39 protein-coding genes are annotated in these 49,898 nt (G+C 61.2%); 19 read left to right on the top strand and 20 right to left on the bottom strand.

Annotated elements, in window-relative coordinates:
* Both CAG25_RS27085 and rlmKL read right to left on the bottom strand, forming a co-directional pair.
* The coding region (locus CAG25_RS27085; protein ID WP_085690990.1) for a diguanylate cyclase at positions 1 to 2,352 on the bottom strand (2,352 nt) is incomplete at its 3' end.
* Positions 2,353 to 2,498: 146 nt separating this feature from the next.
* Positions 2,499 to 4,769: a bifunctional 23S rRNA (guanine(2069)-N(7))-methyltransferase RlmK/23S rRNA (guanine(2445)-N(2))-methyltransferase RlmL gene (rlmKL, locus tag CAG25_RS27090; protein WP_064594693.1), complete on the bottom strand. Its 2,271-nt coding sequence runs from the start codon at positions 4,767 to 4,769 to the stop codon at positions 2,499 to 2,501.
* Between the two features lie 530 nt (positions 4,770 to 5,299).
* Here rlmKL and rmf point away from each other — a divergent pair.
* Positions 5,300 to 5,515 carry a ribosome modulation factor gene (gene rmf, locus CAG25_RS27100; RefSeq protein WP_003223300.1) on the top strand — a complete coding sequence of 72 codons (216 nt, stop codon included), beginning with the start codon at positions 5,300 to 5,302 and terminating at the stop codon, positions 5,513 to 5,515.
* A 197-nt stretch (positions 5,516 to 5,712) separates the two neighbouring features.
* Here the strand turns inward: rmf and CAG25_RS27105 are convergent, their stop codons facing one another.
* On the bottom strand, positions 5,713 to 6,732 hold the full coding sequence (locus CAG25_RS27105) for a quinone-dependent dihydroorotate dehydrogenase (protein ID WP_039770005.1): 1,020 nt from the start codon (positions 6,730 to 6,732) through the stop codon (positions 5,713 to 5,715).
* A 222-nt stretch (positions 6,733 to 6,954) separates the two neighbouring features.
* Here CAG25_RS27105 and CAG25_RS27110 point away from each other — a divergent pair, with 222 nt between their 5' ends.
* From CAG25_RS27110 to cobA, 8 genes are all read left to right on the top strand, one after another.
* Complete coding sequence (locus CAG25_RS27110) at positions 6,955 to 8,166, top strand: CmpA/NrtA family ABC transporter substrate-binding protein (protein ID WP_085613284.1); 1,212 nt, start codon at positions 6,955 to 6,957, stop codon at positions 8,164 to 8,166.
* Positions 8,167 to 8,181: 15 nt separating this feature from the next.
* Positions 8,182 to 8,757: an ANTAR domain-containing response regulator gene (locus CAG25_RS27115; protein ID WP_085613283.1), complete on the top strand. Its 576-nt coding sequence runs from the start codon at positions 8,182 to 8,184 to the stop codon at positions 8,755 to 8,757.
* A 359-nt stretch (positions 8,758 to 9,116) separates the two neighbouring features.
* Positions 9,117 to 10,328, top strand: coding sequence for a NarK/NasA family nitrate transporter (locus CAG25_RS27120; RefSeq protein ID WP_064594690.1), 1,212 nt, complete (start codon positions 9,117 to 9,119; stop codon positions 10,326 to 10,328).
* 7 nt (positions 10,329 to 10,335) lie between these two features.
* Positions 10,336 to 12,006, top strand: a complete 1,671-nt coding sequence (locus tag CAG25_RS27125; RefSeq protein WP_085613282.1) for a bifunctional protein-serine/threonine kinase/phosphatase — start codon at positions 10,336 to 10,338, stop codon at positions 12,004 to 12,006.
* Positions 12,007 to 12,315: 309 nt separating this feature from the next.
* Positions 12,316 to 14,769 carry a nitrite reductase large subunit NirB gene (gene nirB, locus CAG25_RS27130; RefSeq protein ID WP_085613306.1) on the top strand — a complete coding sequence of 818 codons (2,454 nt, stop codon included), beginning with the start codon at positions 12,316 to 12,318 and terminating at the stop codon, positions 14,767 to 14,769.
* On the top strand, positions 14,766 to 15,083 hold the full coding sequence (nirD, locus tag CAG25_RS27135) for a nitrite reductase small subunit NirD (RefSeq protein ID WP_007951992.1): 318 nt from the start codon (positions 14,766 to 14,768) through the stop codon (positions 15,081 to 15,083). Before nirB ends, nirD begins: the two co-directional genes overlap by 4 nt.
* A complete protein-coding gene (locus tag CAG25_RS27140; RefSeq protein WP_085613281.1) occupies positions 15,083 to 17,797 on the top strand; it encodes a nitrate reductase in 2,715 nt (904 codons plus the stop codon). The genes nirD and CAG25_RS27140 overlap by 1 nt, the downstream gene beginning before the upstream one ends.
* A gap of 13 nt (positions 17,798 to 17,810) precedes the next feature.
* On the top strand, positions 17,811 to 18,563 hold the full coding sequence (gene cobA, locus CAG25_RS27145) for a uroporphyrinogen-III C-methyltransferase (RefSeq protein ID WP_085613280.1): 753 nt from the start codon (positions 17,811 to 17,813) through the stop codon (positions 18,561 to 18,563).
* 75 nt (positions 18,564 to 18,638) lie between these two features.
* Here the strand turns inward: cobA and CAG25_RS27150 are convergent, their stop codons facing one another.
* The 8 genes from CAG25_RS27150 to ppsA form a co-directional block, all read right to left on the bottom strand.
* Positions 18,639 to 19,673, bottom strand: a complete 1,035-nt coding sequence (locus CAG25_RS27150; protein WP_011333252.1) for an OmpA family protein — start codon at positions 19,671 to 19,673, stop codon at positions 18,639 to 18,641.
* A 107-nt stretch (positions 19,674 to 19,780) separates the two neighbouring features.
* Positions 19,781 to 20,371 carry an RNA polymerase sigma factor SigX gene (gene sigX, locus CAG25_RS27155; protein ID WP_011333251.1) on the bottom strand — a complete coding sequence of 197 codons (591 nt, stop codon included), beginning with the start codon at positions 20,369 to 20,371 and terminating at the stop codon, positions 19,781 to 19,783.
* Between the two features lie 90 nt (positions 20,372 to 20,461).
* Complete coding sequence (locus CAG25_RS27160; protein ID WP_007951987.1) at positions 20,462 to 21,286, bottom strand: mechanosensitive ion channel domain-containing protein; 825 nt, start codon at positions 21,284 to 21,286, stop codon at positions 20,462 to 20,464.
* 2 nt (positions 21,287 to 21,288) lie between these two features.
* Positions 21,289 to 21,537 (bottom strand): hypothetical protein, encoded by a 249-nt coding sequence (locus CAG25_RS27165; RefSeq protein ID WP_007951986.1) that lies wholly within the window; start codon positions 21,535 to 21,537, stop codon positions 21,289 to 21,291.
* Positions 21,538 to 21,600: 63 nt separating this feature from the next.
* Positions 21,601 to 22,596, bottom strand: coding sequence for a zinc transporter ZntB (locus tag CAG25_RS27170; protein ID WP_085613279.1), 996 nt, complete (start codon positions 22,594 to 22,596; stop codon positions 21,601 to 21,603).
* Positions 22,597 to 22,620: 24 nt separating this feature from the next.
* Positions 22,621 to 23,112 (bottom strand): ribonuclease E activity regulator RraA, encoded by a 492-nt coding sequence (gene rraA, locus CAG25_RS27175; protein WP_011333248.1) that lies wholly within the window; start codon positions 23,110 to 23,112, stop codon positions 22,621 to 22,623.
* A 226-nt stretch (positions 23,113 to 23,338) separates the two neighbouring features.
* Complete coding sequence (locus tag CAG25_RS27180; RefSeq protein WP_064594675.1) at positions 23,339 to 24,328, bottom strand: alpha/beta fold hydrolase; 990 nt, start codon at positions 24,326 to 24,328, stop codon at positions 23,339 to 23,341.
* A 98-nt stretch (positions 24,329 to 24,426) separates the two neighbouring features.
* Positions 24,427 to 26,802 (bottom strand): phosphoenolpyruvate synthase, encoded by a 2,376-nt coding sequence (gene ppsA, locus CAG25_RS27185; RefSeq protein WP_085613278.1) that lies wholly within the window; start codon positions 26,800 to 26,802, stop codon positions 24,427 to 24,429.
* Between the two features lie 174 nt (positions 26,803 to 26,976).
* Between ppsA and CAG25_RS27190 the strand changes: the two genes are divergently transcribed.
* Positions 26,977 to 27,795, top strand: a complete 819-nt coding sequence (locus CAG25_RS27190; protein WP_007951980.1) for a pyruvate, water dikinase regulatory protein — start codon at positions 26,977 to 26,979, stop codon at positions 27,793 to 27,795.
* 134 nt (positions 27,796 to 27,929) lie between these two features.
* On the opposite strand, the gene prpD is transcribed toward CAG25_RS27190, so the two are convergent.
* The 6 genes from prpD to CAG25_RS27225 form a co-directional block, all read right to left on the bottom strand.
* Complete coding sequence (prpD, locus tag CAG25_RS27195; RefSeq protein WP_085613277.1) at positions 27,930 to 29,414, bottom strand: 2-methylcitrate dehydratase; 1,485 nt, start codon at positions 29,412 to 29,414, stop codon at positions 27,930 to 27,932.
* 215 nt (positions 29,415 to 29,629) lie between these two features.
* Positions 29,630 to 30,820, bottom strand: coding sequence for a 2-methylaconitate cis-trans isomerase PrpF (prpF, locus tag CAG25_RS27205; RefSeq protein ID WP_085613275.1), 1,191 nt, complete (start codon positions 30,818 to 30,820; stop codon positions 29,630 to 29,632).
* 54 nt (positions 30,821 to 30,874) lie between these two features.
* Positions 30,875 to 33,469 (bottom strand): Fe/S-dependent 2-methylisocitrate dehydratase AcnD, encoded by a 2,595-nt coding sequence (acnD, locus tag CAG25_RS27210; RefSeq protein WP_085613274.1) that lies wholly within the window; start codon positions 33,467 to 33,469, stop codon positions 30,875 to 30,877.
* Positions 33,470 to 33,530: 61 nt separating this feature from the next.
* Complete coding sequence (prpC, locus tag CAG25_RS27215) at positions 33,531 to 34,658, bottom strand: 2-methylcitrate synthase (protein WP_074687616.1); 1,128 nt, start codon at positions 34,656 to 34,658, stop codon at positions 33,531 to 33,533.
* A 43-nt stretch (positions 34,659 to 34,701) separates the two neighbouring features.
* Positions 34,702 to 35,592, bottom strand: coding sequence for a methylisocitrate lyase (gene prpB / locus CAG25_RS27220; RefSeq protein ID WP_007951973.1), 891 nt, complete (start codon positions 35,590 to 35,592; stop codon positions 34,702 to 34,704).
* Positions 35,589 to 36,311 carry a GntR family transcriptional regulator gene (locus tag CAG25_RS27225; protein WP_178076500.1) on the bottom strand — a complete coding sequence of 241 codons (723 nt, stop codon included), beginning with the start codon at positions 36,309 to 36,311 and terminating at the stop codon, positions 35,589 to 35,591. The genes prpB and CAG25_RS27225 overlap by 4 nt, the downstream gene beginning before the upstream one ends.
* A 299-nt stretch (positions 36,312 to 36,610) precedes the next feature.
* On the opposite strand from CAG25_RS27225, the gene CAG25_RS27230 reads away from it, so the two are divergent.
* The 4 genes from CAG25_RS27230 to pabB all read left to right on the top strand — a co-directional run bounded on the left by CAG25_RS27230 (position 36,611) and on the right by pabB (position 41,126).
* Positions 36,611 to 37,147 (top strand): ATP-dependent zinc protease, encoded by a 537-nt coding sequence (locus CAG25_RS27230; protein ID WP_011333239.1) that lies wholly within the window; start codon positions 36,611 to 36,613, stop codon positions 37,145 to 37,147.
* A 5-nt stretch (positions 37,148 to 37,152) separates the two neighbouring features.
* Complete coding sequence (locus tag CAG25_RS27235; RefSeq protein ID WP_007951967.1) at positions 37,153 to 38,688, top strand: inactive transglutaminase family protein; 1,536 nt, start codon at positions 37,153 to 37,155, stop codon at positions 38,686 to 38,688.
* On the top strand, positions 38,688 to 39,674 hold the full coding sequence (locus CAG25_RS27240; RefSeq protein ID WP_039769976.1) for an alpha-L-glutamate ligase-like protein: 987 nt from the start codon (positions 38,688 to 38,690) through the stop codon (positions 39,672 to 39,674). The genes CAG25_RS27235 and CAG25_RS27240 overlap by 1 nt, the downstream gene beginning before the upstream one ends.
* Positions 39,675 to 39,782: 108 nt before the next feature.
* Positions 39,783 to 41,126 (top strand): aminodeoxychorismate synthase component I, encoded by a 1,344-nt coding sequence (pabB, locus tag CAG25_RS27245; protein WP_085613272.1) that lies wholly within the window; start codon positions 39,783 to 39,785, stop codon positions 41,124 to 41,126.
* 60 nt (positions 41,127 to 41,186) lie between these two features.
* Here the strand turns inward: pabB and thrH are convergent, their stop codons facing one another.
* Positions 41,187 to 41,804, bottom strand: coding sequence for a bifunctional phosphoserine phosphatase/homoserine phosphotransferase ThrH (gene thrH, locus CAG25_RS27250; protein WP_041067615.1), 618 nt, complete (start codon positions 41,802 to 41,804; stop codon positions 41,187 to 41,189).
* Between the two features lie 162 nt (positions 41,805 to 41,966).
* Between thrH and CAG25_RS27255 the strand changes: the two genes are divergently transcribed.
* From CAG25_RS27255 to CAG25_RS27265, 3 genes are all read left to right on the top strand, one after another.
* On the top strand, positions 41,967 to 42,701 hold the full coding sequence (locus tag CAG25_RS27255) for a phosphoadenylyl-sulfate reductase (RefSeq protein ID WP_007960132.1): 735 nt from the start codon (positions 41,967 to 41,969) through the stop codon (positions 42,699 to 42,701).
* Positions 42,702 to 43,203: 502 nt separating this feature from the next.
* The gene (locus CAG25_RS27260; protein WP_085613271.1) at positions 43,204 to 44,748 is read left to right on the top strand and encodes an NCS1 family nucleobase:cation symporter-1; all 1,545 of its coding nucleotides are present in this window, start codon (positions 43,204 to 43,206) and stop codon (positions 44,746 to 44,748) included.
* Between the two features lie 54 nt (positions 44,749 to 44,802).
* Positions 44,803 to 45,531 carry an aspartate/glutamate racemase family protein gene (locus CAG25_RS27265; protein ID WP_064594658.1) on the top strand — a complete coding sequence of 243 codons (729 nt, stop codon included), beginning with the start codon at positions 44,803 to 44,805 and terminating at the stop codon, positions 45,529 to 45,531.
* On the opposite strand, the gene CAG25_RS27270 is transcribed toward CAG25_RS27265, so the two are convergent.
* Positions 45,500 to 46,441 (bottom strand): LysR family transcriptional regulator, encoded by a 942-nt coding sequence (locus CAG25_RS27270; protein WP_085613270.1) that lies wholly within the window; start codon positions 46,439 to 46,441, stop codon positions 45,500 to 45,502. The genes CAG25_RS27265 and CAG25_RS27270 overlap by 32 nt on opposite strands.
* 125 nt (positions 46,442 to 46,566) lie before the next feature.
* On the opposite strand from CAG25_RS27270, the gene CAG25_RS27275 reads away from it, so the two are divergent.
* On the top strand, positions 46,567 to 47,313 hold the full coding sequence (locus CAG25_RS27275) for a 3-oxoacyl-ACP reductase family protein (RefSeq protein WP_085613269.1): 747 nt from the start codon (positions 46,567 to 46,569) through the stop codon (positions 47,311 to 47,313).
* Positions 47,314 to 47,389: 76 nt separating this feature from the next.
* Here CAG25_RS27275 and CAG25_RS27280 read toward each other — a convergent pair whose 3' ends face one another.
* Positions 47,390 to 48,085 carry an HAD-IA family hydrolase gene (locus CAG25_RS27280; protein WP_039769963.1) on the bottom strand — a complete coding sequence of 232 codons (696 nt, stop codon included), beginning with the start codon at positions 48,083 to 48,085 and terminating at the stop codon, positions 47,390 to 47,392.
* Positions 48,086 to 48,334: 249 nt separating this feature from the next.
* Here CAG25_RS27280 and CAG25_RS27285 point away from each other — a divergent pair.
* A partial coding sequence (locus CAG25_RS27285) for a DUF6531 domain-containing protein (RefSeq protein ID WP_256576187.1) occupies positions 48,335 to 49,898 on the top strand: 1,564 nt, incomplete at its 3' end.

Below are 49,898 nucleotides of genomic sequence, written 5' to 3' on the forward strand. Positions count from 1 at the left end.
ACCCTGCTTCGCCGCATAAACCCCCGAATCCGCCCGCAGCAACAGCGCATCCGCGCCCTCCCCCGGTCGCCAGCTGGCAATCCCGAAACTGGCCGTCACCACCCCCACCACGTCGATCGGCGCACTGCGCAGGCTGTGCCATAACTCCTCGGCCAGCATGTGGGCGTGATCGCCGTCGATGTCCGGGCACAGCACCATGAACTCTTCGCCGCCCAACCGGCAGAACACGTCGGTACGCCGCAGCCGGTGACCGATGCGCTCGCAAACCGCCTGCAACACGCGGTCGCCCACCGCGTGACCGTACTGATCGTTGATCCGTTTGAAGTGGTCGATGTCGAGCATGATCACTGACAACTCGCCACCGCCACGCTCGACCCGGGCCATCTCGGTGGTCAGGCGCTCCTGGAAATAACGCCGGTTGTGAATGCCGGTCAGGGAATCGGTCACCGACAGCGCGCGCAATTCTTCTTCCACCCGTTTCAGGTCGGAAATATCCGAAATATAGCCGTGCCACAGCACGCCGCCACCCGGCAGTTCCTCCGGGGTCGCCTCGCCGCGAACCCAGCGCAGGCCGCGCCCGGGTAATTGCACGCGGTATTCCTCGCGCCACGGGCTGAGGTTGTCCGCCGAAGCGCGGATCGACTTGCGCACGCGGCTGACGTCCTGCGGATGGATGCGGGTGAAGATCGCTTCGGCGTTGAGCAGCAGCACATCCGGCTCCAGCTCGTAGATCTCGCGGATGCCGTCGCTGGCGTAGATCACGCTGAAGCGCCCGTCGAACTCCATTTTGAATTGATAGATCCCGCCGGGCACGTGGGCGCTGAGCTTCTTCAACAGCACGTCCCGTGCGGCCAGCGCTTCGTGCACGCGCTTGCGCTCGGTGATGTCGATGCAGATCGCCAGGTGCCCGACCCACAGCCCCTGCTCGTCCAGCACCGGTGTGGCCAGCATGTTCACTGGAATGTGGCTGCCGTCCTTGCGCACCAGCGTCCACTCGCGCGCCTCGTGCCCGCCGACTTCGCCACCCTCCACCAGCATCGCCTGGCAGGTCGGAATGGTTTTGCCATAGCGGGCGCTGAGCTCCGCCGCGCGGGCCACCAGTTCCCGGGGAAAGTGCAGGTTTTCCAGGGTCATGTGGCCGACCACTTCGTTGCTGTGATAACCGAGCATCTGCTCGGCACCGGGGTTGAACGTGTTGATCACGCCGCGCAGGTCGGTGGCGATGATTGCCACTTGGGTCGCCGCGTTGAGTACCCCGCGCAACTGGCCGTGGGTCCCGCGCAGTTCCTGTTCGCGTTCATGCAGTTCTTGAGTACGCAACTCGACCATGCGCAACGCGCGCTGGCGCTGACTGACCAGCACATAAAGCAGCGCGCTCAACAGCAGACTGAGCAACCCGCCCAGCACCACCACGCTGCCCACCGCCGAATGGTTGGCCTGCATGAACGCTTCGCTGGGCAGAATATCCACCTGATAGTCGTGATCGGCCATGCGCACCAACCGCGTAGCCGACAGATCGCTCGGCACCGATTCATTGGTCGACTCGAACAACACTTCATGCTGATCGTTGGTGGACAGATCGAGGATGCGCACCGAAAGATAGTCATGAAGTGCATCCGGCAAGCCGTCTGCCAGCAGCTGACGCATGCTGATGACAGCCATCACATAGCCATATGATCTGGACTCCCCTTTGCGCAGCAGCGGTGCCACCAACAAGACGCCGCGTGCGTAAGCCGGCTCGATACCGACCAGATGCATCGGCTGCGAGACCGCCAGGCCGCGAAGCTGGTCGGCACGTTCAAGGGTCGAGCGGCGCAATGGCTGGGCCAGCAAGTCGTAACCCAGCGGCGCGCCAAGTCGGCTCTGGGTCTGGCTGTACAACACCACTACGTATTCATCGCGGGCCGAGGCCAGTTGCAGCTCGCCGCGGGCATTGAGTTCGCGCACGCTGAAGGTGCTCAGGCCTTCATCTCGCGTCCGCTGTTCAAACGCTGCACGCTCGGCACCCCTCACCCGCAGGGCAAACGAGTAGGCCTGGGTACGCAGTAATAAAGGGTGGGTGTAGCCGTCGAATTCGGCGCGGGACACCGATTCGGAGTTGGCGAAGAACCGGCGCAGGCCGTCGAGGCGTTGCTCCTGATCCTGAAAACGTTCTTCGATGCGGCTGTAGCGCTCGTTGGCCAGTAGCTGAAAGCGCTGGCGCAACTGGCTATGGAACTGATTGAGGGTGCCCCAGGCGAGCAGCCCCGTGAGAATCCCGCCGGCGAGCAATACCAGCACCGCGACCAGCCAGGCCGAGACTTCTTCGCTGATAAAACCCAATATCTTCGGGCGCACGGGGTGCAACGACATAAAAGCCACTCACTACGTCAGCATCTGCGGGAAAAACCCCATCGGCCGTGTGTGAGTTATAGCTATTAGCCACTAATTTGGCTAGTTCTGAACGGATCCAAGAGCCTTTAAAAATCAAGGCTCTGTGGATCCAATGTTGCAGAGTGTCAACGAGCCGTGATTTTCCAGGCGCGGTGGATCTTGCCGTTGCGGGCGAAATCCGGGTCGATGGTGCTGGCGGTGATTTCCTCGACCGCGTAACGCTCGGCCAGGTTGTCTTCGAGCTGGAACTTGCGGAAGTTGTTGGAGAAATACAACACCCCGCCCGCTGCCAGACGCGCCATGGCCAGGTCGATCAACTGCACCTGATCACGCTGCACGTCGAAGATGCCTTCCATGCGCTTGGAGTTGGAGAAGGTCGGCGGATCGATGAAGATCAAGTCGTACTCTTCGCGGCAGTTCTCAAGCCACGCCATCACATCGCCCTGCTCCAGACGGTTCTTGTCGGAGAAACCGTTGAGCGACAGGTTGCGGCGCGCCCAGTCGAGGTAGGTTTTCGACAGGTCGACACTGGTGGTGCTGCGCGCGCCGCCCTTGGCTGCGTGCACGCTGGCGGTCGCGGTGTAGCAGAACAGGTTGAGGAAGCGCTTGCCGGCCGCCTCTTTCTGAATCCGCATGCGCATCGGCCGGTGATCGAGGAACAGCCCGGTGTCGAGGTAATCGGTGAGGTTGACCAGCAACTTCACGCCGCCCTCGGTCACTTCATTGAACTTGCCCTGAGCCGCCTGACGCTCGTACTGCTTGGTGCCGCTCTGACGCTCGCGGCGCTTGACCACCACGCGGCTCTTGTCGATGTTCAGCGCCTGCGGGATGGCCGCCAGGGCATCGAACATGCGGATCGAGGCTTTTTCGGGATCGATCGACTTCGGCGCGGCATATTCCTGAACGTGTACCCAGTCGTGGTACAGGTCGATGGCCATGGCGTATTCCGGCATGTCCGCATCGTAGACGCGGTAGCAGTCGATGCCTTCGCGCTTGACCCACTTGCCCATCGCCTTGAGATTCTTCTGCAGACGGTTGGCAAACATCTGCCCGCCTTCGCTCAGGCGCGGCTGCTCGACCACTGGCGCCGGGGCCGGCGTCGGTTTGATCGGGTTACCGTTCTTGTTGAACTTGCGCTCTTGCGGCTCGTTCGGCGTCTGATCGTAGGCGGCTTGCTCGCGCTCGGCCTGACGCTGCTCCGGGGTGCGGCGCTCGCCGGTGACGAACTGATCCGGCAGGACCTTGATCAACAGCAGCTTGCACGGCAGCGCGCCGTTCCAGAACGAATACTGTTTGTGGCTGCGGATGCCCATGCGCTTGCCCAGGTCCGGCGCGCCGGTAAACACCGCCGCTTCCCAGTTCAGGCAGGCCTGACGCAGACGCTCGCCCAGGTTCTGGTAGAGGTACAACAGACTGGCTTCATCACCCAGACGCTCGCCGTACGGCGGGTTGCAGATGACCAGACCTTTCTGGTTCTGGTCCGGACGCGGTTCGAAGGTCGCGACTTCGCCCTGATAGATCTTGATCCACTCGCTCAGGCCGGCGCGTTCGACGTTGTTGCGGCCCGGCTGAATCAGGCGTGGGTCGGCTTCATAACCACGAATCCACAGCGGCGGCTTGGCCAGACCGGCAGCAGCACGCTCGACGGCTTCTTCATGCAGTTTTTTCCACAGCGCCGGCACGTGACCGAGCCAGGCGGTAAAGCCCCACTGTTCGCGACGCAGGTTCGGCGCCATATCGGCGGCGATCATGCCGGCTTCGACCAGGAACGTACCGACACCGCACATCGGGTCCGCCAGCGCGCCACCTTCGGCGGCGATGCGCGGCCAGCCGGAACGGATCAGGATGGCGGCTGCGAGGTTTTCCTTCAGCGGCGCGGCGCCCTGCTGCAAGCGATAGCCGCGCTGGTGCAGGCTGTGGCCGGAAAGGTCGAGGGACAGAATCGCTTCGCCGCGATCCAGACGCAGGTGAATGCGCAAGTCCGGGTTGAGCTTGTCGATGCTTGGACGGTCGCCCTGCGGGGTGCGCAGTTTGTCGACGATGGCGTCCTTGACCTTCAGGGCGCCGAAGTGGGTGTTGTCGATGCCTGAGCCATGACCGCTGAATTCCACGGCCAGGGTGCCGTCGGCCAGCATGTGGTCCTGCCAGTCGACGTCGAGTACGCCGTGGTACAGGTCTTCGGCGTTTTTCATCGGGAAGCGCTTAAGGACCAGCAGCACCCGGTTGGCCAGACGCGACCAGAGGCACAGGCGATAAGCGGTTTCCATGGTCGCCATGCCACGCACGGCGGAGGTGTGTTCGCGGGCCTCTTCAAGGCCAAGCCCGACGGCTTCCTCGATGAGCAGGCCTTCAAGGCCTTTGGGGCAAGTGAGGAAGAGTTCGAAACGGTCGGACATGGTTTTTCCAGAGCCTTTGGCTGATGAACCGGCAACGCATTGCCGATCCGGTTTTCAATCAGGCGCTTTTCTACAAGAGCGCCCGCATGGCACGAAGGTGTGCCGTTCCATCCCCGCTGCTCGGGTTAAAAGAGCTTAGATGCCGGGACAGATAAAAAAGTTGAAGCAACAAAATGACTCAAAGCAACCCTTCGTCGAATAGTAGCCCAGCGTAAACGTGGGTCATTCTCACTAAAGGATTAACCTCATCATCCAGCGCGGGGCCGATCATACCGGGGTTTGGCCAATGGACGCTGGATAAATACGCGGTTACTTATGGCCATAGCATCTTTTTCGTTACGTCCTTATGACAAAACGGTCATTCCATCGATGTGACTCATTGGTTAGAACTGAACACAGGTTGACGTCGCAACGGCGTCAACACCTTGGCTCGCCACGCCGGCAGCGAGCCGCCAACGGCAGAGTTTTTCTGCCAGACCTCAATTGAGGTCGACGCGACAAAAACAGTCAACAAGTGAGGGAAACACCCTATGAGAAGACTTAAGCGTGATCCGTTGGAAAGAGCATTTTTGCGCGGATATCAATATGGCGTTGGTGGTAAATCCCGTGAGCTTTGCCCATTTACTCTACCGTCGGTACGTCAAGCCTGGATCAACGGCTGGCGAGAAGGACGCGGCGACAACTGGGACGGTATGACCGGCACTGCGGGAATCCACAGACTCAACGAACTTCACGCCGTCGGCTGACACAGGGCACTTATTCCGACACGACAATCTGATTTTGTAACAACCTGATCACCATGCACGTCCTTCCCGGACGGCGGGCTACGGCCCAGGGGCTCCTTCGAGGAGCCCTTTTTTATGCCCGCCGCATTATTTATGCCATACACAAAACCTGTGGGAGCGACGGTGCGACGACTCGACCTGCTCGCTCCCACAAAGGATCAGCGCTTGGCGGCGATCGCATCCACGGACTCGCGGATCAGCGCCGGGCCCTTATAGATGAAGCCGGAGTAGATCTGCACCAGGCTCGCGCCGGCCGCGATCTTCTCGGCCGCATGCTTGCCTTCGGTGATGCCGCCCGCCGCGATGATCGGCAGCTTGCCGCCCAGCTCGGACGCCAGCACTTTCACGGTATGGGTGCTCTTCTCGCGAACCGGCGCGCCGGACAGACCGCCCGCCTCGTCCCCGTGTTCCATGCCTTCGACGCCCACGCGGCTGAGGGTGGTGTTGGTGGCGATCACCGCGTCCATCCCGGTTTCGATCAGTGCCTGGGCGACTTGCGCGGTTTCTTCGTCGGTCATGTCCGGCGCGATCTTGATCGCCAGCGGTACATGCTTGCCGTGGCGCAGCGCCAGTTCGGCGCGGCGCGTGGCCAGGTCCGCCAGCAATTGCTTGAGCGAATCGCCGAACTGCAGGCTGCGCAGGCCCGGGGTGTTCGGCGAGCTGACGTTGACCGTGACGTAACTGGCGTGGGCGTAAACCTTGTCCAGGCAGATCAGGTAGTCGTCCACTGCGCGCTCGACCGGAGTGTCGAAGTTCTTGCCGATGTTGATCCCCAGCACGCCTTTGTATTTGGCCGCCGCCACCCGCGCCAGCAGGTTATCCACACCGAGGTTGTTGAACCCCATGCGGTTGATGATCGCCTCGGCTTCCGGCAGGCGGAAAATCCGTGGTTTCGGGTTGCCCGGCTGCGGACGTGGGGTCACGGTGCCGATTTCGACAAACCCGAAACCCAGCTGGGCGAAGCCGTCGATGGCCGCGCCGTTCTTGTCCAGACCGGCCGCCAGACCCACAGGGTTCGGGAACGTCAGGCCCATGACATTCACCGGCAGCGACGCCGGCGCCTTGCACAGCAAGCCGTTGAGGCCCAAACGCCCGCCCGCGCCGATCAGATCCAGCGATAGATCGTGGGAGGTTTCCGGGGAAAGTTTGAACAACAGCTGACGGGCCAGGGTGTACATGGGCGGCTATGACTCGGACGGCGAAAAGAGGCGGCGATTATAGCCGGGCATCCCCCCGCCGCGCGAGGCGCACGGGTAAATCCGTGCGCATGGCATATGCCTTGCACCTTCCACGGCATCAGCCGGCAGGCCAATGGTGGCGTGCAGGCAAGGACAATGGCGTCGTCTCTCGGTTTTGCGCGGGCAAAGCCTGGGACGACGTTTTTTTTGAGGGTGGCTTTCATGACTCAAACCTCCGCCGGGCCGCTGGCCTGGGTCAACGGCAGCGATGCCCCGGAAAAAAGCGCGATCAACCTGGGCTTCATGGCCCTGAGCGACTGCGCCTCGCTGGTGGTCGCCGCCACTCAGGGCTTTGCCCAGCCTTACGGCCTGACCCTGAATCTCAAGCGCCAGAGTTCCTGGGCCAACCTGCGGGACAATCTGGTCAGCGGCGAACTCGATGCCGCCCACAGCCTTTACGGCCTGATTTACGCGGTGCATCTGGGCATCGGCGGCGTCGCGTCAACCGACATGGCGGTGTTGATGGGTCTGAACCAGAACGGCCAGAGCCTCAACCTGTCCCACGGTTTGCAGGGCCTGGGCGTGACCGGTCCTGAAGCGCTGCACCATCATGTGCACCAAACCCGCGCAAAACTGACCTTCGCCCAGACCTTCCCGACCGGCACCCATGCCCTGTGGCTGTATTACTGGCTGGCGAGCCAGGGCATTCATCCGTTGCAGGATGTCGACAGCGTGGTGGTGCCGCCGCCGCAAATGGTCGCGCACCTTCAGGCCGGTCGCATCGATGGTTTATGCGTCGGCGAGCCCTGGGCGGCCAGCGCCGTGCAGCAGAATCTCGGTTTCACGTTGGCGACCAGCCAGACCATCTGGCCCGATCACCCGGAAAAAGTCCTCGGCTGCACCCGTGCCTTCGTCGAGCAATACCCCAACACCGCGCGCGCGCTGGTGATGGCGATCCTCGAGGCCAGCCGTTTCATCGAAGAGAGCCCGGAAAACCGCCGCAGCACCGCGCAACTTCTCAGCGCCGCCGAGTACCTCGACGCCCCGGTCTCCTGCATCGAACCGCGCTTTCTCGGCGACTACGACGATGGCCTCGGCAATCGCTGGCAAGACCCGCACGCCCTGCGCTTTCACGGCGATGGCGCGGTGAACCTGCCGTACCTGTCGGACGGCATGTGGTTCATGACCCAGTTCCGCCGCTGGGGTTTGCTGCGCGATGACCCGGACTACCTCGCCGTCGCCCGTCAGGTACAACAACTGGAGATCTATCGCGACGCAGCGACTGCTGTGGGCTTTGCGGCCTGGGGCAAGGACATGCGCAGCAGCCAGTTGATCGACGGCAAAATCTGGGACGGCAGCGACCCGGCCGCCTACGCCCGAAGCTTCAAGCTCCACGCGCTGAGCGACAGCGCCCCCCTTCTCGCCCACCGCTGACAGGAGACCGCGAACATGCTGCGCATTCTGCTGATCAACGACACCGCGAAAAAAGTCGGACGCCTGAAAGCCGCGCTGGCCGAGGCCGGTTTCGAGGTGATCGACGAGTCGGGCCTGACCATCGACCTGCCGGCGCGCGTCGAAACGGTGCGTCCGGACGTGATCCTGATCGATACCGAGTCACCGAGCCGCGATGTGATGGAGCAAGTGGTGCTGGTCAGCCGCGACCAGCCCCGGCCGATCGTGATGTTCACCGACGAGCATGATCCCGGCGTGATGCGTCAGGCGATCAAGTCCGGGGTCAGTGCCTACATCGTCGAAGGCATTCACGCACAGCGCCTGCAGCCGATTCTCGACGTGGCCATGGCCCGCTTCGAAAGCGATCAGGCCTTGCGCGCCCAGCTACAGGCCCGCGACCAGCAACTGGCCGAGCGCAAACGCATCGAACTGGCCAAAGGCCTGTTGATGAAAATGAAGGACTGCAACGAAGAAGAGGCCTACACCCTGATGCGCCGCCAGGCCATGAGCCGCCAGCAGAAACTGATTCAGGTGGCGGAGCAAATCATTGCCATGAGCGAGTTGCTTGGCTGAAGTTTCGTGGGGCCTGTAAAGGCCCCATCGCTGGCAAGCCAGCTCCCACAGGTTTCGTTGTCGTACACAGTCTCTGTGATTAATGCGGAACCTGTGGGAGCGGGCTTGCCCGCGATTGGCCGTAACGCGATTTCAGACTATTGGCACAAATCTCGCTAAGCAATCACCACAGGTAACCAACGGCGGTTGCCCCACCTACGACAAAGACGTCGCTCACCTTCTTCGCCCCTTTCGGCGATCCGGGTAGCGGCGTTTTTGCGTTTTGGCCCCACAGCCCGGGGCCGGTGGTGCGGCCGTGGCGGCGCTCCACTTGCTGGCTTGTGACTCCTTCTCGAGATTCTTAACAGCTGAGGTGCGCGATGAATAAAAGCTTCTGGAAATCCGGCCACACCCCGACCCTGTTCGCAGCCTTCCTGTATTTCGACCTGAGCTTCATGGTCTGGTACCTGCTCGGCCCGCTGGCGGTGCAGATTGCTGGCGACCTGCACCTGACCACTCAACAGCGTGGCCTCGTGGTGGCCACGCCGATTCTGGCCGGCGCGGTGCTGCGCTTTGCGATGGGCATGCTTGCCGATCGCCTGTCACCCAAGACTGCCGGGCTGATCGGCCAAGTGATCGTGATCTGCGCATTGTTCGGTGCCTGGAAACTCGGCATCCACAGTTACGAACAGGCTCTGCTGCTCGGCCTGTTCCTCGGCATGGCCGGCGCCTCATTCGCCGTCGCCCTGCCGCTGGCCTCGCAGTGGTATCCGCCGGAGCATCAGGGCAAGGCGATGGGCATCGCCGGGGCCGGCAATTCCGGGACCGTGTTCGCGGCGCTGATCGCCCCGGTGCTGGCGGCGGCGTTTGGCTGGAGCAATGTGTTCGGGTTCGCCCTGATTCCGCTGCTCCTGACTTTGGTGCTGTTCGCCTGGCTGGCAAAAAACGCTCCCGAGCGACCAAAAGCCAAATCCATGGCCGACTACTTCAAGGCCCTGGGCGACCGCGACAGCTGGTGGTTCATGTTTTTCTACAGCGTCACCTTCGGCGGCTTCATCGGCCTGGCCAGCGCCCTGCCCGGCTACTTCAACGATCAATACGGCCTCAGCCCGGTGACCGCCGGTTACTACACCGCCGCCTGCGTGTTCGGCGGCAGCCTGATGCGACCGCTGGGTGGCGCGCTGGCGGACCGGTTCGGCGGAATTCGCACCCTGCTGGCGATGTACACAGTGGCCGTAGTCTGCATCGCGGCGGTCGGCTTCAACCTGCCGAGTTCCTACGCGGCGCTGGCCCTGTTCGTCTGCACCATGCTCGGTCTCGGCGCGGGTAATGGCGCGGTGTTCCAACTGGTGCCACAGCGCTTTCGGCGTGAAATCGGCGTGATGACCGGGCTGATCGGCATGGCCGGCGGCATCGGCGGCTTTGCCCTGGCGGCAGGCATGGGCGCGATCAAACAGAGCACCGGCAGCTATCAACTGGCGCTGTGGTTGTTCGCCAGCCTTGGCGTGCTGGCGTGGTTCGGCCTGCATGGGGTCAAACGTCGCTGGAGAACCACCTGGGGTTCGGCGGCCGTGACCGCTGCCCGGGTCTGAGGCCCGAATGGCTCTGCAACTGAGCTTTGCCGAAGCCAGCGCCACCGGTCCCCGCGCGGAAAACCAGGACGCCTTGCGCCTGGTGACTCCGGCCCCGGCGCTGGCCGCCAGCAAGGGTTTCCTGTTCGCCATCGCCGACGGCGTCAGCCAGTGCGCCGACGGTGGTCTGGCCGCGCGTTCGACCTTGCAGGCGCTGGCGCTGGACTACTACGCCACCCCGGAAACCTGGAGCGTGGCCCAGGCCCTCGATCGTCTGCTGCTCGCACAAAACCGCTGGTTGCAGGCCAATGGTGGCGGTCAGCCGCTGCTCACCACGGTCAGTGCGCTGGTCATGCGCGGCCGGCGCTTTACCCTGGCGCACGTCGGCGATTGCCGGGTTTATCGCTGGCACGCCGAAACCTTGCAGCGAATCAGCGAGGATCACGTCTGGGATCAACCGGGCATGCAGCATGTGCTCAAGCGCGCACTGGGGCTGGATCAGCATCTGGTGCTGGACTTTCTCGACGGCGAACTGCGTGACGGCGAATGTTTCGTGCTGCTCAGTGACGGCGTGTGGGCCGCGCTTGGCGATACCGCCATCGCCGGGATTCTGCGCGATCAACCGGACCTGCACAGTGCCGCGCAAACGCTGGTCAACGCTGCGCATCTGGCCGGCAGTCAGGACAATGCCAGTGCGCTGTTGGTGCGGGTGGATGCGGTTGGCGAGGCCAGCCTTGGCGATGCGTTGATTCATTTGCAGCAATGGCCCCTGCCCCCGCCGCTGAAACCGGCTCAGGCCTTTGAAGGCTGGCGGGTTCAAGAGGTTATAAGTCAGAGCCAGCAATCGCTGCTGTATCGCGTGCTCGATGGTCAGGGTCAGGCGTGGCTGTTGAAGACCTTGCCTGCACAACTGGCAGACGATGCTCAGGCCGGTCAGGCCTTGCTGGCGGAGGAATGGTTTCTCAAACGCGTCGCCGGGCGGCATTTCCCTGAAGTCCATAGCGCCGGTCAGCGTCAGCATTTGTACTACGTGATGCGTGAATATTCGGGAACCACCCTGGCGCAGTTGTTCGAACAAAGCGGCCCGCTGCCACTGGCCCATTGGCAGGATCTGGCCGAACGCCTGCTGCGGGCCGTCGGCCTGCTGCATCGACGGCAGATCCTGCACCGCGACATCAAACCCGAAAACCTGCATCTGGGGGATGACGGCGAGTTGCGGCTGCTGGATTTCGGTCTGGCGTATTGCCCCGGTCTGTCGCAGGACGCACCGTCGACCTTGCCCGGAACCCCGAGCTACATCGCACCGGAAGCCTTTCAGGGCGCCGCACCCGGCGCACAACAGGATCTGTATGCGGTGGGCGTGACTCTGTATTTCTTGCTCACCGGGCATTTTCCCTACGGTGAGATCGAAGCGTTCCAGCGCCCGCGTTTCGGGGTGCCGGTGAGTGCCGGTCGCTATCGCCCGGATCTGCCGGAGTGGCTGGCGCAGTGTCTGGAGCGCGGGGTCTCGGCCGATCCGCTGCAACGGTATGAAACCGCCGAGGAATGGCTGCTGACGCTGGAACAAGGTGAGCGCCGCAGCCTGAATGTACGCCCTCGCCCCTTGCTGGAACGGGAGCCGCTGAAGGTCTGGCGGACATTGGCGTTGCTGGCACTGCTGGGCAATCTGGTGCTGCTGTTTCTGTTGTTTCATGGCTGATGCGGCGCTCCATTAATGGGCGTGCCGCTTCCATTCAGTGCAAAAACCACACTGAATATCTGGCCAATTCCAGCCCTACCCCAACGAATTCGCGACTCTGCGCGACTTGGCACAACCACTGCATTAACGTTTTCAACTGACATAAAGCCCGACCTTCAACGACGAAGGCCAGGCTTCCCGAGAGAACGGGACAAGGACAAAGGCGTCCTCGCTAGGTAACTGGCGGGACGCCTTTTTTGTTTGCGCCATTTTTGTCGAGCAAGGCCTGACTGCCCACAAGAGGCAAGCCCGATGCTCCCGGAGAACCTGATGAAAAAACTCAAACTGGTGATGATCGGCAATGGCATGGCCGGGGTCCGCACCCTGGAAGAACTGCTCAAGCTGAGCAACGAGCTGTACGACATCACGGTCTTCGGCGCCGAACCGCACACCAACTACAACCGCATCCTGCTGTCGCCGGTATTGGCCGGCGAGCAGACCTTCGAAGAGATCGTGCTCAACGACCTCGACTGGTACCTGGAAAACGGCATCAAACTGCTGCTCAACCGCAAAGTGGTGGAGATCGACCGGGTCAAACGCCGGGTGATCGCCGAAGACGGCACCGAGGCCGAATACGATCGCCTGCTGATCGCCACCGGCTCGACCCCGTTCATCCTGCCGATCCCCGGCAACACCTTGCAGGGCGTGATCGGTTACCGCGACATCGCCGACACCCAGGCGATGATCGACACCGCAAAAACCCACAAGCACGCCGTGGTGATCGGCGGCGGCCTGCTCGGCCTCGAAGCGGCCAACGGCCTGATGCTGCGCGGCATGCACGTCACCGTGGTGCACCTCGGTGAATGGCTGCTGGAGCGGCAACTGGACAAGACCAGCGGCCAGCTCCTGCAAACCGCCCTCGAGGCCCGTGGCCTGCACTTTCGCCTGTGCGAACAGACCCAGGCCCTGCACGACGCCGGTAATGGTCGGGTCGGCTCGGTGCAGTTCAAGAACGGCGACATCATTCCCGCCGATCTGGTGGTCATGGCTGCCGGCATTCGCCCCAACACCGAACTCGCGGAAAAGGCCGGCATCCCGTGCAATCGCGGGATTCTGGTCAACGACACCCTGCAAACCTACGACCCGCGCATCTATGCCATCGGTGAATGCGCCAGCCATCGTGGCATTGCCTACGGCCTGGTGGCGCCGCTGTTCGAACAGGCCAAGGTCTGCGCCAACCACCTGGCGCAACTGGGCTTCGCCCGTTATCAGGGCTCGGTGACGTCGACCAAATTGAAGGTCACCGGCATCGACCTGTTTTCCGCCGGCGACTTCATGGGCGGCGAAGGCACCGAGACCATCACCCTCTCCGACCCGATCGGCGGGGTGTACAAAAAACTGGTGATCAAAGATGACGTGCTGGTCGGCGCCTGTCTGTACGGCGATACGGCAGATGGCGGTTGGTATTTCCGGCAGATTCGTGAGAATCACGACATTGGCGAGATCCGCGATCACTTGATGTTTGGTGAAAACGCCCTCGGTGACGTAGGACATCAGGGCCAGGACAAAGCCATGAGCATGGCCGACAACGCCGAAGTCTGCGGCTGCAACGGCGTGTGCAAGGGCACCATCGTCAAGGCGATTCAGGAACACGGGCTGTTCAGCGTCGACGAAGTGAAGAAACACACCAAGGCTGCCAGCTCTTGTGGCTCCTGCGCCGGGCTGGTCGAGCAGATCCTGATCAACACCGTCGGCGGCGCGGCGGACGTCAAACCGAAAAGCGAAAAAGCCATCTGCGGTTGCAGCGACCTCAACCACGGCCAGATCCGCCAGGCCATTCGCGAGCAGCACCTGCTGACCATCGCCGGCACCATGAGCTACCTCAACTGGCGCACCCCGAACGGCTGCGCCACCTGCCGTCCGGCCCTCAACTATTACCTGATTTCCACCTGGCCCGGCGAAGCCAAGGACGATCCGCAGTCGCGCCTGATCAACGAACGAGCCCACGCCAACATCCAGAAGGACGGCACCTACTCGGTAGTGCCGCGGATGTGGGGCGGCGTGACCAACCCGTCGGAACTGCGGCGGATCGCCGACGTGGCGGACAAATACCAGGTGCCAATGGTCAAGGTCACCGGCGGCCAGCGCATCGACCTTTTGGGAATCAAGAAACAGGACCTGCCCGGTGTATGGAAAGACCTCGACATGCCGTCCGGCCACGCCTACGGCAAATCGATCCGCACCGTGAAAACCTGCGTCGGCAGCGAGTTCTGCCGCTTCGGCACGCAGAATTCGACCCAGTTGGGCATCGACCTCGAACATGACCTGTTCAACATGTGGTCGCCGCACAAAGTGAAGCTGGCGGTCTCCGGATGCCCACGCAACTGTTCGGAAGCGGGGATCAAGGACGTAGGCATCATCGGCGTCGATTCCGGCTGGGAGATGTACATCGGCGGCAACGGCGGGATCAAGACCGAAGTCGCCGAGTTCTTCGTCAAGCTCAAGACCGCCGAGGAAGTGCGCGAATACAACGGCGCGTTCCTGCAGCTGTACCGCGAAGAAGCCTTCTACCTCGAACGCACCGTGCACTACCTGCAACGGGTCGGCATGGAGCACATCAAGAAGGCCGTGCTGGAAGATCCCGAACGCCGCAAGGCCCTGAACGAACGCCTGCAATTCTCCCTGTCGTTCGAACAGGATCCGTGGAAAGAGCGCCTCGCCCAGCCGCAACTGAAGAAAGAATTCGACGTGATCCCTGTGAAAAACCTGGAGGTGCCGGCATGAACTGGCTCGATATCTGTGCCCTGGAAGAGATCAACGCCCTCGGTTCGCGGATCATCGCCGGGCCCAAAGGTGACATTGCGATCTTTCGTACAAGCGACGACGAAGTTTTCGCACTCGATGACCGCTGTCCGCACAAGGGCGGCCCGTTGTCCCAAGGACTGATCTACGGCAAACGTGTCGCCTGCCCGCTGCACAACTGGCAGATCGACCTGCAATCCGGCGAAGCCCAGGCCCCGGACGTCGGCTGCGCGCACCATCACCCGGCCCGAGTGGAAAACGGCCGCGTGCAACTGGCCCTGCGGGACGCCGTCTGATGAACCGCCAGACGACCGCCTCGACCTGCTGTTATTGCGGGGTCGGCTGCGGCGTGCTGATCGAGCATGACGGCGAGCGCATCCTCGGCGTCAGCGGTGATCCGGCGCATCCGGCCAACTTCGGCAAACTGTGCAGCAAAGGCTCGACCCTGCACCTGACCGGCGACTTGGCGGCACGGGCGTTGTACCCGGAACTGCGCCTGGGCAAAGGCCTGGCGCGCAGCCGTTGCGACTGGGACACCGCACTGGATCACGCCACCCAGGTCTTCGCCGAAACCATCGCCGAACACGGCCCGGACAGCGTGGCGTTCTACATCTCCGGGCAATTGCTGACCGAGGATTACTACGCCTTCAACAAACTGGCGCGGGCGCTGGTTGGCACCAACAACATCGACAGCAATTCGCGGCTGTGCATGTCTTCGGCGGTGGTCGGTTACAAGCGCAGCCTCGGCGCCGACGCTCCGCCGTGCAGCTATGAAGACCTGGAGTTGAGCGATTGCGTGGTGATCGTCGGCAGTAACATGGCCTACGCGCATCCAGTGCTTTTTCGCCGCCTCGAAGAAGCCAAATCCCGCCGCCCGCAGATGAAAGTCGTCGTCATTGATCCACGGCGCACCGACACTTGTGATTTGGCCGACCTGCATCTGGCGATTCTGCCGGGCACCGATGTCGCTTTGTTCCATGGGATTTTGCATCTGCTGTTGTGGGAAGACTGGATCGACCGCGACTTCATCAAGGCCCACACCGAAGGCCTCGCCGAGCTTAAAAGCCTGGTGCGCGACTACACGCCGGCGATGGTTTCGCAGTTGTGTGGGATCAGCGTCGAGCAGTTGCAGCAATGCGCCGAATGGATCGGCACATCACCAAGCTTTCTGTCGCTGTGGTGCATGGGCCTGAACCAGTCCACTGCCGGCAGCGCCAAGAACAGCGCGCTGATCAATCTGCACTTGGCCACCGGACAAATCGGCCGGCCGGGTGCAGGACCTTTCTCCCTGACCGGTCAGCCAAATGCCATGGGCGGGCGCGAAACCGGCAGTCTTTCCAACCTGTTGCCCGGTCACCGTGAAGTCGCCAATCCAGAGCACCGCGCAGAAGTCGCGGCGTATTGGGGTGTGGATAAGCTGCCGGAAAATACCGGTCTCAGTGCCATCGAACTGTTTGAACAAGTGCGCAGCGGCAAGATCAAGGCGTTGTGGATTGCCTGCACCAACCCCGCACAATCGATGCCTGACCAGAACGCCGTCCGCGCGGCGCTGGAGACTTGTCCGTTCGTGGTGTTGCAGGAGGCGTTTCGCACCACCGAAACCGCGGCGTTTGCCGATCTGCTGTTGCCGGCGGCCAGTTGGGGCGAGAAAGAAGGCTCGGTGACCAACTCCGAGCGGCGGATTTCCCACGTCCGCCAGGCCATTGCCGCACCGGGTGAAGCGCGTCCGGACTGGGCGATTACCGTTGATTTCGCACAACGCCTGGAGAAACGTCTGCGCCCGCAACAGCCAGGTCTGTTTGCGTTCGAGCAACCGGCGCAGCTTTTTGACGAGTACAAACAACTGACCCGGGGACGCGATCTGGATTTGTCCGGGATCAACCATCGGTTGATTGATGAGCTGGGGCCACAGCAATGGCCCTTCCCCGCTGGCGCCCGCCAAGGTACAGCCCGGCTGTATGGCGACGGTATCTTTCCTACGCCGAACGGGCGCGCACAGTTCGTTGCCAATCCCTATCGCGCCGCCAAAGAACAACGCGACGCGCGCTTTCCACTGACCCTGATCACTGGCCGCCTGCGTGATCAATGGCACGGTATGAGCCGCACCGGCACGGCGGCGCAGTTATTCGGTCATGTCAGCGAAGCGGTGTTGAGCCTGCACCCGGACGAATTGCGTCGCCACCGCTTGCAGCCGGGGGATCTGGTGAATCTGAAAAGTCGTCGGGGCTCAGTGATCGTGGCGGTCGCCAGCGATGACAGCGTGCGTCCGGGCCAGGCGTTCCTGCCGATGCACTGGGGCGATCGTTTCCTCAAGGGCGGCGTGAACAGCCTGACCCTGCCCGCCTTCGATCCTTTGTCGAAACAACCGGAACTCAAGCACAGTGGTGTGCGGCTGGAAACGGTGGACTTGCCATGGCAACTGTTCGCACTGATCGAGGGCGATGTTCAACGGCATTTCGAGGCGCTTCGACCGCTCTGCGAGGCGTTTTCCTACGCAAGTCTCAGCCTTGTCGGACGTGAACGGCCTGCGCTGCTGATACGCGCAGCCAGCGTCGTGGCGCCAGAACCGCAATTGCTGCGTGAAATCGACCAGTGCCTGGCTCTGATCGAGGGGCCGGTACTGGCTTATGACGATCCTCGCCGCGCCATTGGCAAACGGGTACGCATCGAAAACGGGCGAATCACCGCGATCCGCCTTGCCGGTGAAACCCTCGCCCAGCACTGGTTGCAAGGTCTGTGGCTCGAAGGCCGCGCCGACGAACAACTGCGGCGCTGGCTGCTGGCACCGATGAGTGCGCCGCCGGGCAATGCCGGCGTGCAGACTGTGGCGGACAAGACCCTGTGCAACTGCAAGAACGTCAGCCACAGCGCGGTCTGCGCCGGTATCCGTGATGGCCTGGATCTGCAGGGTTTGAAAAATACATTGGGGTGCGGCACGCAATGCGGCTCCTGCGTCCCGGAAATCAAGCGTTTGCTGGCCGCCGAAGTGCGTCCGGTCGCCGTCATCTGAAGAGGAAAACACCATGAACGCGAAAGTCTGGCTGGTGGGCGCGGGTCCCGGTGATCCTGAATTGCTGACGCTCAAAGCGGTGCGGGCCTTGCGCGAAGCCGAGGTGGTGCTGATCGACGATCTGGTCAATGAGGCGGTACTTGAACACTGCCCTGCTGCGCGGATCATTGCCGTCGGTAAACGCGGCGGCTGTCGTTCGACGCCTCAGGCGTTCATCCATCGGCTGATGTTGCGTTACGCCCGTCAGGGCAAATGCGTGGTGCGGCTCAAGGGCGGCGATCCGTGCATTTTCGGGCGCGGGGGTGAGGAAGCGCAGTGGTTGCGTGAGCGCGGGGTCGAAGTGGAACTGGTCAATGGCATCACCGCCGGACTGGCCGGCGCGACCCAGTGTGATATCCCGCTGACGTTGCGCGGCGTGGCCCGGGGTGTGACGCTGGTCACGGCCCACACTCAGGACGACAGCCAGTTGAACTGGCGGGCCTTGGCGCAGGGCGGCACGACGCTGGTGATTTACATGGGGGTGGCGAAGCTCGGCGAGATTAGCGAGCAACTGCTGGCGGGCGGTATGGCGGCGGATACACCAGTTGCGATGATCGAGAATGCCTCGTTGCCAGAACAACGCGAATGCCGCAGTGATCTGACAGGGATGGAGGACGATGCCCTTGGTTTCCAGCTCAGGAGTCCTGCGATTCTGGTCATAGGCGCCGTCGCAGCGGCGGCGACCCAGATGGATTCGATTGGCTGGGCAGCCGACCGATTGGCCTGACAATCCCCGTTTTCACCAAATCGCAGGCAAAGAAAAGCCCGGCCTGAGCCGGGCTTTTCTCGTAGCGGCAGCTAATTACTTAGCTTGAGCTTCAACCTGCGCTTCTACGCGACGGTTAACAGCGCGGCCAGCTTCAGTTTTGTTGTCAGCAACTGGGCGGGATTCGCCGTAGCCGATCGACTGAACGCGGGACGATTCAACACCGTACTGGTTGGTCAGAACTTGCTTAACGGCGTTTGCACGACGCTCGGACAGTTTCTGGTTGTAAGCGTCAGGACCGACGGAGTCAGTGTGACCTTCAACAGTAGTGGTGGTGGATGGGTACTGCTTCATGAAGTCAGCCAGGTTTTTGATGTCGCCGTAGCTGTTTGGCTTAACAACCGACTTGTCGAAGTCGAACTTCACGTCCAGCTCAACACGAACAACTTCAGCAACTGCTGGGCAGCCATCAGCGTCAACAGTTACGTTGGCTGGGGTGTCCGGGCACTTGTCAACGTTGTCGCAAACGCCGTCGTTGTCGCTGTCGGAGCAGACTTCAGCCGGTGCTGGAACTGGAGCAGCAGCTGGCTTGGAGCCGCCACCGAAGTTCACACCGATACCGACGCTAGGAGCCCACTCGGTGTCGCCCTGGTCGATGTTGTACTGAGCTTCAACGCCAGCACGGGCGTAGAAGTTGTCGGTGAAGTACAGCTTGGCACCAGCGCCCAGGTTGGCGAAGGTGGAACGGTTACGACCGTTCGAACCGTTCTGGTCGATGCTCTGGTCAGAGAAACCGGCCGAAACGTATGGACGCAGCATGTCGCCTGGGTTGTTGAAGTGGTACAGAGCGTCCAGAGCGGTGTTGGCGCCCTTGACGTTCTTGCCATCGTCGGCACGCACGTTGTGCACTTCGTCGTAGCCCAGACGCAGTTCAACGTCGTCGGTCAGGAAGTAACCGATCGAACCGCCGAACAGGTTGCCGTTGTTCTTGAAGTTACGAGCGCTGTCGAATTGTTCTTTCTTTGCGAAGCCTTCGATTTCAACTGCGCCTTGGCCTTGTGCCAGAGCGCCGAAAGAAGTGGCGGCAATCAAAGAACCAATGGCCAAGCCCAAGGTGTTTTTCAGTTTCATCCGTTAAATCCCCATCTGGTGATTGTGAAGCAGTCCCGCAAACCGGGGGACAACTCGGCGGCAAGTCTATCAGAACTTGCCTACACGTAAGAGATATTTGCGCCGAACTAAGTTTCAGCAATGCCTGCAAATTTCTCACGCAATTTATCAAGAGCGCGTTTGTAACGCATTTTTGTCGCACTCAAACCCATGTGCATGATGTCTGCGATCTCCTGAAACTCCAGCTCTGCGACAAATCGTAGCACCAGAATTTCCCTGTCGATCGGGTTCACATACACCAGCCAGCGATCCAGTCCGCCCTTCTCCTCGGGTTTCGGCGCCTTTTCTTCGGACGCTTCCTCGAGGGGGTCAAGACTCAGTGCGTCCATCAAGCGACGCTTTCGCCGTTCCTTCCGATACTGTGTGATGCATTCGTTGTAGGTGATGCTGTATAGCCATGTCTTGAACTTCGATTTCCCCTCGAAGTTCTTCAAGCCATACAGCACCTTCAACATCACTTCCTGACAGACATCGTCTGCGTCGCGATCGTTCCCAAGATATCGTGCGCACACGTTAAATAATGTCCGCTGGTAACGCCGCATCAGTTCTTCGTAGGCGCGCGTCACGTGAAAAAGCTCGGTATGCGAGCGCGCGACCAACTCCTCATCAGAGAGCTCGCGGGGATCGTAGCGCGTGGATAGCGTTTGGGCTTTATTCAAAACAAGTCGTGCCGACAGTCAGGTCAATGTCCACCGCAGCCAGCGACAGCTGGCATTTTGCGGCGGCATACATTAGCAGGGTTTGCCGGGTTAGCGGCTACTCACATGCTGTTCCAGCAGGATCCGATTGGAGAGAGAGACTAGCTCACCCTCATCGGTCAGCAATGTGGTCTTAACCGTGCCGATCTCTTCGATCTGGCCTTCGACCTCGCCAATACGCACTTGTTGCCCAACCTGATACAACTCACGCACATAGATTCCCGCAAGAATCTGACCGGCAATTTCCCGGCTTCCCAAACCCATGGCCAGCGCAACCGCCAGACCAACGGTAATCAATACGATGACGATCACATGGTTCAGCAGGTCGGTCTTGACCTCCAACTGACTGATTGCGACCGAAATGCTGATGATGATCACCAGGCCCTGGGCAATTCGCCCAAGTCCTGAAGCGTAGTCCAGGCCTACGCCTTCTGCCGCCCCGCGAACCAGGCCATTGGCCAATTGCGCAAGCAGGACACCCACCAGCAACACCAGCGCGGCACCGAATACTTTCGGCAAATACAGCGCCAGCATGTCAAGCGTAGCTGAAACTCGCTCAAGTCCAAGGGATTCTGCTGCCGAAACCAGAAAAATCAGCAGAACGAACCAGTAAACGATTTTGCCGATCAACGTGGAGATCGGCACTTGCAGCCCCGCGCGGGACATCAATTTGGTCAGGCCGGTGCCGCCCATCAGGCGATCGAGGCCCAGTTTGGCCAGCAACTTGGACAGCAAGGTATCCAGCAGCTTGGCCACGACGAAACCCAAGAGCAGCACAACCAGTGCGCCGAACAGGTTAGGAATGAAGTTAGCGACTTTGGTCCACAACGCAGTCATTGCAGTGACGAGGCTCTGAGTCCAGAGATCAAGTTCCATATTCAATCAGCCTTATCAGCAGTGCGAGCGGTAGGTTTACGGAGACGTGAGACCGGCGCGACATGGGCCGAGCCGTTATTCAGGGCGATCATCAGCGCGGGCAGCCAGCGGCCCAGCAGGCTGAACAGATCGCCGGCGCCAACCTGGCGGTTGGCGGTTTTGAGCACGCGACCCAGGCAGGCATCGTCGTCGCGGCTGGACGGCGAAGCGTTGAGCATGTCGCGCAAAGACTGTTCAAACGGATCGTGCATACGCACCTCTCGTGATGTCTGTGAAAGACGCGGGCAAATTTGGTCGGGTCACATGGCGCATCGTCAGACCCAGCGCAAACGGCGGAACAACCACCACTGGCCGAACGCCAGGGCGAGCACCGTCAGGCAGGCGATAAGGAAGCCATAAGGGCTGCTGGCGAAGGGTATTCCGCCAACGTTTATGCCCAACAGACCGGTAATAAAACTCATCGGCAAGAAGATGCAGGTGATGATGCCGAAACGATACATCGTGCGATTCATGTGCACGCTCAAACGCCGGTCTTCGGCCTCCAGCACCAGCCCCACGCGCTCTCGGGTCAATTCGAGCTCTTCGAGATAACGGGTCAGGCTGTTGTTCAATTCGTTCCAGTAGTCGGCATCGTCATCGACGAACCACGGCAGTTTTATCCGCGTCAGCTGTCCGAAAATATCCCGCTGCGGTGCCAGAAAACGCTTCAGTCCGGCAGCCCTGCGACGGATGTGCAAAATGGCGCCATGCTCGGGGGTATACCGTTCGTCGGCATCCAGTTTTTCTTCCTCTTCATCGACCACTTCGGAGAGGCAAGTCACCAGATCCTGCACCTTGTTGGTGAGGAATTGCGCCAGATAAAGCATTAGTTCTGACGAGGTTTTCGGTCCTTTACCCTCGCCCAGCATCACAAGCAACTCGTCGGTGGCGCGCAATGGGCGCAAGCGCAGGGAAATCACCCGCTGGGCCGAAGCGAAAATCCGCACCGACACCATGTCTTCCGGCTCGGCACCGGGGTTGAGATTGACCCCGCGCAAAAAAAGCAGCAGCTCGGAATCCGGCAGCGGCAACAGGCGTGGACGGGTGTTTTCTTCCAGCAGCAGGTCGCAGGTGAACTCATTGAGCCCACTGGATTTACGCAGCCAGGTCTGGGTCTGCGGGTGACTGCGATCCCAGTGCAGCCACAGGCTTTCATGAGCCTGCAGCTGCAGATCGTCGAGATCAGTCCGGGCTATCGAACGCGCACCGCCTTTACCGTCCAGCACCAGGGCATGCACCAGCCCCCATTGCGCGTTTTCTTCCTCGAACATCCTCACCCCTGTGGTTACCGCGATTTATTCAGGCATTTTCAGCGGACTTGGCGAGATGATCACGCCATTGTTGTCCGCATAGATGTACTGGCCGGGATGGAAGGTCACACCCGCGAAGGTCACCGGCACGTTGAGGTCGCCGAGACCGCGTTTTTCAGTCTTTTTCGGATGGCTGGCAAGGGCCTGAACGCCGAGATCGGTCTGGGCGATGACGTCCACATCACGGATGCAACCGTAGATCACCAGCCCTTCCCAACCGTTTTTCGCGGCTTTCTCGGCGATCATGTCGCCCAGCAGTGCGCAGCGCAGGGAACCACCACCATCGACCACCAGCACCTTGCCGTTGCCCTTGAGCTCGGCTTGCTCCTTGACCAGCGAGTTGTCTTCGAAGCATTTGATGGTCACGATTTCGCCGCCGAACGAATCACGGCCGCCGAAATTGCTGAACATCGGTTCCAGCACCTGAACCAGCTCCGGATAGGCGTCGCACAGGTCAGGCGTAAGGTAATGGTTCATCGAATAACTCCTGTAACAAGGAAGACGAGCAAGAATGTCGCACTCTTTTGAAACGAGTCCCAACGGTCGCTGTTTACCTTAGCCCATGTCATGGTCGCTGAACGAACCTGAACACAGGCTGAAACGTAATAGCGAAACAGTCACTAAATATGACCAGAACCGCCCAATGCGTCATATCTTAGCCGCAAGCCGACGCGAACGAAATGCCCTTTTCAGGGCGCCGCGTTCAGACCGCTGCCGCCAGATCCGGCTTCTCGCCAAGCAATGGCGCGTGCTGATCCGCCAACCAACGCGCCACCAGCGGCCAGACCTCGGCCTGTGCCGCTTTGCTGACCAGCATCTCGACATGCCCGAACTGATCGTTGAAACCCTGCTCACGGCCCAGGTTGATGAACTGCTTGTGCTCGGAGCCAATCTGTTCGAACAGTTTCCGGCAGGCCCAGGCAGGATCCTGATGATCCCCCGCCGCGCTTACCGCCAGCACTGGGACCTGCACGTCGGCAAGACCTGCCCACCAATCCTTGTCCTTATCGCCGAAACGCCCGAACAGTCCGTACCAGCGCATGCTTTCCAGCGCCAGGCCGATCGGCTCGTCCTCGGGGCCGCGCTTGAGTCGCGAGCCGGACAACTGGGCAAAACGCTTGAGAATGAAGCGCCCGCTCCACTCCACCGGCGGAATCTTCAGCGGCCAGTACGTGCGGCTGACCTGCGTGCCGAAAAACGCCGCCGACGCCACCGCCGGCTCACCGAGGTATTCGCCGCCCAGCGCGGCCGCCAACGTGATGCCACCCAGCGAGTGGCCGATCCAGTGCGGAATCTGCCCGCTCTGCTCACGGACGAACGCGGCAATCGCCGGCAGATCGTAACGGGCATAGTCGGCGACGCGGTTGCGGCGGTAGTCCTCGTTGCGCTGGGACAGACCGTGACCGCGCATTTCCGGGATCCACACATCGAAGCCCAGACGCGTCAGATACGCGCCCAGGCCCAGGCCCTTCGGCGAGAACCAGAAGCGCCGATTGGAAAAACTGCCGTGCAGCAAGATCACTGGCACGCCGCGCGACGCCGGCTCATCGGCCATGCCGAGGCGGGTCACCGCGATTTCCACGGACCAGTCAGGGCTGTTGCCCGGTTTCAAACGATAAACGTCTTCGCTCAGATCACCGCGTCGCTCGGCGCTGATCAGGGCGACAGGAAATAGGTTGCTGCTGCTTTGCATAATGCTCTTGCACAAAAAAGGGCGGCATCCGGAGAGCTCGCCCTGATTCAATCTTAAAGCCCCGACCCGGTTCATCGGGCCGAGGCTTCATTTACGGCTTATTCCGCCGCCTGGCCTTCGGCAAGGAAGAACCAGGTTTCCAGCACGGTGTCCGGGTTCAGCGACACGCTTTCGATGCCCTGCTCCATCAGCCACTTGGCCAGGTCCGGGTGGTCCGAAGGACCCTGACCGCAGATGCCGATGTATTTGCCGGCCTTGTTGCACGCGGCAATCGCGTTGGCCAACAGCTTCTTGACCGCCGGATTACGCTCGTCGAACAGGTGCGCAATGATCCCGGAGTCACGGTCCAGGCCCAGCGTCAGCTGGGTCAGGTCGTTGGAGCCGATCGAGAAACCGTCGAAGAATTCGAGGAATTCTTCAGCCAGGATCGCGTTGGATGGCAGTTCGCACATCATGATCACGCGCAGGCCGTTGTCGCCACGGGCCAGGCCGTTTTCGGCCAGCAGATCAACCACCTGGCTGGCTTCGCCGAGGGTACGGACGAACGGCACCATGATTTCGACGTTGGTCAGGCCCATCTCGTTGCGCACGCGCTTCAGCGCACGGCACTCGAGTTCGAAGCAGTCACGGAACGATTCGCTGATGTAACGCGAAGCGCCACGGAAGCCCAGCATCGGGTTTTCTTCTTCCGGCTCGTACAGTTTGCCGCCGATCAGGTTGGCGTATTCGTTGGACTTGAAGTCCGACAGACGCACGATGACCTTCTTCGGTGCGAACGCAGCGGCCAGGGTGCTGATGCCTTCAACCAGTTTCTCGACATAGAAGCCGACCGGATCGTCGTAACCGGCGATGCGCTTGTCGACGCTTTCCTTGATGTCCTGCGGCAGGCCGTCGTAGTTCAACAGCGCTTTCGGGTGCACGCCGATCATGCGGTTGATGATGAATTCCAGACGGGCCAGACCCACACCAGCGTTCGGCAGCTGCGCGAAGTCGAAGGCGCGGTCCGGGTTGCCGACGTTCATCATGATCTTGAACGGTAGCTCCGGCATGGCGTCCACGGAGTTCTTCTTGATGTCGAAGCCCAGTTCGCCTTCGAAGATGTAACCGGTGTCGCCTTCGGCGCAGGACACGGTCACGCCCTGGCCGTCCTTCAGCAGTTGGGTGGCGTTGCCGCAACCGACGACGGCCGGGATTCCCAGCTCACGGGCGATGATCGCCGCGTGGCAGGTACGGCCGCCACGGTTGGTGACGATGGCGCTGGCGCGCTTCATGACCGGTTCCCAGTCCGGGTCGGTCATGTCGGAGACCAGCACGTCGCCGGGCTGGACCTTGTCCATCTCGGACACGTCCTTGATGATCCGCACCTTGCCGGCGCCGATGCGCTGGCCGATGGCACGACCTTCCACCAGCACGGTGCCGGTTTCCTTCAGCAGGTAACGTTCCATGACGTTGGCCTGGGTGCGGCTCTTCACAGTTTCGGGACGGGCCTGCACGATGTACAGCTTGCCGTCGTCACCGTCCTTGGCCCACTCGATGTCCATCGGGCAGCCATAGTGCTTCTCGATGATCATCGCCTGCTTGGCCAGCTCGCTGACTTCAGCGTCGGTCAGGCAGAAACGCGCGCGGTCAGCCTTGTCGACATCAACGGTTTTCACGGAACGACCGGCCTTGGCCTCGTCGCCGTAGATCATCTTGATGGCCTTGCTGCCCAGGTTGCGCCGCAGGATCGCCGGGCGACCGGCTTCCAGGGTGCCCTTGTGGACATAGAATTCGTCCGGGTTCACCGCGCCTTGTACAACGGTTTCGCCCAAACCGTAGGCGCCGGTGATGAACACCACGTCACGGAAGCCGGATTCGGTATCGAGGGTGAACATCACGCCGGCGGTGCCGGTTTCCGAACGCACCATGCGCTGCACGCCAGCCGACAGGGCGACCAGCTTGTGGTCGAAGCCCTGGTGCACGCGGTAGGAAATGGCACGGTCGTTGAACAGGGAAGCGAACACTTCCTTGGCCGCGCGAATGACGTTTTCCACGCCACGGATGTTCAGGAAGGTTTCCTGCTGACCAGCGAACGAAGCGTCCGGCAGGTCTTCGGCGGTGGCGGAGGAACGCACGGCCACGGCCACGTCAGGATTACCGGCCGACAACGCGGCGAACGCGGTGCGGATCTCGGTGTTCAGTTTTTCAGGGAATTCGGCTTCCATGATCCATTGGCGGATCTGGGCGCCGGTCTTGGCCAGGGCATTGACGTCATCGACGTCCAGCGCATCGAGGGCCTTGTGGATCTGATCGTTCAGACCGCTCAGTTCCAGGAAGTCGCGATAGGCTTGCGCCGTGGTGGCGAAGCCGCCGGGGACCGAAACACCGGCACCGGCCAGGTTACTGATCATCTCGCCCAGGGATGCGTTCTTGCCCCCCACATGCTCAACATCGTGTTTGCCGAGCTTATCGAGGGAAACTACGTACTCTACCAAGGTGATCTCTCCACTAACTGTGTTGGAAAAGCTCAGAAACCGGCGGCTCGGGGGAGCGTTGGCCGGCTGTATGGCCTGGACCTGGAAAATAAGTGAGAATGCGGGCCAATGGCGGCCGACAAATCGCGCCTATCATATCCAGAAATGCTCATTAGCTTAAGGCCCAAGGTGCAAATGAAACGATCTGCTTTCTTTATCTCCGATGGCACCGGCATCACCGCCGAAACCCTGGGTCAAAGCCTTCTGGCGCAGTTCGAAAACATTACCTTCAGCAAATTCACGCGCCCCTACATCGACAGCGTTGAAAAAGCGCGGGCCATGGTACAACAAATCAACAAAGCCGCTGAAACCGACGGTTTCCGGCCGATCATCTTCGACACCATCGTCAATCAGGACATCCGTGAGATTCTCGCAACCTCCAATGGTTTCATGATCGACATCTTCTCGACGTTCCTCGCCCCGCTCGAACAGGAACTGACCGAGCATTCTTCCTACACCGTCGGCAAGTCCCACTCCATCGGTCACAACTCCAATTACATGGAGCGCATCGAAGCGGTGAACTTCGCTCTGGACAACGACGACGGCGCCCGCACCCACTATTACGACAAGGCCGACCTGATACTAGTGGGCGTGTCGCGTTGTGGTAAGACGCCGACGTGTCTGTACATGGCGATGCAGTTCGGCATCCGTGCGGCCAACTATCCGCTGACCGAGGACGACATGGAACGCCTGCAACTGCCGGCCGCCCTGCGCGCCCACCAGCACAAGCTGTTCGGCCTGACCATCGACCCGGACCGCCTCACCGCGATCCGCAACGAACGCAAGCCCAACAGCCGCTATTCGAGCTACGCCCAGTGTGAGTTCGAAGTGCGCGAGGTGGAAAACCTGTTCCGCCGCGAGAACATCCCGAACATCAACTCCACGCATTTTTCAGTGGAAGAGATTTCCGCGAAGATTCTCGTGGAAAAAGGCGTCGAGCGGCGCTTCAAATAGCTCTGCGGTGTCTGATCTGACGCCTTCGCGGGCAAGCCCGGCTCCCACAGGTGTCGTGGCGTTTGCAATAATTGCATCCGATACAAAAGCCTGCGGGAGCGTGGCTTGCCCGCGAAGAACGATAACGCGGTCCCTCAGATCACAAACAAATCGACAAACCGGTTCACCGGCGTGGCTTCAAGCCGCGCCTGATCCTTGCACAGCGCAAGAATCTCCCCGCTGCGCTGTCCGGTGAAGCGGGTCGCCAGATTTGCCCGGAATTTGTCCTCCAGCAACGGAATGCCCTCGGCGCGACGCCGGCGATGGCCAATCGGGTACTCCACCACCACGTTTTCCGTGCTCGAACCGTCCTTGAAAAACACCTGCACCGCATTGGCGATCGAGCGTTTGTCGGCCTCCAGGTATTCGCGGGTGAAAAGCGGATCTTCGACGATGACCATTTTTTCGCGCAGCACATCGATGACCGGATGGGCTTTGTGGAAATCATCCTCGTACTGCTCAGCCACCAGATTGCCGAACGCCAGCGGCACGGCGGTCATGTACTGGAGGCAGTGATCGCGGTCGGCGGCGTTGGCCAGCGGCCCGACCTTGGAAATGATGCGAATCGCCGACTCATGCGTGGTGATGACAATCCGGTCGATCTCATGCAGACGATTGCGCACCTGCGGATGCAGGGTCACAGCGGCTTCGCAGGCGGTTTGCGCGTGGAATTCGGCGGGGAAGCTGATCTTGAACAGCACGTTTTCCATCACGTAACTGCCGAACGGCCGGGAGAAGCTGAAGGCGCGTTTGTCTTCAGGCTTGAGCGCCAGATCGTTGTTGGTGTGGCTGAACAGAACGTCGTAAAAGCCCCACTGCTTGGCACTCAAGACGCCGGGAATGCCCATTTCGCCGCGCATCGCGATATCCGCCAGCCGCACACCTCGGCTCGACGCATCCCCCGCCGCCCAGGATTTTCGCGAACCGGCGTTCGGCGCATGGCGGTAAGTGCGCAACGCCTGACCGTCGGCAAACGCGTGGGACAGCGCCGATAACAGCTGCTCGCGGTTGGCGCCCATCAGTTTGGCGGTCACAGCGGTCGAGGCGACTTTCACCAGAATGACGTGGTCGAGACCTACACGATTGAAGGAGTTTTCCAGGGCGATCACGCCCTGGATTTCGTGGGCCATGATCATGGCTTCGAGCACATCGCGCACGGTGAGCGGCGCTTCACCATTGGCCAGACGCTTTTGCGACAGGTGATCGGCCACCGCGAGAATCCCGCCGAGGTTATCCGACGGATGGCCCCATTCAGCGGCGAGCCAAGTGTCGTTGTAATCGAGCCAGCGCACGATGCAGCCGATGTCCCACGCCGCTTTCACCGGGTCGAGGCGATAGGAGGTGCCGGGGACTCGCGCGCCGAACGGCACGATGGTGCCTTCGACGATAGGTCCAAGGTGCTTGGTGCATTCGGGGAAACGCAGGGCCAGCAGGCCGCAGCCCAAGGTGTCCATCAGGCAGTTACGGGCGGTGTCGAGGGCTTCGGTGGATTCGATTTTGTAGGTGAGGACGTAATCGGCGATGTCCTGCAGGACACGGTCGTAGTCGGGGCGGTTGTTCAGGTCGACGTTGGCGCTCATGTTCGATTCACTCTTGAAAGTGGTTCGTTGATGGGACCTCGGTTCAGGCTGAGTCTTGGTTTTAAACCATTCTTATTGTTGAAATACAGAACCTGTGGGAGCGGCGGTGCGACGATTCGACTTGCCCGCGAATGGGCCGGCATATCCAGCGTTGATGTTGCCTGATACACCGCCTTCGCGAGCAAGCCCGCTCCCACATTTGCTGCTGCGCTGGGTCAGAAAGAGTCGCCAGGGACGCGGACGTAACCTTCCATCAGGACGCGCGCACTACGGCTCATGATCGCCTTCTTCACCACCCACTCACCGTTTTCCAGGCTAGCTTCTGCGCCAACACGCAACGTCCCGGACGGATGCCCGAACCGCACAGCATTGCGCTCAACACCACCCGCCGCCAGATTCACCAAGGTGCCGGAGATAGCTGCTGCAGTGCCAATCGCCACCGCCGCCGTCCCCATCATTGCGTGGTGCAGCTTGCCCATCGACAACGCCCGCACCAGCAGATCCACATCCCCGGCGCCAATGGCCTTGCCGCTGGACGCGACGTAATCCGCAGGCTTGGCAACAAACGCCACTTTCGGTGTGTGCTGACGCTTGGCCGCTTCATCCAGGCTGGAAATCAGCCCCATGCGCAAAGCACCGTAGGCACGAATGGTCTCAAACATCTGCAAAGCCTTCGGATCGCTGTTGATCGCGCTTTGCAGTTCGGTGCCGGTATAGCCGATGTCTTCGGCGTTAACGAAGATCGTCGGAATACCCGCGTTGATCATGGTCGCCTTGAACGTACCGACGCCCGGCACTTCCAGCTCGTCGATCAGGTTGCCGGTGGGGAACATCGAGCCACCGCCGCCCTCTTCTTCCGCCGCCGGGTCCATGAATTCGACCTGGACTTCGGCGGCCGGGAAGGTTACGCCGTCGAGTTCGAAATCACCGGTTTCCTGGACTTCGCCATTGGTGATCGGCACGTGGGCAATGATGGTCTTGCCGATGTTGGCCTGCCAAACGCGAACCACCGCCACGCCGTTGTGCGGAATGCGGCTGGCGTCGACCAGGCCGTTGCTGATGGCGAACGAACCGACCGCCGCCGACAGGTTGCCGCAGTTGCCGCTCCAGTCCACGAACGGCTTGTCGATCGACACCTGACCGAACAGGTAATCGACGTCGTGATCGGCCTTGATGCTTTTCGACAGGATCACGGTTTTGCTGGTGCTCGAGGTGGCGCCGCCCATGCCGTCGATCTGCTTGTCGTACGGGTCGGGGCTGCCGATGACCCGCAGCAACAGCGCATCACGGGTCGGGCCGGGAATCTGAGCGGCTTCGGGCAGATCCTTGAGGCTGAAAAACACGCCTTTGCTGGTGCCGCCACGCATGTAGGTGGCGGGGATTTTTATTTGCGGTGCGTGAGCCATGGTGCTCCTTAACGAAGACATGGGACTTGAAGTCCCATGCCCACATCAGTTGATTTAAACGGCAACCGCCGACTCTTCGAGGAAGTCCTGGGCAAAGCGCTGCAACACGCCGCCGGCCTCGTAGATCGACACTTCTTCAGCGGTATCCAGACGGCAGGTCACCGGCACATCAACGCGTTCGCCGTTCTTGCGATGGATCACCAGCGTCAGGTCGGCACGCGGCGTGCGCTCGCCGATCACGTCGTAGGTTTCGCTGCCATCGATACCCAGGGTCTTGCGGTCGGTGCCCGGTTTGAACTCCAGCGGCAACACGCCCATGCCCACCAGGTTGGTGCGGTGAATGCGCTCGAAACCTTCGGCGGCAATCGCTTCCACACCCGCCAGACGCACGCCTTTGGCCGCCCAGTCGCGGGACGAACCCTGGCCGTAGTCGGCGCCGGCGATGATGATCAGCGGCTGCTTGCGTTCCATGTAGGTTTCGATGGCTTCCCACATGCGCATCACTTGGCCTTCCGGCTCGACACGGGCCAGCGAACCCTGCTTGACCTTGCCGTTTTCCACGACCATTTCGTTGAACAGTTTCGGGTTGGCAAACGTCGCGCGCTGTGCGGTCAGGTGGTCGCCACGGTGGGTCGCGTAAGAGTTGAAGTCCTCTTCCGGCAGGCCCATTTTCGCCAGGTATTCGCCGGCGGCGCTGTCGAGCATGATCGCGTTCGACGGCGACAGGTGATCGGTGGTGATGTTGTCCGGCAGCACCGCCAGCGGGCGCATGCCCTTGAGCGGGCGCGCCCCGGCCAGCGCGCCTTCCCAGTAAGGCGGACGGCGGATGTAGGTGCTCATTTCGCGCCAGTCGTACAGCGGCGCAACTTTGGGGCCGGTGTCTTCATGGATGGCGAACATCGGGATGTAGACCTGACGGAACTGCTCGGGCTTGACCGAGGATTTCACCACCGCGTCGATTTCTTCGTCGCTCGGCCAGATGTCTTTCAGACGGATTTCCTTGCCGTCGACCACGCCCAGCACATCTTTCTCGATATCGAAGCGGATGGTGCCGGCAATCGCGTAGGCCACCACCAGCGGCGGCGAAGCGAGGAAAGCCTGCTTGGCGTACGGGTGAATCCGCCCGTCGAAGTTACGGTTACCGGACAGCACAGCGGTAGCGTACAGGTCGCGGTCGATGATTTCCTGCTGGATCACCGGATCCAGCGCGCCGGACATGCCGTTGCAGGTGGTGCAGGCGAAGGCGACGACGCCGAAACCGAGCTGCTCCAGCTCCGTGGTCAGCCCTGCTTCATCGAGGTACAGCGCCACGGTTTTCGAACCCGGTGCCAGCGACGACTTGACCCACGGCTTGCGGGTCAGCCCAAGCTTGTTGGCGTTGCGCGCCAGCAGGCCGGCGGCGATCACGTTGCGTGGGTTGCTGGTGTTGGTGCAACTGGTGATGGCGGCGATGATCACCGCGCCGTCAGGCATTTGCCCCGGCACGTCCTCCCACTGGCCGGCGATGCCTTTGGCGGCCAGATCCGACACCGCCACGCGAGCGTGCGGGTTGCTCGGGCCGGCCATGTTGCGCACCACCGAAGACAGATCGAAGGTCAGGCCACGCTCGTATTGCGCACCTTTCAGGCTGTCGGCCCACAGACCGATCTGCCTGGCGTATTGCTCGACGAGCTGCACTTGCTGGTCTTCGCGACCAGTGAGTTTCAGGTAGTCGATGGTCTGCTGGTCGATGTAGAACATCGCCGCCGTGGCGCCGTACTCCGGGGCCATGTTGGAGATGGTTGCGCGGTCGCCGAGGGTCAGTGCCGAAGCACCTTCGCCGAAGAACTCCAGCCATGCGCCGACCACTTTCTGTTTGCGCAGGTATTCGGTCAGCGCCAGCACCATGTCGGTGGCGGTGATGCCCGGTTGCAGCTTGCCGGTCAGCTCGACGCCAACGCTTTCCGGCAGGCGCATCCACGATGCGCGGCCGAGCATCACGCTTTCAGCTTCGAGACCACCGACGCCGATGGCAATCACGCCCAGCGCATCGACGTGCGGGGTATGGCTGTCGGTGCCGACGCAGGTATCCGGGAACGCCACGCCGTCGCGCACCTGAATCACCGGCGACATTTTCTCCAGGTTGATCTGGTGCATGATGCCGTTGCCCGGCGGGATCACGTCGACGTTCTTGAAGGCCTTCTTGGTCCAGTTGATGAAGTGGAAGCGGTCTTCGTTGCGCCGGTCTTCGATGGCGCGGTTCTTCTCGAAGGCCTGCTTGTCAAAGCCGCCCGCTTCCACCGCCAGCGAGTGGTCGACGATCAGTTGTGTCGGCACCACCGGGTTGACCTGCGCCGGGTCGCCGCCCTGTTGGGCAATCGCGTCGCGCAGGCCGGCCAGATCCACCAGCGCGGTCTGGCCGAGAATGTCGTGGCACACCACGCGGGCCGGGAACCACGGGAAGTCGAGGTCGCGCTTGCGCTCGATCAGTTGTTTCAGGGAATCGGTGAGCGTGGCCGGGTCGCAGCGACGCACGAGGTTTTCCGCCAGCACGCGAGAGGTGTACGGCAGGGTGTCGTAGCTGCCCGGCTGGATCGCATCGACAGCCGCGCGGACGTCGAAAAAGTCCAGCGGCGTGCCGGGCAGGTTCTTGCGAAATTCTGTGTTCATCGGTCAGGACTCGGTCACGGTAGTTTCAAAGAGGGGGCGCCTGTGCCGGCGCCCTCCCCGGTCAGCGCTGTTCGATTGGCACGAACTTGCGCTGTTCGACGCCGGTGTACTCGGCGCTTGGACGGATGATGCGGTTGTTGGCGCGCTGTTCGAATACGTGCGCCGCCCAGCCGGTCAGGCGCGAGCAGACGAAGATCGGGGTGAACAGCTTGGTCGGGATGCCCATGAAGTGGTACGCCGAGGCATGGTAGAAGTCGGCGTTGGGGAACAGTTTTTTCTGTTCCCACATGGTCTTGTCGATGGCTTCGGAAACCGCGAACAACACTTTGTCGCCCACTTCGTCGGCGAGTTTTTTCGACCAGCCCTTGATCACCTCGTTGCGCGGATCGCTGTCCTTATAGATCGCGTGGCCGAAGCCCATGATCTTGTCCTTGCGCTCGAGCATGCCGAGGGTGCCCTTGATCGCCTCTTCCGGCGACGAGAAGCGCTCGATCATTTCCATCGCCGCTTCGTTGGCGCCACCGTGCAGCGGGCCGCGCAAGGAACCGATGGCCGCCGTGACGCAGGAATACAGATCGGACAGGGTCGAAGCGCACACCCGAGCGGTGAAGGTCGAGGCGTTGAATTCGTGCTCGGCGTAGAGGATCAGCGAGACGTTCATCACCTTGACGTGCAGTTCGCTCGGCTTCTTGTCGTGCAGCAGGTGCAGGAAGTGGCCGCCGATGGACTGCTCGTCCGTCACGCAATTGATGCGTTTGCCGTCGTGGCTGAAGCGATACCAGTAGCACATGATCGCCGGAAAGGCGGCCAGCAGACGGTCGGTCTTGTCGCGTTGCTCGGAGAAGTCTTTTTCCGGCTCGATATTGCCCAGGAACGAGCAACCGGTGCGCATCACGTCCATCGGGTGGGCGTCGGCGGGGATGCGTTCCAGCACTTCCTTGAGTGCTTGCGGCAGGTCGCGCAGCTTGCTCAGCTTGCCTTGATAGTCGGCGAGTTGCGCCTTGGTCGGCAGCTCTCCGTAGAGCAGCAGGTACGCCACTTCTTCAAATTGTGCGTCGGCTGCCAGTTCGCGCACGTCGTAGCCGCGATAGGTCAGCCCGGCACCGGCCTGGCCCACGGTGGACAGTGCGGTTTGCCCGGCGACCTGGCCCCGGAGCCCGGCGCCACTGAGTACTTTTGCTTCGGCCATTGTTGTCTCCAATCTTGAATTTATTAGGGAGTACGGTTGCGGCTTACTTCTTCGCCGCAAACAACGCGTCGAGCTTCTGCTCGAAGGTGTGGTAATCGATGCGATCGTAGAGCTCCATGCGAGTCTGCATGGTGTCGATGACATTCTGCTGAGTGCCGTCGCGGCGGATCGCGGTGTAGACGTTTTCCGCAGCCTTGTTCATCGCGCGGAACGCCGACAGTGGGTACAGCACCAGCGACACGTCGGCGCCGGCCAGTTGCTCGGTGGTGTACAGCGGCGTCGAGCCGAATTCGGTGATGTTGGCCAGGATCGGCGCCTTCACGCGGCTGGCGAACAGCTTGTACATCTCAAGCTCGGTGATGGCTTCCGGAAAGATCATGTCGGCGCCGGCCTCGATGCACGCGGCGGCGCGATCCAGTGCCGATTCCAGGCCTTCAACAGCCAGCGCGTCGGTGCGCGCCATGATCACGAAGCTGTCGTCGGTGCGGGCATCGACGGCAGCCTTGATGCGGTCGACCATTTCCTGCTGGGTCACGATCTCTTTGTTCGGACGGTGACCGCAGCGCTTGGCGCCGACCTGGTCTTCGATGTGAATCGCCGCCGCGCCGAACTTGATCATCGACTTGACGGTGCGGGCCACGTTGAACGCCGAGGCGCCGAAACCTGTGTCCACGTCCACCAGCAGCGGCAGGTCGCAGACGTCGGTGATGCGGCGCACGTCGGTCAGCACGTCATCCAGGCCGGTGATGCCCAGGTCCGGCACGCCGAGGGAGCCGGCAGCCACCCCGCCACCCGACAGGTAGATCGCCTTGAAACCGGCGCGCTTGGCCAGCAGCGCGTGGTTGGCATTAATCGCCCCGACCACTTGCAGCGGATGTTCGCTGGCGACCGCATCGCGGAAACGCTGGCCTGGAGTGCTCTTGTTGGAACTCATGACTCACCTCGTTCAGTGGCTGTCTTGTGGTCGGCGCCGTCCTGGTAATGACGGGCGATGTTGCGTTTCGAGGCGCCGATGTGACGGCGCATCAACAATTCCGCGAGCTCGCCGTCACGGTCGGCGATGGCATCGAGAATCCGGTGGTGTTCGGCAAAGGCCTGGCGCGGGCGATTGGGCGTGGTGGAAAACTGGATGCGGTACATGCGCACCAGTTGATAGAGCTCGCCGCAGAGCATTTGCGTAAGGGTGCGGTTGCCGCTGCCCTGGATGATCCGGTAGTGAAAGTCGAAATCGCCTTCCTGCTGGTAGTAGCCGACGCCGGCCTGGAACGCCGCATCGCGTTCGTGGGTTTCCAGCACCCGGCGCAGTTCGTCGATTTCTTCGACGCTCATGCGTTCGGCCGCCAGACGGCAGGCCATGCCTTCGAGGGATTCGCGGATTTCGTAGAGTTCGAGCAATTCGGCGTGGCTCAGCGACACCACCCGCGCACCGACGTGCGGTACGCGCACCAACAGGCGCTGGCCTTCCAGACGATGGATCGCCTCGCGCAGCGGCCCGCGGCTGATGCCGTAGGTGCGCGCCAGTTCCGGCTCGGAGATCTTGCTGCCCGGGGCGATCTCGCCTTTGACGATGGCCGCCTGGATGCGTCGGAAGACGTTTTCCGAGAGCGTCTCGGAATCGTCGCCACTGATCACCGGGGGATCGAGTTGATCCAGCATATTGTCGACACCTTCAAATCCAATGCGGCAAAAACTAGCGAATCAGCCCGCATCAGTCAAAGGATAAATAGAGATTGTCGACAATCGTCTAATAAGCCTGCGTGTCAGCCCCAAGGGTTATAGACCGGCCCCGGCGCTGGCGCCATAAAACCACCGTGCTAGAATGCCGCCCGCATTTGCGAGTCATTTGCACGGCTTGTCATAAAAAGCTGATAGGCACACGAAGGCGATGACCAGACAGGATTTCCTGATGCCATGGCCCTGAACCGAGAACGGAACGCTGCTCGCCAGGATTTATGAGACTCAAGCCCTTCCCCACATTCTTTGCACTGTTTTGCCTGCCCGGCCTTGCTGCGGCGGGGGAAAAGACCGTGTACGGCCTCAACGAATACGCTGCCCTCGACGGGATCAACCTGGAAGTGGCGGCGAAACTCGACACCGGGGCGAAAACCGCCTCCCTGAGTGCCCGCGACATCAAACGCTTCAAACGCAACGGCGAGTCCTGGGTACGTTTCTACCTGGCCATCGACGCCGCGCATTCGCACCCGATCGAACGGCCTCTGGCCCGGGTCAGCAAGATCAAGCGCCGCGCCGGCGACTACGATCCGGAAGAAGGCAAGAAGTACACCGCCCGCCCGGTGATCGAGCTGGACATCTGCATGGGTTCGGCAATGCGCAGCATCGAAGTGAACCTGACCGACCGTAGTGCGTTCCAATACCCGCTTTTGATCGGCTCCGAGGCGCTGAAACGCTTCGATGCGCTGGTCGATCCCAGTCTTAAATACGCTGCCGGCAAACCCGCCTGCGCCATCGCCGCTCATACCGCCGAGTAATTTCCATGCGTTCTCTAACCTTCCACCTGAAAGTCCTGATCACCATCCTGGTGTTGCTGGGCGTTTCGGTTACGGCCTATCAGATTTTCGTGCTCGGCATCCCGGTGACCGAAGACGCCACCGACGACCTGTGGAACATCGACGCCAAGGTCGAGTTCGTCGCCAGCACCAAGGATCCGGTGAAGATCCAGATGTTCGTGCCGCCCCTGAGCCGCGATTACGTCAGCCTCAATGAAAGCTTTATCTCCAACAACTACGGGGTGGCGGTCAACCGCGTCGACGGCAATCGCAAGGTCACCTGGTCGGCACGCCGGGCCAAGGGTAACCAGACCCTTTATTACCGTCTTGTGCTGACCAAGCGTTACACCGCCGAGAAAACCAAGATCAAAGGCCCGACCTTCCGCGACAGCATGGCCATCGAAGGCCCGGAAAAGATCGCCGCCGAAGCCCTGCTCGCCCCGATCCGCCAGCACTCGGCCGACGTCGAGACCTTCATTGGCGAGGCGATCAAACGCGTCAACAACGTCAACGACGACAACGTGAAACTGCTGCTGGCCGGCGATCCGTCGACGCCGCACAAAGCCAAGATCGTCGAGCTGCTGCTGTCCATTGCCCACGTACCGGTGGAAAAAGTCCACACCATCCGCCTCGTCGCCGATCAACCGCAAACCCCGGAACTGTGGCTGCGCAGCTTCAACGGCACCGACTGGCTGTATTTCAACCCGGAAACCGGCGAGCAAGGCCTGCCGACCGACCGCCTGCTGTGGTGGAGCGGTGATGAGAACCTGATCACCGTCGACGGCGGCAAGAAAGCCAACGTGACCTTCAGCCTGAACAACAGCGAGATGAACGCGATTCGTCTGGCCAAGCTGACCGACGAAAACACCGACGCCAACTTCCTCGAATACTCGCTGTACGGCCTGCCGCTGCAAACCCAGCAAACCTTCATGATCATGGTGATGATCCCGATCGGCGTGCTGGTGATCCTGATCCTGCGCAACCTGATCGGCCTGCAGACCCTCGGCACGTTCACGCCGGTGCTGATCGCCTTGGCCTTCCGCGAGACGCAACTGGGTTTCGGCATCCTGCTGTTTACTGTGATCACCGCGCTCGGGTTATCGCTGCGCTCGTATCTGGAACACCTGAAGCTGCAAATGCTGCCGCGCCTGTCGGTGGTGCTGACGTTCGTGGTGGTGCTGATCGCGGCGATCAGCCTGTTCAGTCACAAACTCGGTCTGGAGCGCGGTCTGTCGGTGGCGCTGTTCCCGATGGTGATTCTGACCATGACCATCGAACGCCTGTCGATCACCTGGGAAGAACGCGGTGCCAGCCATGCCATGAAAGTGGCGATCGGCACGCTGTTCGCGGCGTCCCTGGCGCACCTGATCATGACCGTTCCGGAGCTGGTGTACTTCGTGTTCACCTTCCCGGCGATCCTGCTGATTCTGGTGGGCTTCATGCTGGCCATGGGTCGCTATCGCGGTTATCGCCTGACTGAACTGGTGCGTTTCAAGGCTTTCCTGAAGAAGGCTGACGCCTGATGTTCGGTTTCTGGAAGACCTGGAAGGCCCTGGAAGCCCGGGGCATCATGGGCATCAATCGGCGTAACGCGGACTACGTGCTCAAGTACAACAAGCGCAGCCTGTACCCGATCGTCGATGACAAGATCATCACCAAGGAACGCGCGATCGAGGCCGGCATTCATGTGCCGGAACTGTATGGCGTGATTTCCACGGAGAAGGAAATCGACAAGCTCGGCGAGATCATCGGCGGGCGCAACGACTTCGTGATCAAGCCGGCCCAGGGCGCCGGCGGTGACGGCATCATCGTCATCGCCGACCGTTTCGAGGGCCGCTATCGCACGGTGTCGGGCAAGATCCTTGCCCACGAAGAGCTGGAGCATCATATCTCCAGCATCCTCACCGGCCTGTATTCGCTGGGCGGGCACCGCGACCGGGCGCTGATCGAATATCGGGTGACCCCGGACCAGATCTTCAAGAGCATCAGCTACGAAGGCGTGCCGGACATCCGCATCATCGTGCTGATGGGTTACCCGGTGATGGCGATGCTGCGTTTGCCGACCCGCCAGTCCGGCGGCAAGGCCAACCTGCACCAGGGCGCCATCGGCGTCGGTGTCGACCTGGCCACCGGCCTGACTTTGCGCGGCACCTGGCTGAACAACATCATCACCAAACACCCGGACACCACCAACGCGGTGGACGGCGTGCAACTGCCCTACTGGGACGGTTTCATGAAGCTCGCGGCCGGTTGTTATGAGCTGTGTGGCCTGGGTTACATCGGCGTGGACATGGTGCTGGACCAGGAGAAAGGCCCGCTGATTCTGGAGCTGAATGCGCGGCCGGGGCTGAATATCCAGATTGCCAACGACTGCGGGCTGACGTTGCGCACCCATGCGGTGGAAGCGCATCTGGAAGAACTCAAGGCGCGTGGTGTGACTGAATCGGTTGAAGAGCGGGTGGCGTTTGCTCAGGAGTTGTTTGGGCATATTCCGGCGGTCGAGGGCTGAGTCGCACTACCTGCCGCCAATCTGCCAATCCCCGACATCCCCTCTAGGAGCAATTCCCGGAGGGGACTACAATCCCCACCCCGCCTCGATGGCCGATCTGCCCCGCCCATGTTGACCTGTTCCGTACACCCGCTGCCCTACCGCGCCAACCCCGCCGACTATTTCGCGGCCATCCGCCATGCGCCCGGCGCCGTGCTGCTCGACAGTGGGCGCCCGAGTGCCGACCGTGGCCGTTATGACCTGCTCAGCGCCTGGCCGCTGGAACAGCTGGCGGTTTTGCCGGACGAGCGCGGCGACGATTTCCTGCAACGTCTGCGGGATAATCTGACCCGGTTGGGCGACGCGCAATTGCCCGATGGGTACGAATTGCCTTTCGCCGGTGGCCTGATCGGTTACCTGAGCTACGACTTCGGCCGGCATCTGGAAAACCTGCCGAGTCAGGCCCGGGATGATCTGCAATTGCCCGATGCGCGTTTTGGTCTGTACGACTGGGCACTGATCAGCGACCACCAATCGGCCACCAGCCAACTGGTGTTTCACCCCTCGGTCAGCGCCAGCGAGAAACAACGACTGATCGATGTGTTCAGCCAACCGGTGAGCACCGCACTGACGCCTTTCAAGCTGAACAGCCCGATGGCAGCCGATCTCTCGGCAGATGAATACCGTCAGGCGTTCGAACGCATCCAGCATTACATCCAGGCCGGCGACTGCTATCAGGTCAATTTCGCCCAGCGTTTCCGCGCGCCGTGCCAGGGCGATCCATGGCTGGCCTACTGCAAATTGCGCGAGGCCTGCCCGACGCCGTTTTCCGGGTTCCAGAGCCTGCCCGACGGCAATGCAGTGCTGAGCCTGTCGCCCGAGCGTTTCGTCAAAGTCAGCCAGCGTCAGGTGGAAACCCGCCCGATCAAGGGCACCCGTCCCCGTGGCGCGAACCCGACCGAGGACGCGGCGAACGCCGCCGAACTGCTGGCCAGCCCCAAGGATCGTGCGGAAAACCTGATGATTGTCGACCTGCTGCGCAACGACCTGGGCCGCACCTGCCGCATCGGCTCGGTGCGGGTGCCGGAGTTGTTCAGCCTGGAAAGCTATCCGAACGTGCATCACCTGGTCAGCAGCGTAACCGGTGAACTGGCGGCGGATCGCGACGCCCTGGACCTGATTGCCGGCAGTTTCCCCGGCGGCTCGATCACCGGCGCACCGAAGATTCGTGCGATGCAGATCATCGACGAACTGGAGCCGACCCGACGCGGCTTGTATTGCGGTTCGTTGCTGTACCTGGACGTGCGCGGCGAGATGGACAGCTCTATCGCGATCCGCAGTCTGCTGGTGAAGGATGGACAGGTGTGCTGCTGGGGCGGTGGCGGGATCGTCGCCGATTCGGACTGGCTGGCGGAGTATCAGGAATCGATCACCAAGGTCAGAGTCCTGCTCGAAACCCTGCAAAACCTTTAACCGTTGATCGTTCCCACGTCGAGGCGTCGAACCGTCCGCGTGGGAACGATCATCAGGTGGCTAAAGGGATAAGTCGCGGTTCGAGGCTTTGAGGAATTCCTGCTTCAACTCGGCAAACGTATGCACCGCCGGAAACTGCGGAAACTCGCGAATAACGTTGTCCGGCGCATGGAACAGAATCCCCGCATCCGCTTCGCCGAGCATGCTGGTGTCGTTGTAGGAATCCCCCGCCGCAATCACCCGGTAATACAGGCTCTTGAAGGCCAGGACCGACTGACGTTTCGGATCTTTCTGACGCAACTGGTAGCTCGTCACCCGACCGCTGTCATCGGTAATAAGTCGGTGGCAGAGCAAGGTCGGAAAGCCCAGCTGACGCATCAGCGGCTGGGAAAACTCGTAGAAGGTGTCCGACAGAATCACCACCTGGAAACGCTCGCGCAGCCAGTCAACGAATTCCACCGCGCCGTCCAGCGGCTTGAGCGTGGCGATCACTTCCTGAATGTCCGAAAGTTTCAGGCCATGCTCGTCGAGGATACGCAGGCGCTGTTTCATCAGCACGTCGTAGTCGGGAATGTCCCGGGTGGTGGCCTTGAGCGATTCGATTCCGGTTTTTTCGGCGAAGGCGATCCAGATTTCCGGTACCAGCACCCCTTCAAGATCAAGACAGGCAATTTCCACAGGACACTCCATTTGTAATGTTTATTGAGCCGAGCGAGCCCGAACTCTAGCGGCTCGACCTGGAGCGCGCAACGCAGAGGCCGCCCCGGCGCGCGTTGCTTTTTGTTACCATCGCCGCCATATAGAGCGCCCAGCGCCACCGACCTGTAGGAAGCCGCCCTGATGAGCCCAACGTTCGACGTCGTGGAACTCGCCACGACCTATGCCAACAAATCCGCGCAGGACATCCTCAAACTCGCGTTCGCCGAGTTCGGCGATGACCTGTGGATATCTTTCAGTGGCGCCGAGGATGTGGTGCTGGTGGACATGGCCTGGAAGCTGAACAAGAACGTCAAGGTGTTCAGTCTCGACACCGGCCGCCTGCATCCGGAAACCTACCGTTTCATCGATCAGGTGCGCGAGCACTACAAGATCGACATCGAACTGGTCTCACCGGACTACACGAAACTTGAACCGTTCGTGAAGGAAAAAGGCCTGTTCAGCTTCTACAAGGACGGTCACGGCGAATGCTGCGGGATCCGCAAGATCGAGCCGCTGCGCCGCAAGTTGTCCGGCGTCAAAGCCTGGGCCACCGGCCAGCGCCGCGACCAGAGCCCAGGCACCCGCAGTGCCGTGGCGGTGATGGAAATCGATACAGCGTTCTCCACCCCGGAGCGCACCCTGTACAAGTTCAACCCGCTGGCGCAGATGACCAGCGAGGAAATCTGGGGCTACATCCGCATGCTGGAGCTGCCGTACAACAGCCTGCATGAACGCGGTTTCATCAGCATCGGCTGCGAACCGTGCACCCGCCCTGTCCTGCCGAACCAGCACGAGCGCGAAGGCCGTTGGTGGTGGGAAGAAGCGACCCAGAAAGAATGCGGGTTGCATGCCGGGAATATCATCAGCAAGGCATAAGGTCCCCGATGCACTGTGGGAGCTAATCAGCTCCGACAGTGTTCTCTACCCGTTCTGAAAAATGTGTACACAGGATTGTCACCCTCGGTGCCATTTATGTGTGCACTTTTCGTTTCTGCGCCCTGAAAAGTTACATCAAGCTCCAGCAACACTCCCTCCCGACGCCCGCTAAAAACCCTCCCGAAAAATAAATACCTGTTCGAACGGTCAATTTATATCGCCCGTAATTCAACGACTTGGCGCGCCTCAATAACTTTTCGAAATCAGCGGTGGTTTTCATAGATCGCCGGCTGGCACAGATCTGGCTTTAGTGCATACATGTTTTGTATACAAAACCGCAAAACATGAACCCACACTTTCGATCCGCAAGCCTGAAGCGCCCTATCCCGTACAGGCTGCAGATGCCCCGAAACCAGTGATGTTTCACCGCCGCGACGAAGATCTGCCGAGCCCGAACGCTCATGCACAGTCATCGCGGCCCGAACATCAGGAGCCTGCCGGAATGCGTACGAGTCTCTCCAATAACAACATCGCGCTGAATCTGCCCGCCTCTTCCACCCTCGACCGCAGCGTGCCCGGTGACGGGATCGCCGAACCGCTGCAATTGAGTCCACGCCTGCACAACAGCGACCTCGCGCCGACCAAGGTCGAAGGACGGCGCTGGGGTAAATACAGCATCTTTGCCCTGTGGACCAACGATGTGCACAACATCGCCAATTACTCGTTTGCCATCGGTCTGTACGCCCTGGGCCTGGGCGGCTGGCAGATTCTGCTGTCGCTGGGGATCGGTGCAGCACTGGTGTATTTCTTCATGAACCTGTCCGGCTATATGGGGCAGAAAACCGGCGTGCCGTTTCCAGTGATCAGCCGGATCAGTTTCGGCATTCATGGGGCGCAGATTCCTGCATTGATCCGGGCGGTGATCGCCATCGCCTGGTTCGGGATTCAGACGTACCTGGCGTCAGTGGTGTTTCGCGTGCTGCTCACGGCGATCCATCCCGGTTTCGCCGACTACGATCACAACTCGATCCTCGGCCTGTCGAGCCTGGGCTGGGTGTGTTTCGTGGCGATCTGGTTCGTGCAACTGGCGATTCTGGCCTACGGCATGGAAATGGTGCGCCGCTACGAAGCCTTCGCCGGGCCGGTGATTCTGCTGACCGTCGCCTGCCTCGCCGCGTGGATGTACACCCAGGCCAACGCGACCATCGCCTGGTCGATCCGCGACCCCCTGACCGGTGGCGAGATGTGGCGCAACATCTTTGCCGGCGGCGCCTTGTGGCTGGCGATCTACGGCACGTTGATCCTCAACTTCTGCGACTTCGCCCGCTCTTCGCCGTGCCGCAAAACCATCAAGGTCGGAAATTTCTGGGGCCTGCCGGTGAATATTCTGGTGTTCGCCGGGATCACTGTCCTGCTGTGCGGCGCGCAATTTCAGATCAACGGCCGGATCATCGAAAGCCCGACCGAGATCATCGCGTCGATTCCCAACACGTTCTTTCTGGTGCTCGGCTGCCTGGCATTCCTGATCGTCACCGTGGCGGTGAACATCATGGCCAATTTCGTCGCCCCGGCCTTCGTGCTCAGCAACCTGGCGCCGAAATACCTGACCTTCCGCCGCGCCGGGCTGATCAGCGCAACGATTGCGGTGCTGATCCTGCCGTGGAATCTCTACAACAGCCCGCTGGTGATCGTGTATTTCCTGTCCGGCCTCGGCGCCCTGCTCGGCCCGCTTTACGGCGTGATCATGGTCGACTACTGGTTGATCCGAAAAGGCCGGATCCACGTGCCGCAGCTGTACAGCGAACACCCGAACGGCGCGTATTACTACAGCCGCGGGGTCAATCTGCGGGCCGTTGCGGCGTTTATTCCGGCGGCGTTGATCGCCATCGTTCTGGCATTGGTGCCGGGCTTCCACAGCGTCTCGCCCTTCTCTTGGCTGATCGGTGCCGGGATTGCCGGAATGCTCTACCTGATCATCGCCAAACGCCAGCCGCACTACGCCGACGTGGACGGTGAAGCCATCGCCGTCGACAACGTCAGCCACTGAATCTTTTGGCAGCCCTTCACCGGGCTGCAGAACCAACCGTAATAAGGACTTCCCATGCGCATTCTCGTGGTCAACGTCAACACCACCGAATCCATCACCCAGGCCATCGCCCGCTCAGCGCAGGCTGTCGCGTCCCCCGGCACCGAGATTGTCGGCCTGACGCCATACTTCGGCGCCGATTCAGTCGAGGGCAATTTCGAAAGTTATCTGGCGGCCATCGCCGTGATGGACCGGGTAATGTCCTACGACCAGCCGTTCGACGCGGTGATCCAGGCCGGCTACGGCGAGCACGGTCGCGAAGGTTTGCAGGAGTTGCTCAACGTGCCGGTGGTGGACATTACCGACGCGGCGGCCAGCACCGCGATGTACCTCGGCCACGCCTATTCGGTGGTGACCACGCTGGATCGCACCGTGCCGTTGATTGAGGATCGGCTGAAACTTTCCGGCCTGTGGGATCGCTGCGCCTCGGTGCGCGCCAGTGGCCTGGCGGTTCTGGAGCTGGAACACGAGCCGCAACGGGCGCTGGAAGCGATCGTGCATCAGGCGGAACTGGCGGTGACTCAAGATAAAGCCGAAGTGATCTGCCTGGGTTGCGGCGGCATGGCCGGGCTCGACGAGCAGATCCGTCAGCGCACAGGGGTGCCGGTGGTGGATGGCGTCACGGCGGCCGTGACCATCGCTGAATCGCTGGTACGGCTGGGTTTGTCGACCTCCAAGGTGCGCACGTATGCGACGCCACGGCCAAAAACCATCATCGGCTGGCCAGCACGTTTTGCGCGTTGAAGCGTTCGGCGAGACCCAGGGTTGAAAACTGCTCGATAACAAAATCGACGAAGGCCCGGGTCTTGCCCGGCAACAGTTTGTGTTCGGCGTAATAAATGGAGATGTTGCCGTCGTCGACGTACCAGTCCGGCAGGACCCGCTGCAAAGTCCCCGCCTCAAGGTAGCCGACCGCGAATGGCATGCTCACCAGTGCAATCCCCATCCCCTGCGCCGCCGTGGCGCAGGCGGCTTCGGAATCGCTCATGGTCATTCGTGCCTTGAGCGTCAGCGGGCTGTGTTGTTGCGTGCGGTGAGTCAACTGCCAGGAGCGCACGCGACCGGTTTGCGGTGAGCGGATCAGGATGCCGTCGTGCAGTGTGAGGTCGTCCGGTTCGCTGATCGGTGCGTACCGATCCAGATAATCCTTCGAGGCCACCAACACCCGATGCGCCGGCGTCAGCCTGCGGGCGACCACGCCTTGGGGCAGCTCGAAACCACCGCCAATCGCTGCGTCGAAACCTTGGCCGATCAGATCGACCTGGCGGTTATCGAAGTGCCAGTCCGGGTTGATCGCCGGAAACCTTCTCAAAAATTCTCCCAGCAACGGCACGATGTACAAGCGGCCGAACACCGTGCCCATGCTGACTTTCAGCGTGCCCGCTGGTTGACCGCCGGCGCTGGCCAGATTGTTCACGGCGTTCTGGATGGTGGTGAGACTGCCGCTGACCTCACTCAGAAACAACTGCCCCGCTTCCGTCAGGGTCAACCGACGGGTGCTACGCTGGAACAGCCTCACGCCGAGGCGCGCTTCCAGTTTCGCCACGCTTTTGCCCACGGCGGCCGGTGTCAGGCTCAGGCGTCGCGCGGCCTCGGCAAAGCTGCCGACTTCGGCGCTGCGCACGAAGCATTCGATACTGCTGAAGGTTTCCATGGCCGCCACTCTAAACTTTTGGTTTACACAGACTATAGCAACCACGGTCTACCCGCCTATTGGCGAGGGGCAGATACTCGACACCACACCAAGGCAGCCTGCCTTGAAACTTCTGGAGATCGAACATGACCACTCAACACCTCAGCGGTAAAGTCGCTCTGATTCAAGGCGGCTCTCGCGGCATCGGTGCCGCCATCGTCAAACGCCTGGCCGCTGAAGGCGCCGCGGTTGCCTTTACCTACGTCAGCTCGGCCGCCAAGGCTGAAGAACTGCAAAACAGCATCACCGCCACCGGCGGCAAAGCCCTGGCGATCAAGGCTGACAGCGCCGACGCCGGTGCCATCCGCAACGCGGTGAACGCCACTGTCGAAACCTTTGGCCGCCTCGACATCCTGGTCAACAACGCCGGTGTGCTGGCCGTCGCGCCGCTGGAAGACTTCAAACTGGAAGACTTCGACCAGACCCTGGCAATCAACGTGCGCAGCGTGTTCATCGCCAGCCAAGAAGCCGCCAAGCACATGGGCGAAGGCTCGCGCATCATCAACATCGGCAGCACCAACGCCGACCGCATGCCCTTCGCCGGTGGCGGCGTGTATGCGATGAGCAAATCCGCACTGGTCGGCCTGACCAAAGGCCTGGCCCGCGACCTCGGCCCACGGGGCATCACCATCAACAATGTTCAGCCAGGCCCGGTCGATACCGACATGAACCCGGCTCATGGCGAGTTCGCCGACAGCCTGATCCCGCTGATGGCGGTGGGTCGCTACGGTAAAGCCGAGGAAATCGCCAGCTTCGTGGCCTACCTCGCCAGCCCGGAGGCCGGTTACATCACCGGTGCCAGCCTGACCATCGACGGTGGTTTCGGCGCCTGATTGATCAGATAGTCGATAACGAAAAACGCCGCCCCTCCTTTGACAGAGGGGCGGCGTTTTTATGTCGGCGGTTTGATCAGGCCCAGTCGAGCGCCGGCAATCCGCATGCACTCGGCGTGAACGCTTTCAACGTGCGAAGAATCCCGTCGGCGTGTGCGTATTTTTCATCGGCCATGGCGGCATCGGGAATGGCGATAGCGGTCATGCCGGCTGCTTTCGCGGCTGTCACGCCGAATGGCGAATCTTCGAACACCAGGCAATCTTCCGGCGCTACACCCAGGCGACGCGCTGCGGTAAGGAAGATGTCCGGTGCCGGTTTGGCTGCGCCGACTTCCGGGTCGTCAGCGGTGACGATGAAGTCGAACAGCGCGAACCAGTCGCGGTGCAAGGTGGTTTTCTGACCGAACGACTGACGCGATGAGCTGGTACCGACCGCAATCGGAATGTTGTGCGCCTTGAGGTGACGGATCAGTTCCTCGGCACCCGGCATCGCCTGCGCGGTGGGAAAGCGCTCGCGCATCAGCGGCTCGCGGATCACCAGAAACTCTTCGGCGGTGATCGGCAGGTCCAGCGCCTCAACCACGTAGCGCGCCAGATCGCCAGCGCCGCGACCAATGATGTTCTGCTTGATGCTCCAGTCGAAGGTACGCCCGTAACGCGCGGCAATCAGTGAGGTGACCTCGGTGTAGATGCCCTCGGTGTCCAGCAGCAAACCGTCCATGTCGAAAATCACGGCCTTGATCGGGCCAAACGCCTTCAGCGGTGCATTCATCATCGGATCCGTTATCAAAGACATCCCGAGCGGCGTGGATAGCGCCGCTGCTCGGATCTGATTAAAGGGTTCAGCAGCATAACGAGCGCAGCCGAGGTTGAGCAACGGGCAATGTCGGTTGTCCGCCGAACGCCCTCCCGCACATTTAGAGAATCGCCCTACAGACATCGCCTACTCGGCTGACTTCTTTCCTGTTCGATCCCCCGCAAAGTTTCGCGCCATTCCCCCGATGCGCGCGAGTGACTGCCAATGCTTCCACCTGATCCACTCCTGAAATTGAACAACAGCATCGGTTTGCTGGTGGTCGCTGCGCTGAACCCTGATCAGCCCGATGTCGAAAAGCTGTTTCAGGAGTTTCGCCTTTGTCTCAACAACTATGACGCCTGGGCCGAGCAGTTCTGGATGGGCACCGCGCTGGGTGTCGAGCAGGTGTTCAAGGTCGGCAACGATGTCCGGCTCAGTGCACCGATTGGCAGCCGCAGACCCATCAGTTCCTCCGTGGTCATGTGCCCCGCCACCGGCCCCCTGACGCTGGTGCACATGTTCGAAGCCGCACGGTTTGTGCCGATCGGCGACACGCCGGTGATCCTTGAACCGGTGATTTCCGATGTCGACGGCGTTTTGGGGTTCGGCGAACCGCTGCATCACACCATCGGCCCCAGCGGCATTCTCGAGGTCAGCGACTGCGACCGGGGCCAGCGTTATCGCATCACCTTCTTTCCCGATGTTTCCACTGCGCATATCCGGACGTTATACGCCTCGTATCAAGGCCTCATCGATGGTCTGGAAGGCTGGTTACGTGAGGAATGGAAAGGGTTTCAACCGCAGTGGACGGCGTTTTCCAGCGCCGGTTTCACCGAGCGTTACGGGCAGTTGCAACAGGCTGACTGGCACGGTTTCGAATCCGCCCTGAATGGCGTCTGGGACGACGTGAAGCAGCTGTTTGCCCTGCTTGCAGACTTGCAGGCCAACAGCGAAAAGCTTCTGCAGTACCTGTCCAGCGCTGAACTGGATGCCTTGCTCGAGGCGTCCAGCGAGGCCATCGCCAATGGCCTGCTGATGCTCGGCGATGAGCCGTTGCTGTTCATTTATCTGGCGGCCTTTACCAGTTGGCTGAAGATGTTGCCGCCGCAGTATCTGGCCGAGGTGGTGGCTGAGGTTCGCGCTGAGCTGCTGGTCAGTTTTCTGCTGATGTGCGTGTCGGGTGGCATGGGCGTGCCGCTGCGGTTGAGCACCCAGGTATTGGGCAAGATCAAGTCACCCCGTGCGCGGGAATGGCTGGCGGCATCGGCGTTGCGGCTGGCAGAGCTGACCTCGGCGCCTGACCTGACCCGCCATGCGAGCGCTTTGAAACCGTTGATGGTCAATGCGCGGCAGGCGCCATTGCGGCCGACACCGGCCATTCCGCTGGAAATTCGTACGGCCGATTCGCTGGTACTGACGGTGCCCAATCCGGCGGCCATTGCCCGCGACAAGCCCCACGGCATGACACGAATGGAACGGCATGAGCCTCGGGATGATGCTTCGGATCAGGCGAAAAATCCCAACGGTGACAGTGCCGATTGTGCACCGAGGACCTGCACCAATGGCTGTCCGGTGTCGATGGTCACCGGCGAAGAGCTGTTGACGCTGACCGATGGTGTGCTCGATGGACTGCTTCCATTCGAGTTCAGCCGGTTGTACCGCAGCAGTGCGGCCGAGATCGACGTCGGGTTGGGGTTTGGCTGGAGTCATTCGCTGGCGCATCGGCTGGAGATTGATGGCGCTTCGGTGGTCTGGGTCGACCATGAGAACCGGCGCACGCGGTTTCCGC

The organism is Pseudomonas sp. B16(2017), from assembly GCF_002113205.1.
GTDB lineage: Bacteria > Pseudomonadota > Gammaproteobacteria > Pseudomonadales > Pseudomonadaceae > Aquipseudomonas > Aquipseudomonas pharyngis.

Bases quoted from the DNA above. Each gene is read 5' to 3' on its own strand.
- nirB (WP_085613306.1), top strand. From the start codon at position 12,316: ATGAAAAAACTCAAACTGGTGATGATCGGCAATGGCATGGCCGGGGTC.
- CAG25_RS27110 (WP_085613284.1), top strand. From the start codon at position 6,955: ATGACTCAAACCTCCGCCGGGCCGCTGGCCTGGGTCAACGGCAGCGAT.
- CAG25_RS27255 (WP_007960132.1), top strand. From the start codon at position 41,967: ATGAGCCCAACGTTCGACGTCGTGGAACTCGCCACGACCTATGCCAAC.
- CAG25_RS27105 (WP_039770005.1), bottom strand. From the start codon at position 6,732: ATGTACACCCTGGCCCGTCAGCTGTTGTTCAAACTTTCCCCGGAAACC.
- CAG25_RS27120 (WP_064594690.1), top strand. From the start codon at position 9,117: ATGAATAAAAGCTTCTGGAAATCCGGCCACACCCCGACCCTGTTCGCA.
- CAG25_RS27235 (WP_007951967.1), top strand. From the start codon at position 37,153: ATGCGTTCTCTAACCTTCCACCTGAAAGTCCTGATCACCATCCTGGTG.
- prpC (WP_074687616.1), bottom strand. From the start codon at position 34,658: ATGGCCGAAGCAAAAGTACTCAGTGGCGCCGGGCTCCGGGGCCAGGTC.
- rmf (WP_003223300.1), top strand. From the start codon at position 5,300: ATGAGAAGACTTAAGCGTGATCCGTTGGAAAGAGCATTTTTGCGCGGA.
- CAG25_RS27190 (WP_007951980.1), top strand. From the start codon at position 26,977: ATGAAACGATCTGCTTTCTTTATCTCCGATGGCACCGGCATCACCGCC.
- CAG25_RS27170 (WP_085613279.1), bottom strand. From the start codon at position 22,596: ATGTTCGAGGAAGAAAACGCGCAATGGGGGCTGGTGCATGCCCTGGTG.
- rraA (WP_011333248.1), bottom strand. From the start codon at position 23,112: ATGAACCATTACCTTACGCCTGACCTGTGCGACGCCTATCCGGAGCTG.
- CAG25_RS27260 (WP_085613271.1), top strand. From the start codon at position 43,204: ATGCGTACGAGTCTCTCCAATAACAACATCGCGCTGAATCTGCCCGCC.
- CAG25_RS27140 (WP_085613281.1), top strand. From the start codon at position 15,083: ATGAACCGCCAGACGACCGCCTCGACCTGCTGTTATTGCGGGGTCGGC.
- nirD (WP_007951992.1), top strand. From the start codon at position 14,766: ATGAACTGGCTCGATATCTGTGCCCTGGAAGAGATCAACGCCCTCGGT.
- CAG25_RS27165 (WP_007951986.1), bottom strand. From the start codon at position 21,537: ATGCACGATCCGTTTGAACAGTCTTTGCGCGACATGCTCAACGCTTCG.
- CAG25_RS27280 (WP_039769963.1), bottom strand. From the start codon at position 48,085: ATGAATGCACCGCTGAAGGCGTTTGGCCCGATCAAGGCCGTGATTTTC.
- CAG25_RS27265 (WP_064594658.1), top strand. From the start codon at position 44,803: ATGCGCATTCTCGTGGTCAACGTCAACACCACCGAATCCATCACCCAG.
- CAG25_RS27270 (WP_085613270.1), bottom strand. From the start codon at position 46,441: ATGGAAACCTTCAGCAGTATCGAATGCTTCGTGCGCAGCGCCGAAGTC.
- CAG25_RS27240 (WP_039769976.1), top strand. From the start codon at position 38,688: ATGTTCGGTTTCTGGAAGACCTGGAAGGCCCTGGAAGCCCGGGGCATC.
- prpB (WP_007951973.1), bottom strand. From the start codon at position 35,592: ATGAGTTCCAACAAGAGCACTCCAGGCCAGCGTTTCCGCGATGCGGTC.
- cobA (WP_085613280.1), top strand. From the start codon at position 17,811: ATGAACGCGAAAGTCTGGCTGGTGGGCGCGGGTCCCGGTGATCCTGAA.
- rlmKL (WP_064594693.1), bottom strand. From the start codon at position 4,769: ATGTCCGACCGTTTCGAACTCTTCCTCACTTGCCCCAAAGGCCTTGAA.
- CAG25_RS27180 (WP_064594675.1), bottom strand. From the start codon at position 24,328: ATGCAAAGCAGCAGCAACCTATTTCCTGTCGCCCTGATCAGCGCCGAG.
- CAG25_RS27275 (WP_085613269.1), top strand. From the start codon at position 46,567: ATGACCACTCAACACCTCAGCGGTAAAGTCGCTCTGATTCAAGGCGGC.
- CAG25_RS27115 (WP_085613283.1), top strand. From the start codon at position 8,182: ATGCTGCGCATTCTGCTGATCAACGACACCGCGAAAAAAGTCGGACGC.
- CAG25_RS27230 (WP_011333239.1), top strand. From the start codon at position 36,611: ATGAGACTCAAGCCCTTCCCCACATTCTTTGCACTGTTTTGCCTGCCC.
- CAG25_RS27160 (WP_007951987.1), bottom strand. From the start codon at position 21,286: ATGGAACTTGATCTCTGGACTCAGAGCCTCGTCACTGCAATGACTGCG.
- prpD (WP_085613277.1), bottom strand. From the start codon at position 29,414: ATGAGCGCCAACGTCGACCTGAACAACCGCCCCGACTACGACCGTGTC.
- CAG25_RS27125 (WP_085613282.1), top strand. From the start codon at position 10,336: ATGGCTCTGCAACTGAGCTTTGCCGAAGCCAGCGCCACCGGTCCCCGC.
- pabB (WP_085613272.1), top strand. From the start codon at position 39,783: ATGTTGACCTGTTCCGTACACCCGCTGCCCTACCGCGCCAACCCCGCC.
- prpF (WP_085613275.1), bottom strand. From the start codon at position 30,820: ATGGCTCACGCACCGCAAATAAAAATCCCCGCCACCTACATGCGTGGC.
- acnD (WP_085613274.1), bottom strand. From the start codon at position 33,469: ATGAACACAGAATTTCGCAAGAACCTGCCCGGCACGCCGCTGGACTTT.
- CAG25_RS27150 (WP_011333252.1), bottom strand. From the start codon at position 19,673: ATGAAACTGAAAAACACCTTGGGCTTGGCCATTGGTTCTTTGATTGCC.